The organism is Alkaliphilus pronyensis (genome assembly GCF_009017275.1).
GTDB lineage: Bacteria > Bacillota > Clostridia > Peptostreptococcales > Natronincolaceae > Alkaliphilus_C > Alkaliphilus_C pronyensis.
Map to the genome: position 1 here is coordinate 1 of NZ_WBZC01000009.1, position 47,829 is coordinate 47,829.

The window sequence follows — 47,829 nt, forward strand, 5'->3', positions numbered from 1 at the left end:
CAAGTACTTGGTTTTCCTTTTTTTGCTTTATAAGCTTTTTACTATTTCATTGCACTTTCTAATGCTCTTTCTACTGCTTGCTTCCACTTATTACTTGAGCCAGTTGCGCCAGTGTAAACATCTATATCAGAGCCGTTAGCCTCAATGAATCTTGCAGGTAGCTGCTCTACAGCTTCGTGATACTGGGGCCAAGCATAATCTTCACCTTTAAACTCATATGCTCCTGTTTCAGGGTTAGCTTTAGCATCCTTTAATTCTACATTAACTATTTTATCATTTTCTATAGTTACCCAAGCAACTGATACTCCCTTCATTTCATCAGATATTCCTATGAAGGTTCCATCAAAGTATGTGTTTGAGTTTTTTGCTTCAATAAGTGCCTTTTCTAATGCTCTATCTACCGCTTGCTTATAGCCTATACTTGAACCTGTAGCCCCTGTAATAATATCTGCATATTCACCATTGGTTGCTACTATCTTCTCATTATATAGGTCTGTAGCTTCGTGGTATTGAGCCCATGGATAGTTATCACCCTTTGCTACTCCTGTACTGCTTACTCCATAAACATGGGCATAAACTATTTTATCATTGGCAATTATTATGTCAGCTACTCCAAAGCTTTTTGAGGATGCATCAGAAACTCCTTTATAATATCCATCTACATATAGCTTTGTTGTTCTTGCACTATCTAAAGCTCTGTCTACAGCTTGCATCCATTTATTACTTGATCCAGTTGCGCCAGTGTAAACATCTATATCCGATCCATTAGCTTCAATAAACTTAGCTGGCAATTCCTTTACTGCTTCATGATATTGTGGCCAAGGGTAATCCTCTCCCTTGAACTCATATCTTCCTGTCTCTTCGTTAGCTTTCGCGTCTTTAAGCTCTACCTCTACAATTTTGTCCTTTTCTATAGTTACCCAAGCTACTGAAATACCTTTACCTTCATCTGATATACCTAAGAAGGTACCATCAAAATATGTATTAGTATTAGTTGGCTCGATAAGTGCCTTCTGTAACCCTCTTTCAAGCGCTTGCTTATAGCCTTCACAAGAGCCAGTTGCACCTGTAATAATATCTGCAAACTCTCCATTTGTCTCAACAATTTTTTCATTATATATAGCTGTTGCTTCGTGATAAGCATCCCATGGGTAGTTTGCATCCTTTAAGGCACCTGTTGAACTTTGTCCGAAGACATTTGCGTATACAATTACATCATTTTCAATAGTAATTTCTACGTGATTTAAGCTCTTTGAGGATGCGTCAGATGTCCCTAAAAACGTTCCATTTCTGTAGATTTCACCTGAGGGTCTATCTCCTTCGTATAGGAAAACGTTTTTACTTATTGGAGCTTGATGGTAATCGTATCCTAATATTGTAGCTACCTCATGGGCAGGTGCATAGGATGATCTACCTACTATAAGAACTTTGCTGAAATAATTTAAGTTATTGTTTCTGTAAACCTTCATCTCAGTGCCACGGTTACCTGTTTTAATGTCATCAACTTGATCTTTGCTGTCCAATAAAAACGCACTATGACTATCAGCATCATAATGGACATACAGACCCTTTGATTCAGCCATTTCTCTAATTGGAAGATAAACGACCTCGTCAACTAGTAATGGTGAGGTATTAAGAACTTTTTCTTGGTTATTTAATACAACTACACCCTTAAACTCTTGAGTACCTTCTGCTGTTGCTGCAAAAGAGCTCAAGGATAATGGTATTGTCAGTGCAATAACCAAAATCACTGCAAAAATCTTTCTCATTAAAATTCCTCCCTTTTTATTTTATTAACAACACTTTTAAATATATATGTTGTTAAATTAACAACAGGCACAAAATTCTTATGTATTTATTTAGCAATATGACTATAATTTTCTTAATAATAATTATTATATAATATTATCTTCACTATAGCAAACCCCAATAATGTATGTTTCTTTACATTTTGTTGACAAGTTGATATAATTAATAAAAATTTCAACAAAATGTAATATTATTATATAGATATCTTTTGAGAATTATCTTTATAATGTGTATAGGGAGTGTATGTCTATGACTAAGGGTGTAGCAAAGACCATTATATTAATACTAATAGCTTTAGTGCTTTTAACTGCCTGTGGTGAAAAGGAGCTTCTTCCATTCCAAAAAGATGAATATGTTCTCGGTGGTATAAGGGGTAGGATTATGATTTTCGAGACCACTGAAGACAAAGCGGAAAAAAGCTTTAGAAAGGCATATGACCGTGTTGGTAAAATTGAGGCCTTGATGAGTACTACTGTTGTGGGTAGTGATGTATATAATATTAATAAAAATGCAGGAAAAGCTCCAGTAGAGGTTAGTACCGAAACTATAAAGGTAATAGATATAGGAAGAGAATATGAGAGTATTACTGACGGTGCCTTTAATATTGTTTTAGGATCACTCATAGAATTATGGGGAATAGGTAAGGAATGGCAAAAGGTGCCTATAATGGAGGAAATTCAAGAGGCTAAAAATCATATTGATATTAACTCACTAGAGGTTACTGATGCTACTGTTTATATTAAGGATGCCAACATGTTGATGGATTTAGGCGGTATAGCTAAGGGCTATGCAGTGGATGAAGCAGCCAAAACTTTATTGGACAACGGTGTTAAGCATGGTTTTATTGAACTAGGAGGAGATATTTACGTAATTGGTAATAAAGCCAATGGAGAGCCGTGGTACGTTGGTATTCAAAATCCCTTTATTGGTGAAAACAATGCTGTTGCACGTATACCTATAGCTAACCAATCAATTGTAAGCTCTGGGGACTATGAGCGTTATTTTATTGAAGATGGAGTACGGTATCATCATATTATTGACCCCGAAACTGGCTATCCAACTGTTAACCAGCTTGTAAGTGTAACAATTGTTTCAGACTCTTGTATTGAAGGAGATATTCTATCTACTGCTGTGTTTGTAATGGGATTAGAGAAGGGTCTGGATTTTGTTGAGTCCCTTGAAAATGTTGAAGCAGCATTAATTACAAAGGATAGGGATGTATACGTTACATCTGGAATGAAGGATATTATAGAAATTAGAGATAATTCATTTACAATAAAGGATTAATATAAAGGAGCTATTAAGCTCCTTTTAAATTTATGAAAAAGCCTACCTTCAATCAAGAATTTCTACATCTGGCTTCAGCTTATAAATTACATCTTTTCTTTCAACGATAATGGTTGTCTTTTTACTTAATTCTTTATCTTCCTTTATTTTTAGTAATAGCTCCTTAGCTGGATTAATTGCAACTGGATTGCCAACTAGCTTTAGCATTGCAAAGTCACCATTAGTGTCTCCATATGAATAACTGTTTTCTAAGCTTAAATTGTAATGCTGTAAAAATTCTGTTATTGCATTATGCTTATTACTGGAATCCCACATTTGAGCAATTTCTCCAGTAAACACGTTATTTTCATCCACCAAGTATTGCGTACCTTTAAAATCTGTTACTCCATATTTTTCAGCCATCTTCTCCACCAGATAATCTGGGCTACCGGAAATAAAGAATATTTTATGCCCCTGTTTTTTATGCCAAATAATTTGCTCTCTAGTATAGCGATATACCCTGTCACCCTTCATTTCTATTACCTGATTAGATATAAAGTCTATTTCTTTTCTGTTTAACCCCTTCATTGATTCCAGATAGATTGCTGCTACCTCTATTAAGTAGTCTTCATAATATCCTTTTCTTTGATCCCAGTTGAGAAAGGATTTTTTTGCATCCCTATACCATATGGCAGGATCAATTATTTCGTATCTAATTAGCTTCTGAAAATGCTCCAGCATAAGGGAATTTCTATATAGTGTACCATCTATGTCTATAAAAACACCAATATTATCCATAACCTAACCCCCAAAGACTTAGTATTTATATAATTATACACTATATTTATGGTGTAAAACATAAAGATTATTACCAGTATACATATTTACCGTTGGTCTGATATTGTTAGATGCCGCTAAGCTCCATAGGATGTTAGGTTTTATGTATAAAAACTGATAAGAATAAATCTTATCAGTTTTTATTATGCTTTAGCCACAAGCTTAGTTATTTCATTTGTTATTTCTTGTGGAGCTATTTCATTAGGGCTATAGGAATTGATTAAATCAACTAAAGGCTGGTAATTCTCATAAAAAACAATTATTATGTCTCCAGCCTTTCCATAATCCATTGCTTTCTTTAATGCTTTAACCTCATTGCATTCTATCTCCATTTGATCCTCCCTTAGTCCACCTAAAGCACATCCCTTTTTAAGGATTTTTGCAACCTCCTCTGCCCCTCTGCCTCGTAGGTCTTGATCCTCCTTTATATAGGCATAATCGAAGTATTTACCTGATATTTCTCCAATTTTTAATATGCTTATGTCGGGTCTATCTCCTGGAACACCTATAACTCCTATAAGGCGACCAAGCTTAAGCTTCTTTAAGCCCTCTAAAACCTTATAATATCCGTCAATGTTGTGGCCATAATCAATAATTACCTTAAAATCTTTAACATTGAAAACATTAAACCTACCTGGATTATGTTTATTATCTGTATTAAACTCTTTTAATGCTTCAGCTATTATTGATATATCTACTCCTAAGGAATATGCACCAGCAATGGCAGCCATACTGTTTTCAATATTATGCTTTAAAGCACCGCCAAAGGTTGCAGGAATACTATTAACATCTATTATTGGAATGTTGCTTTTACCGTCAAATAAGCATATACTATCTTTTTTTATAAATACAGCTTTCCCACCAACAGACATATGCCTTTTAATTAAGGGGCTGTTGGAAGACTCACCGAATAGTATTACTTCACACCTTACATTTGCTATTATTCTTTGGGTGTAGGGATCATCAGCATTTAGTACTGCATACCCATCTGGCTTTACAGCCTCTACAATTAGTGCTTTTACATCTGCCATCTCCTCAAGGGTGTTTATTCCATCTAGCCCTAAATGGTCATCTCCTATGTTTGTGATTATTCCAATATCAGCCTCTTTATAGCCTAAGCCTTTGTTTACAATTCCTCCCCTTGCGGTTTCTAAAACCGCCACCTCTACTTCTTTATCCATTAATACAATCTTTGCACTTTGGGGTCCAGTGGTATCTCCTTGTATAATTAGCTTGTCATTGATATAAACTCCACCTGTACTGGTCATGCCTACAGTCATGCCATTTTTTCTCAAAATACTTGATATCATTCTAGTTGTTGTGGTTTTTCCATTGGTTCCAGTAATGGATGTTATTGGTATTGAGTGGTTTGTCCCATCTGGGAACAACATGTCTACTATTGAATTTGCAACGTTTCTACTTTTTCCAATTGAGGGAAAATGGTGCATACGAATCCCTGGGCATGCATTTATTTCAATTATTGTGCCACCTGTCATTACTATAGGCTTAGATATATCTTCAGTTATAATATCTACTCCTGCTATATCTAATCCTATTGCCCTTACTGCATTAATAATAAGCGTCTTGTTGCTTTCATTGATTTCGTCAGTAACATCAACAGCAATACCACCAGTGCTTAAATTGGCATTCTCCCTTAAAAAGACAACCTCCCCTTTACTAGGAATATCCTTTAAGCTTTTTTTCCTTATTTCTAAAAACATCATCATAACATCATCAATTTCAATTTTTGTTAATGGCTTTTCATGTCCAAAGCCTCTGTTTGGGCTTTTATTTTCAAATTGTATCAGCTCTTCTATTGTATTCACACCATTCCCTATCACATGGGTAGCTATTCTTTGAGAAACTGCTACTACCCTATTATCTACTACTACAACCCTATAGTGTTTACCTGGGATATATTTTTCCACCAAAGCTCTTTTACTATATGCTTGGGCTATATCATATGCCCGCTGTACCTCCTGCCTACTTTGTAGCTCTATTGATACCCCCTTGCCTTGATTTCCATTAAAGGGCTTGACAACAACAGGGTACCCTATTTCTTCAGCCACCATTATTGCTTCATTACTGGATAATACTGTTCTTCCTGGTGGTACAGGTATATTTATAGATTTTAATATTTCTTTAGTAAGCTCTTTATCACTTGCTGTATCCACTGCTATACAGCTTGTTGCATCCGTTATGGTGGCTTGAATTCTTCTTGAATATTTACCATAGCCAAGCTGGACTAGGCTATTGTCTCCAATGCGTAAACTAGGAATACCTCTTTTGCTAGCTTCATCAATGATAGCAGCAGTACTGATACCTAACCCTTTTTCTTGAACATTATTCTTAATTTTCTCTAATCTATGGTTTAAGTCTATTTCTTTGTCATTTAAAATGCTTTTTAAAACATCAAATGCCAGTAAGCCTGCTTCATACCCTGCTGTTTCATTAATGTATGAAAATACAATACAGTATACTGTTTCATTTTCTAAGTATCTTGTTTTACCAAACTTCACATTATAGCCTAACATTGTCTGAAGCTCTAAAGCAACATGCTCTAATATATGGGCTAGATATGTTCCTCTGTTTAGCCTGTCTAAAAATCCCCCTTCATAATTTCTACTACATTTATGGTTTTTTAAGCCTGGTAACAAGCTTAATAATTTATTATTAAAGCCTTCTATATCGCAGGAGGGTATATTTACATACTCTTCTAGGTCTATATCCATTCGTATAACAGGCCAATAGCTATAAATGCTTATACCTGAATATACCCTTGCACTTATTAGCTTCATTTTATACCTCCTCGTTTTTATCCAATTGAAGTATTGGGTTTCTAGCTTTCAGATTAAATCCATAGCCAGTTGGTAGTATGTGTAGCTTTACATTGGTTATTACTAGCGGGTCATCTGGGTGCTGCTCAGATATATTGGTATAATCTATATCCCTTCCATCAACAATTGTAATTACACCAGACCCTATAACTCTTATCTCATTTTGATTATTTACAATCATGGCAGTATCTTCATCAATACCTATCCCTAAGCTAACTGGATTTTGTGCAACTGCACCCAATAGCCTTCCAATTCTACCTCTTTGATTAAAATGTTGATCTATTATTACTTCATCTAAAAAACCCATACCTGGGGCCATTTTTATTGTGCATTTTCTTGGTGCATCTTCTTCTTCCCCTTCCACCACCATGACTTCACTCATCATTGATGCTCCGGCACTGGTACCTGCAACTATTACTCCATTCTTTACAGCTTCAAGAACATGACAATGAAAGACGGTTCCTCCTAATATACTAGAAATCCTTAGTTGGTCACCACCTACGAAAAATACACAGGTCATTTCTTTTAGCTCTTCTGATATTTGTCTTCTATTTGCTTCTTTTCTATTAATTATATTTATTGTTTCTACCCTTTCTGCATCAAGGTCATAGAATAATCTTTTATACTCCTCCCCTACCTCTAAAGGATAATTTGTGGCAGTAGTAATTATTGCAATTTTAGATTGTTTACCGCCTGCTAGATGAACCACCTCTTTTAAAATATCTTTGTTAGCTTTTTTATCTTCTCCTCCACCAATAATTATGAGTCGAGTTTTCTCTTTAATAGCCATAAATAGCTCCTTCCACAATAAAACTATTAATATTTTTTCCTTAAGCCATTGAAATATTCAAGTTTTTACTGAACAAATTTATACTGTCTAAAATTAGGATAAAAAAAAACCGTGAAGGACTTCACGGTATTTTATGGATAGTTATTATTTGTTTTTTGCTTTTATCTCATCTAAAACTGACATAGCAATATTCGCTGAATGGTCAGATATTCTTTCCAAGTTACTTATAATATCAAGGAATACTATACCAGAACTAGGATTACATTGATGATTATTTAATCTGTTTATATGATTTACCCTTAGAATTTTTTCCATCACATCTATTTTACCCTCTAATTCAATAACCTTCATAGCCAAGCTGCCATCAAGATTTTTCATAGCTGTTAATGAATCTTTATATCCTCTCGTTACTGTTTCAGACATCTCTTCTAATTCAGCAATAGCTACCTCCGAAAACTCTAAATTATTATCTATCTTGTATTGAGCCAGTTCTGCAATGTTTTCCGCATGATCACCTACTCTCTCTATATCATTAACAGTATGGAACAAACCATCTACAATTTCACGATTTCTATTTGAAATATTTGTGTTTGACAATTTTACTAAATATGTAGATATCTCACTTTCGAGTTCATTTATTGCTTTTTCAATCTCCAATGATTCATTTACTTTTTTTTGATTGCCTTCAAAAAAGCCCTTTAAAGATGCTTCCAAACTCTCTCTTGCATTATTTCCCATGTGCAAAGCTTCTTTTATTCCACTAGCTAGTGCAATTGATGGAGTTTCAAGAATACGATCATCTATGTATTTAATACCTTTATTTGTATCTTCCTCTCCAGGTATTATACGTTTAACAAATGATACCATAATCCCAGCAAAAGGAAGTAGAATTAATGTGTTAGTAATATTGAATATTGTGTGGGCATTTGCAATTTGTCGAGGTACATTATCAGGATTTAAAGCTGTAATTACTCTATATACAGGTTCTTGTAGTAATAATATAAATATTAAGGTTCCAATAGCATTAAACAAAAAGTGGAATGCCGCAGCCCTTTTAGCTGTTTTATTGGCGCCAATACTTGATAAAATAGCCGTTACAGTTGTACCCATATTGATTCCAAATAAAACAGGTAGACCTGATTGTATTGGAATAAGTCCTTCCATTGCTAAAGCTAATAGAATACTTGTAGAGGCTGAACTGCTTTGTACTGCTACTGTAATGGCAAAACCTGCTAATATACCCAAAATAGGAGTGTTACCAAAACCTACAAGTAGATCTCTGAAGGCTTCTGCCTCTCTCAAGGGTCTAAGTGAATCTCCCATAAACCTCATACCAATAAAAAGTATACCAAAGCCAATGAAGGCCTCTGCAATTTGCTTTAGCTTTCTATTCTCTGTAAAAATCCAAATTCCAACTGCAATACCAACTATAATTGGAGCAAATTTTTCAATTTTAAAGGTAATAATTTGGGCTGTAATAGTTGTACCAATATTTGCTCCCATTATAATACCCACAGCCTGTGTAAGCTTCATCATACCTGCATTAACAAAGCCTACCACCATAACAGTTGTAGCACTACTACTTTGAACTATCATTGTAACAACAGCGCCTACAATAACTGCCATAAAACGGTTGCTTGTTAGTATGCTTATAATTGATTTTAACTTATCCCCTGCTGCTTTTTGTAGTCCATTACTCATAACATTCATACCATATAAGAATAGTCCAAGTCCACCTAATAAGCCAAAAATTATATCCATTTGCATACCTCCGAAATAACTATACTATCTATTAAGTACAACTTATCTCAGCGGCGTTACCAACACTCCCGATTCATAGGGAATATATAAGTGCCGCCAAGCTTCTAAATAAGTGCTAACTATTAATATTACTATTACTTATTTAAAATAGTATGTTATATATTTTTAAATCCTTCGTTAATTATTTTAACATGTATTTTACAAAATGTTAACATCAAATCTGTAAAAGTCGGTTAAATTAAAAGCCTGTTCTTAGAATATTTATTTATCTCTGCGGTGTTACTAACACTCCCGATTCATAAGGGAGAGATAAGTGGCGCCAAGCTTCGAAATAAGGGTTACTAGAGTTCAGGTGGAGTTAAAACTACATCCAAACTAAGTTTTCTTTATAAATTAGGGATATACAATTAAATAAATTTATGTTATTCTAAAATTGAAATTTTGCCTATAATAATATTGAGGAGGAGTACTTAAAATGTTTGAAAAAGTCCGTAGTATAATTGCTGAACAACTTGGAATTGATGATGCTGATTCTATAGAAAGAACAACATCGCTAATAAATGATCTGGATGCAGATTCATTAGATGCAGTAGAAATTATTATGGCAATTGAGGATGAATTTGGCGTTGAAATACCAGATGAGGAAGCAGAAGCCTTTAAAAACATTGGCGATATTGTTGATTATGTAGAAAGCAATAAATAAATGAAAAAGTGCTATATTAATTAGCACTTTTTTTATTTTTTGCATGGACATATTACCATATTCAATTTATAACATACTTTATATATGAGACATATTTTTTAATAAGTAAGGAGGTTTACACATGGATGTAAGTAAGCAAAACGGAAATGATATGAAATATCCATCAGGTGAAGATGGAGGATATGGAAGTTTTCCCTGCATGCCACCTATGGGTGACGTTGGTATGATGCCACCTAATATGATGGGTGCTATGCCCGACATGATGTATGGCACTATGCCTGGCATGATGCAAGGTGCTATGCCTGGTATGATGCATGGTGCTATGCCTGGTATGATGCATGGTGCTATGCCTGGCATGATGCATGGGGCTATGCCCGGCATGATGCATGGGGCTATGCCCGGCATAATGCATGGGGCTATGCCCGGCATGATGCATGGTGCTATGCCTGGCATGGGTTGTATGCCCTGTCCACCACCTCAGGGTATAGAGGAGTATGATACTCTTATGCAGGAACATATGGAGAAAATGTATTATATGCACATGTACTTAGCTTCAATTAATAAGGCTGAAGCATATAGGAACAAAATGATGTATTGCGATTACAACTCACATCATGAGGACTGTTAAGGTCAGGGTCACTTACTGGCCCTGATTTAGCTGTTGAGGTATAGGTAAGCTGCCTCTTAAGACATAGCAATAGCTTAGTTTATTTTTACATCCTGTACAAAAATGTTTACTGTTTCAACATGGATTTCTGTCATAGCCTCTATTGCTGTTTTTACCTTCTCTTGAACCTCTTTAACTACTTCAGGAATAATGTCTCCATATTTAATGACTACTGAAAGATTTATTATTACATTTTTCTTTTCATTGGCAACATTAACCGCCTTTCTTGGATTATCTTTTCCAATATGGGCTGAAGCTCCCTTTGATATGCCACCAGTAAATGAAACAATCCCTTCTACTTCTTCAACTGCCTTCTTTGTAATTACCATAATTACATCACTGGCTATTTTAATTTTACCCTGTTGACCTTGTAATTCCATTGAGTTTTTTGACATAATATCCCTCCACTTAATATTATCTTATATATTACTATTTCTGGCACCCATTACCACAGCTACCCCCACAGGTTTTTGTAGAGTCTTTAGTGACTCCATTAAAGTCTGCCGATAGATTTATATCTTGAATTAAGAAAACTCTATTGTGATCATGGTTATAAATTATTACTTGGCAATCATTGTTGCGACATGTATAATATTCTTCATTTATTACCATTGCCTCTACTTCTTTTTTTACTACTGTTTTAACCACCAAATAGTGTATAGCTTCTCCTAGCCTTTTACACATAGGGCATTTTATTTCAGCTGTATTTTGTCTTCTACTTTTACAACGCATCTTGTAAACCCTCCATAATACATAGAATTATAGTAAGAATTCCTTAATCAATTGAAAGGCCTCTTGAGGATTATTAGTATTCTTAACTAGCTTTTCAATTGGACACATATCCGACTTAACCCGATTATATATATAAGGTACTTCTTCTTCATACTCATACATAATATTATTTTCCTCGAAAATCTTTTTAGCTTCGCTACTGATAGTTTCTGCAAAAACCATTTGAATACTACTAAAAACTATTAGTAAAGCTGCTGCTTTTCCAATCACTTTATCAGCCAGCACCATATTTTGAAAAATGCTTTTATCATGAATTAAAGGTAGCATTAATGGTTTTATTCCCTTTTCTACAGAGGTGTAGCAAACCTCTCCATCCTTTACTAACACACAAGAAAAGTTACCCTTCATCAGCTCTCTTTTAGCTAACTCAAGTTCTAGCATGATATCTCCCCCTCCACACTTAATTAGTATGTATTCATTATTAATACTAAACTATGTTATACCTTTCCAAAATGACAAATAGGAAAGCTACATTCTTTACATTTTAAGCATTGTCCACCATATCCCAAGCCAGTAATATCTCTTCTTTCAATTGCTTCACCAGCAAAAACCCTAGGCAGTAAAATGTCAAAGGCAGTAGTATGTGAAAACATAACACAGCCAGGTAACCCCATTACTGGTATGTGATCTAAGTATGAAACCAAAAGCATAGAGCCTGGTAATACAGGGGTTCCATAGGCTATAATTTCAGCACCTGTAGCTTTAATTGCTCCTGGTGTTTTGTCGTCGGGGTCTACTGACATTCCGCCAGTAACTACTATAAACTCAGCTCCCATCGTTTTTGCTTCAAGGATAGCTTCCTTAATTTCATCTATATCATCTGGTACAATTGTATTCATAATCACTTCACAATTATATTTATTCAGCTTGCTTTTTACTACAGGTCCAAATTTATCTTCTATTAAGCCCCTATAAACCTCACCACCAGTTACAATTATTGCAGCCTTCAACTGTTTAAAGGGCTTAACCCTTAGCATCGGCTTATTAGAGGTAGACAATATATCATTTATTGCTTGTAGCTTTCTCTTAGAAATAATTAGAGGTATTACTCTGAAGCCACCAATTAATCCATCCTTTTGAATATTTACATTCCCATGAATTGTTGCAAGGCAAACTTCACCTAGATCATTTACTTCATCTAAAAGTCTTCTATCTATTTTCAATAAACCATTATATTCAGCCTTTATATTTATTTTTCCCTCACTTGGTTCTGTAAAATATACACCTTCTCCACAAATAAGCTCTCCTATTGAGACTGCTGCATCATCCTCATGTAACTCATCTTCTTTAAGCTCAATAACATAAATATGCTCCTTACCTATTCTTAGCAAATGCTCTATATCCTTTTTTGAAATAACATGTCCTTTTTTAAATGCAGCTCCTTTAAACTCTCCTGGTCTTATTTCTGTTAAATCATGGGCTATAACCTTGCCAATAGCTTCTACTGTGGGTATTGCCTTCATACATACTCTCCTATTCTAATATGAATTATTGTAAATAAACTAAGTTTTTTTATAATTATACCACATATAGTCACCATAATAATAAAGGTCTATATTTTTATTAAAATGCAAGCAAAAAAAGACTCAAATGAGCCTTTATATTAATTGTAATTAAATTTTACTAGTAATCTATCTTCTAGTTCTTTCATGCATTTTTTCAAATACCTGATGGGGAGCTAAACCCATAGCTTCTACAACCTTTCCACTATCCTTTACATTACTTGCTATGTTAAGATTATTTATGCTATTAACTACTATTGCATCATACTCATCTAAGTTTATATCATTAATATTGTCATTAAAGTATAAGGAGTTAACATTGTAGCCATGTTTAGTATAATAGTTTTTTACGTCCTCAAGTGTATTTTCAACAACTACCTTTTTTTTCATAGAATCCCTCCAAATTATTATTAGACTATTAATTCTTAAAAATAGTATTACCAGTAGTTGTTTTTTTATAATTTAATTTATTATATTATTCCATTACTTTTAGGTTGGGAGAGATAATTAAGCTAGCTTCAGTTGCATTAACTACATCTTCAACACTAATATTAGGGGCAATTTCCTTTAGCAATAATCCTTTATCTGTTACCTCCATAACACCCATTTCAGTTACTATTAAATTCACCTGACCCTTAGCTGTTAGTGGAAGATTGCAGTTTTTTAAGATTTTAGCCTTTCCCTTTGCCGTATGCTCCATTGATACAATAACTTTTTTCGCCCCTACAACCAAGTCCATTGCTCCACCCATGCCTGGTACACGCTTACCTGGTATCATCCAATTGGCTAAATTCCCCTTTTCATCAACCTGTAAGGCTCCCAAAACTGTTATATCCACATGTCCACCTCTAATAATTGCAAATGATGTAGCACTATCGAAAAAAGTAGCCCCTTTTCTTGCCGTAACGTGAACTCCACCAGCATTTACTAAATCCTTATCAATTTCATCCTCTTTAGCTATTGGACCCATTCCTATAAATCCATTTTCCGATTGAAGTATTACTTCAATATCCTCTGAAATGTAGTTTGCCACCATTGTTGGCATACCTATACCTAGATTAACCACATCTCCATCCTTTAGTTCCTTAGCTACCCTACTAGCTATTCTCTGTCTAAAATCTTCCAATTACTTCACCCCCTACTATATAATTAACAAATACTGATGGTGTAACTACGTTACTACCTTCAATTTCTCCAGCTTCCACTATCTTTTCAGCTTCAACAATTACTATATCAGCTGCTGTTGCCATTATTGGGTTGAAATTTCTTGTAGATTTGTTATACCATACATTACCCTTTGTATCCACAATACTTCCTTTAATTAGAGCTATATCGGCTTTAATGGGGAGTTCCAGCAAATATGTTTTCCCTTTAACTTCAATTTTTTGCTTACCCTCCTCAACAATTGTACCTATACCGGTTGGAGTTAAAATTCCCCCTAACCCTGCTCCTGCAGCCCTTATTTGTTCTACTAAGGTTCCTTGAGGCACCAATAAAACCTCTAATTCACCTTCGTTCATTTGCCTTCCTGTTTCAGGGTTAGTACCAATATGAGATGTAATTACCTTCTTAACCTGCTTGTTTACTATAAGCTTACCAATTCCTCTATCGGGAAACCCAGTATCATTACATATAATAGTTAAATCCTTTACATTTCTTTTAATTAAACAGTCTATTAAGCCTTCTGGAGTACCATTGGTCAAAAACCCACCAATCATTAAAGTCATACCATCTTTAAGCTGTTCATATACCCTTTCCATAGAAATAACTTTTTCCATTCAATAACCCTCCCTTTCTACATAGGTAGTATTTCTCTAAAAAATAAATATTTCCTGTAAAAACTTTGCCAAAAAAATATTATATATCTTTAGAATCAATTTAATAATATGTATAAAATATGTAAAATGCTTGTAAATTTTTTAATAAATATATATTTTTTTATATATTTATGTGTTAATTTATTGAAAATAAATACATAATTTGCTATACTGTCTTAGTAAATTATTTCATATTTTGTCACATTTTGCATTTATTTATCCGTTTACATTGTTACTTTTTTGTAGGCAATTAATTAAGGTATAAAGGGGGAATGCATTTTGGAAATAATTTCACAGGGGGAAAAAATCAAAAGACTAAGAAAAATGATCGGTCTAAAGCAGGAGGATTTAGCCTCACATAAAATTACCCGTAGCCTTATAAGCATGATTGAAAACGGTAAAAGAGGACTGACGTTTGATACAGCAAACATAATAGTACAAAAGCTTAATAAGTACAGTAATAGTTTTGATAAACCCATAACAGTTGAATACTTAATGGAAACAGAAGTGGATCAAGCAAAATACTTTGCTAACTATGAGTTAATAAGAGTTGATAAGCTTATTTTAGAATCAGCCTTTTCTAACTACCATTATACAATGGAATGTATTGAGAATACCACAAAAATTATAGAGCTATGGAAATTAAATGAATACCTACCTAAATTGCATGTTTTAAAGGGGAAGCTCTATTATAATACACATCAGTATGATAATGCTAGGGAAAGCTTTCAGGAGGCCATTTGTGTTTACAGTAATGAAGAAAACCATGAGGAAATTTCTTCCCTTTATAACCTACTGGGTAAATGCTATTTTACGGAATTATTTATTGATAAAGCGGTATACTTTTTTCAAAAGTCCTACGAAATTGCTACTATTAACAAGTGTTGCAGGGAAATAAGAATGATGGCTTTGTTTAATTTGGTTTTAAGCTATTATGAAGCAAAGCAGTATAATACTTCATTAAAATATATAAGTAAGTATATGATGCTAAATGAAAATAGATTAAGCTCAAATACATATGATGAGTTGTTAATAATAGAAGCAAGTATTTATAGTGAAATCGGGAACAGCAAAGGGGCTGAAGATATTTTCAGTATGTTACTTAACAGAAGAGATAGTTTTAGCACAAATACCCTCGCACTGTTATATTTAAAGCTATCAATTTTTTATAGACAAGATTCTAATTATAAAAATTCTTTATTATATATTAAAAGGGCCATGAAGCTTAAGGATGGTATAATTCCTACTCTGGTACCTAAAATATATGTGGCTTTAGCAGAATATCATATAGAAATGAAGCAATATAATGGAGCTTTAATAGTGTTGCAGGAGGCTAAGGGAATATGTGAAGTTATATCCAACAACGAAGGGTTAATAGATGTTTTCTTTTTGAAGGCTTCTATTTACATGAAAATAGGTGAAGGTGTATCCTTAGCAGAGGCCTACTTAAAAAAGGCAGAAGCTATTATTCTAGGCAAAGCAATTATAATAAGGGTAAAGCTACAGCAGCTTTACTCCTATTATACGGAGCTATACTACATTACACAGAATGCCGATAAGTTTTATCAATATAATGAAATGATACGTAATTTATCTATATTTTAAAGTTTTAGGAGATGATTATAATCATCTCCTATTGCCATGTTTTTCTTCATAGACAATATCTTCAATATTGTTATTTTCGTCTAATATTAGTACCTTTGGCTTAAAGGTACTGGCTTCCTCCTCATTCAACCAGCAATAGGCAATTATTATAACCTTATCTCCTGGTTGAACTAGCCTTGCTGCTGCACCATTTAAGCATATTACTCCACTTCCTGCTTCACCCTTTATGACATAGGTTTCAAATCTTGCCCCGTTGTTATTATTAACTATTTGCACCTTTTCATTAGGATAAATATTGGCCTCCTTTAGCAGGTTTTCATCAATTGTTACACTTCCTACATAGTTAAGGTTAGCTTCTGTAACTGTTCCTCTGTGAAGCTTTGACTTAAAAAAATTTAACATCATTGTTTATTCCTCCATAATTATATTATCGATTAGTCGGACATTTCCTACTTTTGCTGCAATTGCTATTAATACCTTACCCCCTATAATACTAACAGCTTCTAAGGTAGGAAATTGTAACATCTCTATATAGTCAATATTTACAGTAGGCTCTTGACTTATAATTTTTATAATTTTTTCCTTAATAGTAAAAACATTTTTTTCTCCACAGTCAACTATTTTTTTAGCCTCCATAAGACCCTTAGAAAGTATTAGTGCAGCTTGTCTATCTTCTGGACTCAGTAAAATATTTCTTGAGCTCATGGCTAAGCCATCTGGTTCCCTAACTATTGGGCATGGAACTATTTCTGTGTTAAGAAATAAGTCCCTAACCATTTGCTGTACTACAGCCACCTGCTGTGCATCCTTTAAACCGAAGTATGCACGGTTGGGTTCAACTATTTGGAAAAGCTTATTAACAATGGTTGTAACTCCTTTAAAGTGTCCTGGCCTTGAAGCTCCACAAAGCTTATCAGTTATATCCAGTACTTCAACATAGGTTTTATGTCCAGTAGGATACATTTCTTCTACAGTAGGATGAAACATGTAGTCTGCACCTGCAGCCTCTGCTAATTCCTTATCTCTTTTAATGTCTTTAGGATATATTTCATAATCTTCATTTACACCAAATTGAGTTGGATTTACAAAAACACTTACAATAACTATATGGTTTTCTTCTCTAGCTCTTTTAATAAGAGATAGGTGACCATCATGAAGATAACCCATGGTGGGAACTAATCCTATGGTTTTATTAAAGCTTGCTTTATAGGAGTCTACAATTTCTTTCATTTCTTTTACGGTTTTAATTGTCTTCATTAATCCATCACCTTTAGTATAATTTTTTTAATATTTCTTCTTTAATTGAAAAGGTATGCTTTTCTTCTGGAAATTTACCAGCCTGTATTTCTTCACAGAACTGAAGAACAGCTTGCTTAATATTTACTCCAACATCACAATATTTTTTTGCGAATTTTGGAGTAAAGTCACTAAACATACCCAGCATGTCCTGTGTTACTAGAACCTGACCATCGCAATACTTACCTGCACCTATACCTATTGTTGGTATTTCTAGTCCCTCAGTTATTATTTTTGCTAATTTTTCTGGAACACACTCTAGAACAATTGCAAATACTCCTGTCTCCTGAAGTAGCTTAGCATCCTCTAATATTTTTCTTGCCTGCCCCTCGTCTTTACCTTGAACTTTAAAGCCCCCCATCATATTTACAGATTGTGGTGTTAAGCCTAAATGACCAATTACAGGTATCTGTGCCTTTACAAGAGCATTTATTTTGTCAATAACCTCTTTTCCTCCCTCAAGCTTAACTGCTTGAGCATTGGCCTCTTGAATCATTCTACCTGCATTTTTAATAGTATCCTCTATACTTACATGGTAGGATAAAAATGGCATGTCAGCAATAACTAAAGCATTTTTAGCACCTCTTGAAACTGCCTTAGTATGATGAATTATGTCATCAACTGTTACCTGTAGAGTATTCTCGTACCCTAATACAACCATACCGAGGGAGTCACCTACTAGAATACTATCTACTCCAGCTTCGTCTATCAGCTTAGCAGTTGAATAATCATATGCAGTTAGCATTGAAATTACATGCCCCTCCCCTTTGCTTTTGGCAAATGATGCAGTGGTAAATTTCCTCATATAATCTCCTCTTTCCATAAGGTATTTAGACAATCGACTATTTTCTTATCCTTTAGCTTTTTTTCATTAGCTAATTTTGTAGTTTCTTCACCTAGCCTCTTATAAAACAAAGCTTCGTTAGGTGCTTTTACCTTCATTACATCAAGATGCTTTCTAATGGTATTCACATCTCCACGTGCTATTGGACCTGTTAGAGCTTCTACTGTACCAAAATCCTTGACATTATTAAGACTGCCAATAATTAGAGGATACATTGCCTTAAAGCCTTCAATTTCATTAATATCGGCGGCCTTTAGCATTTTTATTGAAAGATCCATAAGTGTTACTAAATAGTTAGAGACTACACAGGCAGCTGCGTGATACAAGGGTTTGTTTTTTCCATCTAAAATAAAATATTGATTACCGCAAAGCTTCATAATATTAACTAGCTTATCAAGATTTTCTTCGTCTCCTTCTATACTAAAGACTGTATTTTTAAGGTTTTCTACAGCCACATCTATATTGGCAAAGGCTTGAAGCGGATGAAGGGAATATATACTGCAACCAAACTTTTTTGCATTATTGAATACTTCTGAACTGTGGGCTCCGCTCATGTGTACCAAAAGATGATCCCTTCTTAATTTTCTGGTGTTACTTATTTCATTACAAATGGACTGTAAAGCATCATCGGGGGTTGTAACAAATATAATACCTACAGTGTCTATTAGCTGGTGAAGCATTTCAAAAGGTTTACTATCAGTATAATTGGCACTTGCTACTGCTGAGCTATAGCTTCTACTATAATAGCCCATTACATTAAACCCATTATCAACTAAATATTTCCCGAAGCTCCTTCCCACCTTACCTCCACCAATAAAGCCTATTCTCATTTTTTACCCTCCTCTAATACTTCTACAATATAATAAAGCCTTTTTCCATGAGATTTAGGTATCACAGAAAAAGGCATACAAACATAAAAAACCTTTTTGAGGTAACAAAAAGGTGCATATTAAATAAGCTGTCTACCTCTGTCTCAGACCCCACGGCTTTGAGCAGAAACTAATTTTATTTTTATTATGGTATAGCTCATTATAATGATGCTATCCTTAAGCTTAGTTTATCACAAGGTTATTTTACATACAAGCTTTATATCAGTGGCCTTACTAGGTCTTCTGCTTTTAAGGGGAGATAAGTACCCCATAGCATCAAAATAAGTACTACTAGAGTTCAGGTGGAGTAAAAACTTCGCATGAACTAAATTTTCTTTAAAATATGGTATTGATTGTTATTTTAAAATACTTTACAATAGGTATTAGTACCTGGTATTATATTCTTATACTAATTATACATAAGGAGCTGATTTTATGGGAAAAATACAAATTGTTACAGATAGCACTGCATATTTAAGTAAAGAATTTGCAAAGAAAAATGATATTAAGGTGGTACCATTATCAGTAAACTTCGAGGGCACTGTATCAAATGAAGGCTTTCCTGGTGAGTTTGATGATTTCTTTGAAAGATTAGCTACATCGAAGGATTTTCCAACTACATCTCAGCCCTCTGCAGGTGCTTTTGTTGAAGTCTTTCAAGAGGCGTTAAAGGAAGAAAAGGAAGTTATAGCTATTACCATCTCTTCTAAGCTTAGTGGCACATATACCAGCGCTATTACTGCTACAGATATAGTAGGTAAAGAAAGCATATCAGTAGTTGATTCCTTGACAACTGCAGCAAACCTAAAGGAGTTAATTGATATTGCACTTGTAATGATAGATGAAGGTTTTTCAAGAAAAGAAATTGTTATCAGGCTAGAAGAAGAAAAAAAGAAAATGGGTATCCTATTAACCGTAGGCACACTGGACTATTTAAAAAGGGGCGGTAGATTATCTAATACAGGGGCATTATTAGGAAACCTTTTAAATATAAAACCTATTATTGCATTAAAAGAAGGTAAGCTAGTTTCTGTTGATAAGGTTAGAGGTAAAAAAAAGGCCCTAGCAAAGATAATAGAGAATATTCCAAATCAGGCAACCGTTATTAATATTTGTCATATTTATGCTTTGGATGAGGCTCTGGAAATAAAAGAGCTACTAATGTACAAATTTCCCAGTGCAAAAGTTGATATTCAAGTTCTTGGTCCTGTAATTGGTGCTCATCTTGGCCCTAAAGCTGTTGGTGTATTGTTTAGGTATTAATATTAAATACTATGTTAGTAAGAATAAATAGATTGTTTCCTATAAATTCTTGTACTATAATGTTAATAATAAGTACAATTATTAAGTGTGGAGCGTGGATCAATGACAAATAAATTAAAACATGCGAAAAAAATATTGAAATTTTCCATTAGTAGTATTGTGCTAATCTCTATAATCGCTATTATCTATAGTCTAATAAGGAGTCAAGGACCGTGGGATTATGTGCTACAATTTAATATAATAATATCATCCTTTATAATTGTTTTTGGTGTTATTAGCTTTTTTGCTCCAATAAATCTAAAGAAGAGTAATAGATTAGTAGATCATTCAAATATAACTGAGGTATTACGGGAGGAGAAGGAAAAAAAAGTTGAAGGCTCACTGGAAAGCATATTATGGGGGATTAGCAACATTATTATTGTAGGTGTTGGAGAAATAATAGTTAAGTCATACCTTCAGCAGTAAAATTTTATTAAACAGATTTTAAACTGTAGGTTATATGGTTTAATATCTGTTTTTTTATGTTATCCTCTATCTTTGCTTCTTGAAAGCCTAAATAGCAGTAGTTATTATCCTGCTCCATTAAATAATAAATTAAGAATATATCCTGTCCAATTAGCTTGGTTATACTATTAACTGATTTTACATTATTAAGCTTAAATATAAAGCTAGTCTCCTTTATTCCAGCCAAAAACGTTAATTGAAGCTTATCTTTACTTGCTATAACATCATAGCTTATATCTTCAAGTATCCAATCTATATCATTTTCTCCGTTACATATAAAATAAAAGCAAACACCTTCTGTAGAGTCAACTATAAAATGGGTATGCTTTAAGTCATAAAAGCCTAATGGATTTATTTCTGTTTTCGATATTAAGGACATTGGCTCCAATGATTTTAGCTGACCTTTATTGAAATCTTTAACCCTACTGGTTTTACTATTGTTTAAACCTTTATATACACATTTTTCCATATGCTATCCCCCTATTATTGCCCCCATAAAGCCTATCTAGGATTTCGACAATATACCTTAGTATTCCTGCAATACTATGGATTTCTTATAACTATTTGAAATTATTAAATATATTTAGGAAATAATTAACTAATAATTAATAAATCTTAACTAACCATAGTGTATTATTTAACTTATTGAAGTATAATTTCTAGTATTATAGTAAATATAATAAAAAAACATATAAGAGGCTAGCTACACTTTCCTTCCCCTATAGAGGGGAAGTATTAGTAACGCCTCCGTTATAAATAAGGAGTCGATATTATTGAGTACACTTAAGGCTGTAATACGATTACAGGAAATCAAATCAACCCTTGAAAACAGACATTTCAATTGCGAACATTTCAATTCATTATGTCATGAATTCGAGTGTATTAAGTTAAAGCTTCTTAAATCTAATTTTGCCTTTGATAATATTGTGTGTCTTTTATCGGAGGTTGAAAACACAATAAATGCAGTTAAATCTGCCTAAGGCTTTATGGCTACATATTTATTAATTCTTTTTCCTTGCTTAACAAACTTTTCTTCATATTCGGTTGAAACATTATTAACAGTATCCTTATATAAATCGTAGCTGACACTTTTTATAATGTAATTGCTGTTTTTTAACTGTATTAATGAAAATTCAAATAGTTCAAGACTATCTGTCTTAAAATGTATCTCTCCCCCCTTTTTTAATATAGCATGATACTTTTTCAAGAAGTCTCCATGGGTTAACCTGCGTTTTTCATGTCTTTTTTTAGGCCATGGATCACTAAAATTCAAGTATATCCTTTCTATCTCTTCTTCTCCAAAAACTTCATTAATTATCTCACCATTAAAATTAGTTAAGCAAAGGTTATTAAAGCCTTTACCCTCTACTTCTTTTGCTACCTTGTATAATAATTCCTTAGATTTTTCTATACCTATGTAATTTATATCCTTGTTTTGCCTTGCTAATGTGGTTATGAACTTGCCTTTACCTATGCCAAGCTCTATATGTATTTTATTATCATTGTTAAAGTAATCATTCCATTTATTAATGTAGCTACAGGGATTACTAACAAAAAAAGAGTATTCCAATAGTAAGCCTTCAACCCCTGGAATATTTCGGACACGCATAAAAAACACCTCCCACTGTATGTCACCACTACTATATCACTATAATAATGGCTTTCCAACTACTATTTACTTTATATTACACTTATCCTTCTAACACCCTCTACATTACTTAATACTCTCATTAATAGATCCTTATTCTGCTGTTGATTCTTATGTCCAGCACTAGTTTTTACTCTTAGATATAACTGGGCAATTTTGCTCTCCTCCGAATTCATTTCTAAAGATACATGTATTATTGAAATATTCTCATTTCCTAGGGCTTCGGCTACTCTCCCCAGCTGTCCTGGTACATTATCAATATTTAGCTTAATAGCTATTATGCTCCTCCTATCCGGTATATATATTTCCAGCTTTGAAAAAATCTTTAAAGCTATTAAAACTATTATAGCCGTTATAACTGCACCTGAATAGAAACCAGCTCCTAATGCTAATCCTATAGAGGCAACTGACCAGAGACTTGCTGCAGTTGTTAAGCCCTTTATTGTGTTACCGTCCTTAATAATTGTTCCTGCACCTAGAAAGCCTATACCGCTTATTACCTGTGCACCTAATCGTGCTGGATCAGTACTAGTAAAGCTCTTATAGTTCTCAAAAATAAAAATAGATAATAGCATTACTAATGCAGCTCCTGTGCAAACTAGTATATGGGTTCTAAATCCAGCTGCCCTCTTTACACTTTCTCTTTCTATTCCTATTACTCCGCCTAATAAAGTAGCCACTAATAATCTAATAATAATATCACTATAGTATAACACAAGCTTCACCTCCGCTGTTTTTTACTTTATCTCAGCAGCGCTACTAACACTCCCGCTTCATAAGCGGGAGATAAGTGCCGCCAAGCTTCGAAATATGTGTAATTAAAGTTCAGGTGGAGTTAAAACTCCATCTGAACTAAGTTTTCTTTATAATAAGTATATGTTACTTAATGATTTTTGATATAATTAATATGCTTTATATATAGTATTTAAACATAAAATACCCATTAATGTATATACTTTTAGGAGGGTTATATAATTATGGATTATATTTGTATTGGCTACTTTCTTTTATGGGAATGGCTTAAGGCACTGGTTGTTTTTTCAATTATAGATATAGTATTAATCAAAAAAAAGCTATTACAGGTCTTAAGAAGTCATGATACCTACATTTCCTCTTTAGTTGTAGCTTCCTTTTTAGTTATTATTAGAACCAACGATCTAACTCTACTAAGCTTTTTAGGCTGGGCCATTTTGTCTATAATTTTTTATTTTGTTTTTAAAATCCTTTACCTTTTATATGTTAAGCCATATTAGTTTATCTATTTACAAAAAAATACATTTAGCTTAAAATGTAGTAGAATTAGTAAAAAGTAAATTTATAATTTATTGATAATCTACAAAAAATATTGACAAGCCGAAAGTTTATAAAAATATAAACTGCGGGGGAACCAATATTAAGGGGTGAATCCTATTGTAGGCTATTTCCCAAGCCGAACCCGACAGCTAACCTCGTAGGCTTTAGGGAGGAAGATAATAATGAAAAAAACTATTGTTATGTTAATGTTAGTATGTAGTTTTGTATTACCTGGAATAAAAGAAATAGATGCTTATAGGGAATATGGAACTGATATAATTGTCTACCATAATTCCCTTGACACATTTGCAGCTACTGATCTCAGGCACTAGGCTAACGGAAAACTCTATAGCAGGCTACACTACGAAGGACATAGATTATTTAGCAAAAATAATTCATGCTGAGGCAAGGGGAGAAAGCTTTGAGGGTATGGTTGCCATAGGTGCTGTTATACTCAATAGAGTAGAAGATGATAGCTTTCCAAGTACAATTGAAGAGGTTATTTTTCAGCCAAATCAATTTTGCTCTGTAAAGGATGGGCAATTTCACCTTGAACCTAGTAGGTTAGCATACGATGCTGCATTTAGAGCTATTATGGGAAATGACCCGACAAATGGCTGCTTATTTTTTTATAACCCACAAATAGCCACAGCGGTATGGAGCTTTCAAAGACCTGTAGAGGCAGTAATTGGTAACCACAGATTTACAAAATAAATAAAAAAACAACAACAGTATTGTCTGTTGTTGTTTTTTTATTCTTCCATAACCTCTAAAAACTGCATGGGCTTTTCCCTTACAATGCCTAGTATCTCAATATTATCACTGAACTCAACACTTGATTTAATTCCATCCGCCAACATATTTTCGAAAATTAGTGTTCTGTGCTCAACATATCTTTCTAAGGAATAGGTATCACCTATGGCTTTAATCACATATGGAGGTGCTATATAGGTGCCATTTATAATAATGTGATTTCCAGCTAATACTATTTCGCTTCTAGCAGTTATTCTAAACTCGTTTATTGATATAGCTTCACCACCAAAGGCCCTTAATTCATTTACTAAATTAATTAAGTATCTTTTCCCTTCTACTATATCTGCGATGTTTTCCTGTAGATTCCCATCCAAAACAATGGTTACCCCTGAGCCTTTAACAGGGGTGTAGCCTGCCAATAGCTTATATTTATTTACTTGATTTCTTAAACTACTTAGGGGAATACTTTCAATAGCCCTTTCCTTCTCATATTCTTCTACTTGCTTTGACAACTCATCAATTCTTTTTTCAATGTTACTATTTGCTTCTGTTAGCTCATTAATTTCTTTAATTTCAAAATCTCTATTAATGGGATAATTTAAGTCCCCTTGACTTAAATATGTGTCTGAATCAATTTGTATTCCAACCAGTGTGCCAAATATAATAAACAAAACCAGTATAAATAGTCCTAATATTTTACTTTTCAAGCCTTCACTTCCTTTTACCTATATATCATTTAGATAATTGTATCATAAAACCCAATAGCTTTTATAGATATAATTTTAGGAAGGTATATAAACCCTCCCAAAATAATCTTCTTTTATGATCTTCCTAAATGAGTTAAAGATTTTTCAGCATCCTCAACCATTTTTTTAACCATTTCCCCTCCAACATAGCCTGCATTAGTATCATTTTGTAGCCCCAGCTCTTTGGCAACTTCTTGCTTAAATGATACTAACGCTTCTCGAGCTTCTGGAACAATTGGTCTTTTTCTAGACATATTAAATCACCTCTTTAGTTATTATTTTCATAGAATACTTGATTTATTACAAGCATATTTTTGATAGAGAAGTTTTTTATTATGTTTTAACCTGCTTATATAGGGTATTAATTTTAAAAATTGCGGGTTTTTATCTTATTTTTAAATACAATTGGAGGGCATGTTATATGATTTCATTTAGCTTTATACTACCAAAAAAAAGTTTAACCTTAGTAAACAGCAATATGTCGTTAAACGCAGCTTTAAATCTATTGGAGGGTGGTAACTTTTTATCTTTGCCTGTTGTAAAAAACAATGAATTTTTAGGTGTAATATCTAAAGAGAAAATTCTTCAAAGAATGATGGAGACTCCAGAAGCTGAAATTTTTGTGGAGGAGATTGTACGAAGAGATATACCTTCTTTAGGTATGGATAGTGATCCTGAAGAGGCTGCACAGCTATTGGCTAACACAAACACTCCATTTGTAGCTATTAATGATGTAAATGAGGGTTTTACTGGAATCATAACACATAAAACAATATTTAAGCATTATTCAGCCCTATTTGGTATTAACAAAGGTCATAAGCTTATTATAACTTCCTATGATATTAAAGGACGTCTTGCTCAGCTTACAGATATTATTTCTAAGGAGGGTGGAAACATAATAAGCTTAATAATAGATAATCCTAATGTTTCTACTAATGTAGTTAAAATAATTCTAAGACTAGAATGTGAGGACATAGATCTATTAAGGAAATCAATTGAAGCCGCTGGATTTTCAATAAGAAAATAAAAAAAGCCCAAATGGGCTTTTTTTATTTATACAACTAAGCCTAATTTTTCCCTAACCTTTTTCATTGTGGCTTCAGCCATTCCAGCTGCTCTTTCTGCCCCTCTTTTGTGGACAGCAGCAACATAATCTGGATTTTTAATTAGTTCATCATATTTTACCTTAAAGGGTCTTACACTCTCTACTACCAACTCAGCAACCTGTGCCTTTAATGAACCATAGCCTTTACCTTCAAACATTTCTTCTACTTGATTTATAGAATAGTTACCTAGGGTAGCAAATATAGTTATAAGGTTTTTAACTCCAGGTTGGTTATCTGTATATGCTATTTTATTTTCTGTATCTGTTACAGCTCTTTTTATTTTTTTTACAATAATGTCTTCAGAATCCATAAGAAATATTGTTCCATTGGTATCTTCATCGGACTTAGACATTTTTTTATTTGGTTCCTGTAGGCTCATAATTTTAGCTCCAACTTTAGGGATATAAACCTCAGGAATTGTAAAAGTTTCACCATATGCTTGATTAAACCTTAATGCAATATCCCTTGTTAGCTCAAGGTGCTGTTTTTGATCCTCTCCTACAGGTACTAGATTTGTTTGATATAACAGAATGTCTGCAGCCTGTAAAACTGGGTAGGTAAATAAACCAGCGTTAATATTATCTTTGTTTTTTTCAGCCTTTTCTTTAAACTGAGTCATTCTATTTAACTCTCCAATATATGTAAAACAATTTAAAATCCATGAAAGCTCTGGATGCTGTGTAACATTGGATTGAAAAAAAATTATATTTTTATCTGGGTCTAATCCGCAGGCTAAGTATTGAACTAAAAAGGAGAGGCATTTGTTTTTGAACTCCTCTGGATTATGTCTTATTGTAAGAGAGTGTAAATCTACAATTGAGTATAAGCATTGGTAATCATCCTCTAGTGCCTTCCAATTTTGTATAGCCCCTATATAATTCCCCAGTGTGAGACTTCCAGTAGGCTGTGCTCCACTAAAAATAATCTTATCCTTTTCCATTAAATATACCTCCTAAATATTATGATAAAAGCTTTTCTAGCTCTTCAATTCGTTTTTCTAGCTCTCTAATCTTCTGAATCATGAAATTCTCATCGCCATAGGATGCCTTTTTACTAAAGTATCTTAAAAGTAAAACTGTTACAACCACAGGAACTCCCATTAACAAAATAACGATAAATAAATTCATGAACTGGAATGCTGTTACCATAGTAAAGACCCCCTCTTTTTACTTATTGTAATTATACCATAATGGTTGCTTTTATTTTTCCATTATTTTATAAGCTTCTCAACTTATTTTTTGATTATACTAAAATTTGAGGTGGTTTTTTTGAAAATAAAAAATATGGTTGCTCTTATTATTTTCCTTATGTGTATGACTTTAGTCTCATGTACAGGAAAGATTAATAAAAGTGAGATCAAAAATTCATCAATATTTTTAGAAGCAGAGGTTAAAAATATTCTAGTTAAAAGCACTGAAGCCAATGTATATTCTGGTATAAAAAGTAGCCTCCCTATATTAATGACATATCCACAAAATAGCATTATAGAGGTGGTTGGCAGTATAGATGCTTGGTATGTAGTATTAACCGAGGAGGGCTATTTAGGCTGTATTAATAAAAAAGATGTTATACCATATATAGAAGCCAAAGACTCAGAGATTAATTATAGGCTTGAAGCTTCATTAACTAAGCTGGAGCAGCGAATGCTGGATTATACCAATAAGGAGAGGGAAAGACATAAGCTTAAGCCGTTAACATTAGATATAACCTTAACTAAATTGGCACGACTAAAAACAAAGGATTTAATTGACAATAAACACTTTAATCATTATTCACCCAACTATGGGAGTCCATTTGAAATGATGAATGATTATAACATCTCCTTTATATATGCTGGAGAAAATCTAGCAGCTAATCCTACTGTAAATGGTGGCCACAAGGCTTTAATGGAATCAGCTACCCATAGACATAATATTTTAAATCCAAATTTTACTCATATAGGTATTGGTATCCAAAGGGCTAGCACCAATAGGCTTGTTATTACTCAATTATTTATAGGCAAATAACAAACGAGGCATCAAAAATGCCTCGTTTTAGCTTTATTCATTCAATAAGCCTTCAATTTTTCCTTTGTCAAAGCCAACTATTGTTTCTTCACCAATTTGTATTACTGGTACTGCCATAATACCCTTACTCATTAGCTCTTTTCGTGCACCTGGGTCGTCAGAAACATTCTTTTCTGAAAACTCAATCCCCTTTTCCGAAAGATACTCTTTCGCTGTATGACAGTGGGGGCATGTATTACTAGTATAAATAGTTACTTCTTTAGCCATTTTATCTGCCTCCTTATTAATATTATTTATTTATTAGTTTTAATTTATTTTAACACATATTTTATCTAAACCCAAATTTTTCATGATATAAATATTATACTCTTTTTTAATAGCTATAATGTCAGCTAGCCTAACTGTATATGTATACAGTAGTTACTCTCTTATTGTTTATCGTCGATAAAGTATTGCTTTATGCCCTGTCTTATTACCTTCTTAGAAAACAGTGGGTCACCATATTCTTTAATGTTTGAGTACTGTATCAACTCAATAATTGCATCGATGTTATATTTGTTAATTTGTTGAACTCCTTTAAAAAAGCCTTTTTCCTCTTCTAGCTCCTGCAACAAACTTATAATATCCGTGTTTTTCCTGCACATATATTGCCCTCCTTTGACTATTATTTTTACACTAAAGGTAATTTGTATACTAAAATTTCAAAAAAAGAAGGAGGCAATCGCCTCCATAAATTTTTCTCTTCTTACTCAATAATATTGTATTTTCTTGCCTTAAAGGCAACTGTTTTATGGGTAATTCCAAGGGCCTTTGCTGCTGCGTTAAAGCTCTTAAATCGTTGAAGGGCGTACTTAATTATTTCCATTTCATACTGGTCTAGTGTAGCTATTTGACCATTTTTATCAAAATTTATTAATCCGTTTTCATTTGACTTATCATAATTAACTCTGTATATGTTTGTAATGTTTGATGGTAATTCATCTATTGTAATTGTTTCCCCCTCTGATAAAACAATTAGCCTTTCAATTAAGTTTTCAAGCTCTCTAACATTTCCTGGCCAATTGTATTGAACTAATGCCTTTATTGCTTCCTCATCTAAATTTTTATCTATATTATTTAGTTTTTTAATCTTATTCATAAAATGCTTACATAGCAGCGGTATATCCTCTTTACGTTCTCTTAGTGCAGGTAGATTTACAGGAACTATATTAAGTCTATAATATAGGTCTTCTCTGAAGGAGCCTTCGATAATTTGCTCTTCAAGATTACGATGGGTTGCTGCTATTATTCTTACATCGCACCTTATTGTTTCATTTCCGCCAACTCTTTCAAATTCCTTTTCCTGTATTAATCTTAAAAGCTTAACCTGCATTTCTAAAGGCATGTCACCAATTTCATCAAGGAATATGGTTCCACCGCTAGCCTGTTGAAATTTACCAATTTTCCTTCTGATGGCACCTGTAAAGGCACCCTGTTCATGTCCAAAAAGCTCTGATTCCAAAAGATTAGCTGGAATGGCACCACAATTCACCCTTACAAAGCTGTTTTTCTGTCTATCACTTATTTCATGAATTGCCTTTGCCACTAATTCTTTACCTGTTCCACTTTCGCCTCTAATTAACACAGTGGAATTTGTTTGGGCGGCTTTTTCAGCAGACCAAAGGGCTCTAATAAGCATTGGACTTTTGCCAATCATTTTTTTGAAGGGAGGACTTAACTCTATTTTTGCATTAGCTGTAGCAGCAGGCAAATGAAGTACTTGCTTATCCTCAACCTCCCCATCCTCTAGCTCTCTATAGGTTGCCATTATTCCTATAAACTTGCTCTCATCCATTAGAGGTGTTATATATACTTTTATATAGATATTATTTTCTGTCCTTATATAGCCACTTAGTTTTGTTTTTGTTTTTAATCCCTTTAGAATCAGTTCATCATTATGGGTGCGATAGATACTTTTTCCAATCATGGTAAAGTTACTAACCTTAAACAGCTTACCATAGGCATCATTGACATATTCAATTTTCCCTGTAGCATTTACTATACATATACCATCTAGTGCATATTGAAAAATATCATATTTGTATTCAATAAAGCTATTCTTGCTTTTACTTCTGTTTTTATCTATGTTAGTAACATTGGCAATCTTCATTAACCTATCCCTCCCCTCTAATTACATGCTTCTTGTGGCAATAATATCTATCCCTGTACCTAATACATTTTTTATAATTATGTCTCCCACTTTAATAGGTCCACTAATTTCTACTTTGTTTATTTCCTTCATGCATTTAAATATTAATCCCTTTGGAATTTCTCCCTTAGTTCTAACAGGTATTCGACAAAGGTGTGCATTTTTTATTTTTACTGTAGATGTCAATACCCTTGTTGGATTAGTCATTTCCTTAATACCATAATCCTTACCCCTTGGACATTTATTGCCTGTAACGATATAATCGTCTATTCCATTTTTCTTGTGTTCTACCTCTAGCTTGCAGCCTAAGGGGCATGCAATACAGATTATATTTTGCTTCTCCATTGTTACGCCTCCTCAACTTCAAGTTCCACAGATATGGTTGTAAAGCTCCTGTTTATAAGGTCCTTAGCAGGGATGCTTATAGACTCCATTTCTGCGGGGGCAAGATGATTTTTCTTTATCCTCTTATAAACCTCATCATCCAGCTTAATTACCATTTTTGCACTATTATATACATCATTGACCCTCATCATTAGGTGTAGCTTTTCTTCTATATTAGCGACCCTCACCTGTTGAGGAACTATATATCTTACTCCATAACCAGCATAGGTTTTTTTAATGTTACCATTGCTAGCAAGCTGATTCTTAACATATCTTGCTGCATTTTTTCCTGCTCTTCTGCTTTCTTCAGTTACCCAATCTACAAGGTCGTGGACGTGAAGAACATTGCCACAGGCAAAAATACCCTCAATGCTTGTTTCCATTGATTCATTAACAACAGGCCCACCTGTCAATGGATGAATCTCAACTCCAGCATTTTCTGAAAGCTCATTTTCTGGTATTAAACCTACTGACAGTAATAAAGTGTCACAATCAAAAATCTTCTCTGTTCCTTCAATTGGATTTCTATTTTCATCTACCTTTACCACTGTAACCTCTTCTACTCTTGATTTGCCCTTAATATCAATTATTGTATGACTAAGAAGCAGTGGTATATTGTAATCATCTAAACACTGTACAATATTTCTAGTTAAGCCGCCAGAGTAAGGCATTAGCTCTACAACAGCCTTAACTTCAGCTCCTTCAAGGGTCATTCTTCTTGCCATAATTAATCCAATGTCACCAGAACCAAGAATTACTACCTTTTTACCAACCATATAACCCTCCATATTAACAAATCGTTGGGCTGTACCTGCAGTAAAAATGCCAGCTGGTCTTGTACCTGGAATATTAATTGCCCCTCTAGTTCGTTCACGACATCCCATTGCCAGTATAACTGCCTTTGCTTGTATATTTAATATACCTTCGGTGGTATTCATTGCATAAATCGTCTTATTAGGAGATACCTCTAAAACCATTGTATCTAGCTTATACTCAATTCCCATTTCATAAAGCTCTTCAATAAAGCGTTCAGCATATTCAGGACCAGTTAATTCTTCATTAAAAATATGCAAACCAAAGCCGTTATGAATACACTGCTGTAAAATTCCACCTAGCTCTCGGTCCCGCTCAATCACTAATATATTATTTACACCATTATTTTTTGCTTCAATGGCGGCTGCTAATCCTGCTGGGCCTCCACCGATAACTACTACATCATAGTTTACCACTGCTTCATCCCCCTTTAGTCTTCTTTAGTCGCCGCAGCTAGGTTTTCAGTATCATCATAAATGGTTTTAGTAGCACCAGTTAATATATATGAATCTATTCCATCCTTAACTACATCAGTAATATCTATATTTAGCTCCCTTGCAATAATCTCCATTACTCTTGGACCACAAAAACCACCTTGACATCTTCCCATACCAGCTCTTGCTCTACGCTTAACAGCGTCTAGGGTTAATGCACCTGCTTTTCGCTTAATAACATCTACAATTTCTCCTTCTGTTATTTGCTCACATCTACAAATAACTCTACCATATCGTGGGTCTTGATCTATTAATTGCTGCTTTTCCTCCATAGATAGCTCAGTAAAGGGTTTAAATGCCTTACGTTTTGGATTAAAGCTCTTATTTTCTTCAAAGGCACCTGCTGAGGTTTTTAATATATCTATTGCATAATTTCCTATGGCTGGAGCTGCACTTAAACCAGGAGAATCAATTGCTGCAACATTAATAAATCCTCTTGACTCCTGTACTTCTTCTATAATAAAATCTCCAGTTGGAGTTTTTGCCCTCAATCCTGAAAATGAAGTAATGACCTTATAATAGGGAAAGCTTTTTACCACCTTCTCTGCTTTTTCTCTTAAGAAGGTAAAGCCCTCTGTAGTGGTTTCATTGGCTTCTTTATTTCCTGTGTTTTCTGCCGTTGGACCAATTAATACATTCCCGTGTACCGTCGGTAATACTAAAACTCCCTTTCCAGCCTTTGTTGGACACTGGAAAACAACTTTGTTCACAAAGTCACCTGCGGTTTTATCAAAAAGGTGATATTGCCCTCTGTTAGGTACTATTTCAAAATATGGCCTATTAACCATATTGTTTATTTCATCTGCGTATAAACCAGCGCAGTTAATTACATACTTAGTTTCTATTTTATGGCTGCCTGCTTTAATAATATATTTATTATTACTTTTATCAATTGATGTTACCTTGCTATTAAGAAGTATTTCTACACCATTGTCGGCTGCATTTTCTGCTAAAGCAATTGCTAATTCAAAAGGACCAATTATTCCAGCAGTGGGAGCATATAGGGCTGCTACCACTTCTTCACTTAAATTTGGCTCCATTTCCCTCAGTTCTGCTTGATTTAATATTTTTAATCCCGGTACTCCATTATTGTTTCCTTGCTCTTCTAGCTTTTTTAATATTTCCACCTCTTCATCATTAAATGCTACAACAAATGAACCAATTCTTTCAAAGGGTACTTCTAACTCACGACATAGTTCCTCTTGAAGCCTGTTACCCAAAACGTTAGTCTTAGCCTTTAAGCTTCCAGTTTTAGCATCGTATCCAGCATGAATTATTGCACTATTTGCTTTTGTAGTTCCATTAGCGACATCGTTTTCCTTTTCTATAATAACAATGTTAAGGTTATATCTCGCCAGCTCTCTTGCGATATATGTTCCTATAACACCAGCTCCTATAACGGCAACATCTACCTTCATAAATTCATCTCCTCCACCTTCTATTTAACACTATAAAAAAACAAAAGCCACATAAAACACACCTAATTCCTTAGGTTGCTTTACGTGGCTCTCCAATTCTCAGCCAAAACAGTATTTATTTAATATATTGTATCATTTTTATAGATGATTGTAAAGGTTTTGCTGCCTATTCCTCATCTTCCCACTTGAGGGATCTTTCTACTGCTTTTTTCCAGCCCTTATAAAGCTTTTCCTTATCTTCTACAGCAAGTGCTGGTTCAAATCTGCTGTCTACCTTCCAGCGTTTAGTTATTTCATTCTTATCCTTCCAGAAGCCCACTGCTAGCCCTGCTAAATATGCAGCACCTAATGCAGTTGTTTCTGTAACCTCTGGACGATCAACTTTAACACCTAAAATATCAGATTGGAACTGCATTAAGAAGTTGTTTGCAACGGCTCCACCATCAACCTTCAAGGTTTGAAGATTAATACCAGAGTCCTCTTGCATAGCCTCTAATACATCCCTTGTTTGGTAGGCAATTGATTCTAGTGTAGCTCTAACAACATGCTCTGCTTTAGCTCCTCTTGTAAGACCTACGATAGTTCCTCTTGCATACATATCCCAGTAGGGGGCTCCCATTCCTACAAAGGCAGGTACTAAGTAAACACCATTACTATCCTTTACCTTAGTAGCAAGGTACTCAGTTTCTTGAGCATCTCTTATAATCTTTAATTCGTCTCTTAACCATTGTACAGATGCACCAGCCACAAAAATACTACCCTCTAATGCGTACTCAACCTTACCATCTACTCCCCAAGCTAAGGTTGTCAATAGTCCATTATTGGATGGAACAAATTTTTCACCTGTATTCATTAGCATAAAACAGCCAGTTCCGTATGTGTTCTTAGCCATTCCTGGTTGGAAGCAAGCCTGACCAAACAATGCTGCCTGTTGGTCACCAGCAGCCCCAGCAATTGGAATATCGGCGCCGCCAAATGTTTCATGATCTGTATAGCCATAAATATGACTTGAAGGTTTAACTTCTGGTAGCATAGAAGCAGGAACACCCATTTCAGTAAGGATTTTTTCATCCCACTTAAGGTCTTTAATATTATAAAGCATTGTTCTTGAAGCATTTGAGTAGTCGGTTACATGAACCTTTCCTCTTGTCAAGTTCCAGATTAGCCATGTATCAATATTTCCGAATAGTAAATCTCCTTTTTCGGCCTTCTCTCTTGCTCCCTCTACGTTGTCAAGAATCCACTTGATTTTTGTACCTGAGAAGTAGGCATCTACTACTAAGCCCGTATTATCTCTAATATATTCCTCTAGTCCTCTTCTCTTTAAATCATCACATATACCTGCCGTTCTTCTACATTGCCATACTATTGCATTATATACTGGCTTACCTGTAGTCTTATCCCACACTACTGTAGTTTCACGTTGATTTGTAATACCTATAGCAGCAACCTCTTGAGGGCTAACACCTACTTTTTCTAAAACCTCTCTAGCTACACCACTTTGAGTACCCCAAATTTCCATTGGGTCATGCTCTACCCATCCGGCCTTTGGATAGATTTGTGTAAACTCCTTTTGAGCAACAGCAACAATTTTTCCGTCATAATCAAATATAATTGCTCTTGAGCTGGTTGTTCCTTGGTCTAAGGCTAATATATACTTTTTAGCATCCATGTTTCTTCCCCCTTACTTATTAATTAAAAGTGTTAATAGCTAATAGCTAATAGCTATTAACACTTTTTTGCTTATAATAGTGATAAAATAAATCCTCCGATGGTACCACCAATAATTGCGAATAATAGATTAGTTAAACCCTTTGGTACATTATCCCCCGATAATGCAGAAGCAACAAATAGTCCTGCACCTGCTGCAAAAGCCATATCTATCCAAGCTCCTCCACTTTGCACCATAAATCCAACACCATGATTTAGGGTCCAGGTTGTACCTACTATAAAGCCTGCTGCCATATAGCCACCTATTGATCCCCAATCTTCACACATTTTACCCCATATTAATCTAAGCAAAAATGGAAATATAAATCCTCCTGCCATAGTAGTAATAATTGCTGGTAATGTCATTTAATATTCCTCCCTTCTAATTTATAAAGTAGTTTATGCCTCTGCCTTTTCTGCCTTAGCCTTTTCAGCTGCCTGATATTTTTCAATTGCCACTGCAGCTATACCACCAAGAATACCACCCAGAATTACAAATGCTAGAGTTGGTATAGATTCGATACCTACTTCAACTCCATTTGCAAATACATCCCTCATGAAACCAGCAACACCGATTCCACAAGCCATGTCTACAAAAGCACCATCATTATTAATGACACCAATATAGTGGTTTAGCATCCACATTGTGCCAATAATAATGAAGCCTGCAAACCATCCACCACCGATACCATATTCAGTAGCAAATGCACCCCATACAGACATAACAAACATACCAGCAATTGCAGATCCAATCATAGTTCCAACATGCTTCATAATTAATTTCCTCCCTTCTTAGTATATTAATTATATATAATCATAGGCCTTTAAGCCTTGGATTATCATTTTCTACTGCTAGTATTGTAAAGGTTTTCCCAGCTACAACTGTAAGCTTGCTTCAAAGCTGCCATATTTCCTCTTTGCTGGTGGAGGCACCTATGGCTCCCGCCTTCAATATCTCTATTACATCTTCCTTGTCTTGAATAAGCCCACCAGCTATTAAAGGAATTTTTGTTTCTCTATTAACAGTTTTTATAACCTTAGGCATAATTCCAGGTAAAATTTCTATTGCGTCGGGCTTTGTTATTCTAATCGATTTAATTCCTGTCTCTAATGAAAGAGAGTCAAGAATGAATAATCTTTGAATTATAAATATATCCATTTCCTTTGCACTTTTAATTAAGCTGTTTTTCGTAGTAATTATACCATCTGGTCTAATATTTTCATGGACATACTTTAATGCAACTGTATCTCTTGAAAACCCGTCCATCAAATCTATGTGTACATAAATATCCATACCTGCCTTCTTAACTCTACTTACAATTTCCTTCAGGTTAAAGATACTTCCTGTCAATAAAAATATAATCTCACAGGGTGATTGTATTGCATTATCCAGTTTTTTAAGATCATTTACTGCTGCAACTATAGGGCTTCTTTGTATTCTCTCGTAAAACCGATTTACCACGATACCGCCTCCTATTTATTATCTTGCAATTACCATGCCAATTTTTAGAATCATTGATATAATTACAATTGTCTTAATTTTCTAATAAAAAGCTGTTCCTTTTTACCAGGTATAATTTGCTTTATTAAATTATATTGGTAAAAAGGAACAGCTTCAGTAGGTTTATTAGCTTATGGTGTATCCACTAAAAACAAAAAACAACTATTATAATAGTTGCCGAAACGATTACACTTAAGCAAATAAATAGTTGATGCTAGAATATTGTATTTACGACAACTTAGCAATCATTCTTCCTATCAGTTAATGCTTGCTTCATCATCTCCTTTACAATACCATGGAAAAATAATATTACACCAATTAATATCATTATAGCAGTATACAATTATTTTTCAATTAGTTTTCAAAATTTTCATTCGACTTAATAGGCCATTTTTCTACTTCATAAACTTTATTATGGTTTTAACAATATCCTCCACTTCTTCTACCGACAAATTATCTTTTATTAGACATTCCTTTGCATTATCTTCAATTATTAAAAGCCCTACCTTCTCTACAGAAGATTTAATGGCATTTATTTGTATAAGAATCTCGTGACATTCCTTCCCATCCTCAATCATTTTTTCTATACCATGTATATGTCCTTTAATAGTCTTTAGCCTATTAATAATGTCTTTTTTTACTTTAGTATTATCCATTAAACCCACTTCCTTATAACAATTAAATTAATTATATTTTCTCATATTTTTGAAGAAATATAAAGGCTGTTTTTATTTGATTTATTTTTGATTTAGGTTTTCCTTTGATATTTTAAATTTTTCATTTGTCTTTTATTCTTTCATTTTCCATTTTCAATTTTCAATTTTCCATTTTTGTTTTTATGGTTTTATGTTTTGGTTTTAAGATTTTATGGTTTTAATCTTTTCCATTCAACATTCAACATTTCTTTTATGTTTTTAACTCTTAACTCTTAATTCTTAACTCTTAACTTTTCATTTTTCACTTTTCCCTATTCCCTATTACTTATTCCTCATTCCCTATTACTTGCTTTTAGGTTTTTCTTTTTTATCTTTTTTTCAATCATGGCGGTTGCTGTTCCCATTGGACATATTGAACACCAGCTTCTTGGTTTAAATATAACACCCATGATTATACCTACAAGGGTTGATATTGTCATCATTCTAAATATAGCCATAGCTGTTTTAACAAAATCTCCTTTTGCTAAAACTAATGATATAGTAAACATCCCTATCATCCACACAAGCATTATAATTTTAACGGTTTTATTGTTTATTGCTTTAGGCAAGCTATTGTTAAGGCTTATTTTTCCAATAATGTTACCTAACATTGAAGCTCTAGGACAGTACTTTAAACAATGTACTCTTCCTCCACCTCTTACAGCTAAATAAATTGGCACTGCCATACATAATAGTCCTAATATACCAAATCTAATATCTATTATTGCTAAGGAAAAGAATAGCAAAATAATAATCCAAGACCATGACATAATTGATTTTTTCATTTTAGCTCCTCCTATACTTTTTAACTCCTCCCCCATAGGTGGGGGTATCTGTCATTAAATATAGCATAGCTGCTATTAATAATCAAGTATTAATTCTGTTAATTACAAAGCTGAACTTACTAGCCACCTTTGAAGGCTTACAAGTTCAGCTTTGTTTACTATAATATAGTATTTTAATTCAGCGATTTACTAAAACCATCGCTTCTTGAGGGGGTGAAAGAAGCATTGTCTAGGTGGAGAAAAGCTCCATCTTACCAAGCTTTCTTTATAATATTATAGTTCTAGTGAATTAGCAATTTAATAAAGGTACAAACCCATTAGTATTAAAAGCGCCGAGAAGATTAAAATACCTACATGTAAGCCTAGTAGCTTTTTATCATCATTTAACATAGTAACTACAAACTGGCGAAAAACTTGATAGTTAAAGACCGCTGTACTAACCTTTGCCACAGTTACTGTGGTTAGGAGACCAATTATCCAGCTAAATTGCACATCGATTGTAAAGATTTTATACCATGTAAATGCAACTACTATATAGGTGGCTAATACAACAACATAATAGCCTTTTTTCTGCTTAGGAGTATATGCACTATTAAGGGCCCAGTTCTTGAAGCTATCCTTTTTTACCGTCATTACTATTCTAGTAACAATGCCTATAAATGCCCAAGCAAAGCATATTCCTTGAAAAAAATTAATACTCATATCCTTCTCCTCCTTTGAAATGTTGGTAGTTTAAAGCTATCTTAAAAGTCTTTCTGCATTCTTACATAAAATATGTTCTCTAGCCACTTTATTGTTTTCTGTTGCTAGTAAAACTCTTGAAAGGGTAAGTGCCTGCGGCAAAGCAGGCCAATCCGAACCAAAAATTAATCTTTCATAGCCAACCTCATCAATAAGATATTTAATACTATCTGCCGATTGACATGACAGTTCAGCGTAGCTTCCTGGGTGTTTTTTAAGATACTCAGCCACCAGCTTGTATTCTGCTATTCCACTGTGTCCAAACACAAATTTAAAGTCTTTGGGTAATTCCTTAAGTAGCTCTCCAAACACCTCTACCCTTGTTGACTTAAGCAGCTTCCACATTAAGTCAGATGTATTTCTGCGCTTTATATGGGTCAGTGAGCCAGTATGAAGAAGCACATTAAAATTAACTTCGTAGCAGGCCTTCAGCAGGTCAATAAGAGGTTTGAAATCACCTTTAAGCTCCATATCTGTTACCTTAAGCTTTAATCCTTTAGCTCCAAGCTCTTTATATTTTTTAATCTTTTCTTTCATTTCAGGATCATGTGGATGTACTGAGCAAAAAGCAACTAGCTTATCAGGATGTTCATTTGCAACCCTTAATGCTTCCATTGATCGATCGCTCTTTTTTGTACTTAAGGCTAGCACGACATTTTTTTTAATCATATTCTCACTTTGTGATTTAAAGCAATTGTCATAGGTTCCGCCCTTTACCATATCATTAAAAATTTTGTATCCATTTAAAGAAAACTTAATAACAGACATCAGCCCTTTGTTCTTCTCATTAGGGTCTAGTTTAGTCCAGTAGGGTACTGATAAATCTGTCTTATCTACACTAGGTAAGGTTGGGTATTCTAATTTTCTTCCTTTTTTGTTAGGGTCTATAATCTTTAGTGGTAGAGCGTTAGAAATATGAGTGTGAAAATCTATAATTTCTAGCTCCCCATCATAATCAATTGCATAATCACCATCATCATTTAGCTTTAGGTATTTTTCCTTCTTTACAAGCTCCTGCTTTGTCATAGCAATCTTCCACTCCTTCTGTTAACAAGCTATTTCATTCCAACTATTAATACATCTAAAATATCTATTAATACATCCTCCACAGCCTGCTCTTCACTTAATCTAAAATCCTGTATATTCACAAAACATGATGTTATTACGTAAGCTGCTGTTTTTACATCTAAGTCCTGTCTTAATTCTCCCTTTTTTATATAGAATTCTACGGCTTCCTCAAGAACCTCGTAGCTTTTAGGTATCTCATTTTTTAAAATATCCCTTTTTACCTCTTGAGAGCATTCATTCATGAACTTATCCTTAAGGGCAGATAAATTAGAAACCCGTTGCTCAAACTTTTTACCCTGTTCTAGTAATGTCATTACATATTGTCTAAAGCTTAATTGATTTTGCAATTTTTTCACCTTAACTAAAGCCTGTTTTTTCTGATCTACAATTTGGCTAAATAAATATTTATACAAATCGTCTTTATTGTGGAAGTACTGATAAAAGCTTCCCTTTGGAACACCAGCACTATTAACTATGCTGTCTATAGTCACTTTTTTATAATGTACCTTTGAAAATTCTTCAATGGCTGCATTGATTATTCTATTTCTTTTTTCTTGGGGTAAATTAAAAAAGGTATTCTTTGGCATAAAATCATCCTTTCTCAACATATATTAACCACTAACATAAAACTTTGTTTGAAAACTCCTATGACTATTAGTCATATGACTTGTAGTCATATACTATCATGGGTTTTTTTATGTGTCAAGCTAAAAAGCAAAATTTATATATTAATGTAAAGGACTTTATTTTAAGCACTAAAAAGAGATAGTTAAACAACTATCTCAGAGTTTTGCAGTTCTATTGTATCCATTCCTTAAGCTTATTTATATCCTTTATTATAATTTTTTTACCACTAATATCTATTGAGCCTTCTTTTTTAAACTGTCCTAATGCTCTACTTACTGTTTCTCTAGCAGTTCCTATCATGTTTGCTAATTCTTGTCTTGAGATGGTTAGCCTTAGCTGTATGCCATTATTAGTGTATACTCCATGTTCATTTGATAATTGAATTATAATTTGAGCTGTTCTCATGTAGGTATCTCCTAAAGCTAGCACCTTAACTTTTTGCTGAGAGTTGAATAGCTTTTTACTTAACACTTTAATAATACTTAAACCAATATTTGAATTTGCAATTACTAATTCTTCTAATGCCCTGTTCTTAATCATCCCTATACATGAGTCCTCTAATGCTTCTGCAGATGCTGGATACTTCATATCATTAAAAAGAGTCACCTCTGCAAAAATATCTCCTTCTCCTAGAATAGTAAAAATATGCTCTCTACCATCTGGTGCTGTTTTATATACCTTTACACTTCCTGTTTTAATAAAATAAAATGCCTCCCCAGTATCCCCCTCCATAAAAATTATAGTTCCCTTTCGATAATTTCTTTCTATAGTTATTGCAATTATTTTCTCTAAATTTTCTTTATCAAGAGTAGAGAATGCAGGTATTTTCCTAAGTATTTCAGTAGTAATTTTCAAATCAAACCTCCTCAACCTTTCCTTGCTTCAATTATCATACTAAAAGCTTTTTGATTAAATTCGTTTTCTTCAAAATCGCCATATAGTTTTACTTCTTTAAATCCTATTTTATTTAAAAGCTCCTTTATCTCAAAGCTTCTTAAGGGGTAAAGGGGCACAGAGTTATTATAGCTAATGGGCTGAAATTCTGTTTCAATTACAAGTTGGGTATTAAAGTTGATAATATGCTTATCCTTATCATATTGATACCTTCTAACTAATTTGACTCCTGCCTCTGGATTATGAATGGTGGGTAAGTGATTAATATTAGATTCTAAAATTCTATCATAATTAACTGTTTGAATAATCATAACTCCATCCTGGTTTAGAAGGTTGTATATATCCTTTATGACTGTATATATATCATTAATTTCAGTTAGATGTACTAGGGAGTTACCTATGCAATATATGCAATTAAAGCTATGGGGCCTTAGCTTTTCACCAATGCTTTTCATGTCTTCTACTAAAGCATGCAGCTTTACTTTTTTGTTTTCTGCTTTTTTATTAAGCTGACATATCATTCCTTCATCCAAGTCAACTGCAAAAACCTCATGTCCCATTTCACTTAAGGCTATAGAATAATTTCCAGTACCGCAGGCTACATCTAATATTTTACTGTTTTTGGGTACTCTACTGGAGATAAACCTTAGTTGAGACTTACCTGTTGGGAATATTTCATCATAATATTTATTAAATTCACTATAAAAAGCCACGTTTCCTCACCTCTTAGTAATATTATATATTAAAAGATTTTATATGTACATTAATATAGAATACTTAAAGTCATGAGTTAATGCTCTTAGTTTCATATATTTTTTGATTTAAGAGGATAATTCTGTTTTTGACTTTAAATCCTATAAAAAGCCTAATTCCCAATTCACAAATACAATATTCAATCAACAGCTTTGTACCCTTTTCATTTGGAAATTGAACTTTATTTTCTAGTATTTCTATAAGCTCTTCTTCTATGTTTTTTATTTCTAATAGGACTTCTAATGTTTCATATAAATATGTAGATAGATATTTTGTACAGCTCTTTAGCTGCATCTTTTTTTGTAATGAGCTTATCATATCTTTAATCTGCTTATTTTTATGCAATAGCTTTTTTTCTTGATTAGTTTTCAAAACATCAAAGCTAGATAATAGCTTTATCATACGGAGATTCTGATCAACACATACCCAATAGGTATCTACTATTTCCATCAGCTCCCTTTCATAGTCAGTATGATTCACAGTACCCACTCCCCAATAAGTTAATAACAAGGACAAAGGCATACTATTAGTAAAATATCTTTATATATCCTTACATTATTGATATAGGGTTAATCAAGATATTATTCTTAAAAAGAGATAATAAGTATAGTGAGTTGTGGATCAATAGTTAATATTTCAAAATTAAAGCTTATGGTTAAACATAAACCAGTCTAGAGATATGTTGATTAAGGTTAAGGGTTAAATGAGCTACGCTTTGATGTAATAATCGTACTTGTTATTATGGTAATTAAGAATACAGTCATTATAATTATTATTGCATTAAATAAAGTAGTTTCAGTTATTTGGGATATTCTTACTACTCCATAAAAGTCAAAAACCCTTAGCGAAACCAGTTTTATAGAATTATACAAATCATATTTTCCAAAAGCAGGTAAAATGTATACATACAACATTAAGGCCATTATACCTACAATTCTATTCTTAAAGATAACTCCAAGAATATATCCTATTTGTACAAAAAGTAAAGCAATAATATATGCAAAAATTAACTTTGTAAATATTGAAGAGATATTTACAAGTGATACATCTGTTACAAAATTAGATAAGGGTACAATATTTAATAATCTATAATACACCCCTACTGCTATAATATAAGAGATAGCTAATGCACTTATAAATATAAGCAAACTACTAATAGCTAATGATATTTGCTTAATAATACTAAAGTTTTTCTTACTTATTCTTACTGTCTTAATTTTTATTGTTTTAAATTTTTTATCGTATGTAGCAAAAATTAGCCCCAAAAGACCAAAAACAATTGGATTAAATACAATTGATGACTCTAGTAGCTGCAAATGCATATATTCAGGACTTGCTGTATACATATACCTTTCAGTCATTACTTTATGGTATAGTAAGGGGTTTTTAACATGTGTTATATTACCTTGTTTTTCAACATGAAATTCCCCAGCTAAAGCTTTTTCTATAGCAGTTTCATTTCCTTCAAAACTCATTAAAGTCCAAGTATAATCATGGTATTTGTCTATTACAGCATTATAATTCATGAATATAATAACACTGAACAAAGTAATAAGTATTATAGTAATAATTAAAAAAGATTTAGAATATACTCCATACAATAATTCTTGATTAATATGTTTGTTCATCATAGATATCCTCCAAGCTTTTATTACTCTTATTAAAGTTTTCATTTGATATGATTATTTGCTTATCTTTAAACACAAGTAGTGAATCTACTATTTCATTATAAAAGCTAAACTGATGACCAGTAACCAAAATACTCATTTTTTCTGCCCACTTTTTTATTTTCTTAGTTAATGTTCTCATCATCTCATAGTCTAATCCATTTGAAATCTCATCCATAAATAAATAATCAGGCTCTAAAACTTCTACCAGTAATAATGCTAACTTCTTCTTCTGCCCATAAGAGTATGTATTAACCTTTTTACGCAATAAGTCATTATCTAAATAATTTACTGCAACTTCTTTAATTTGCTCTCTTGACTTTTTGCCTTCCCCCAAAATCATAAGATTCTCAAGGCCACTTAAATTCGTATAAAATGGACAATCATCCCAAATCACCAAACAGTTATCTCTTACCTTATCTATATCATTACCATCAAAAACTATTTTTCCATTATAATACTCCATACCAAGCATACACTTAATAAGTGTAGTTTTTCCAGAACCATTAGGTCCCATTAAAAAGGAAATATTATTGCTTTTTAACTTAAAATTGGATTTACTTATTATGCTTTTTTTAGAATAGTTTTTAGAAAAATCTTCAAATTCAATCATAACCCTTTCCCCCTAAACTCTATAATTTGATTAAGTATTCACTCACCTGCCTTCTTATATAAACACAGGTGAGTGAAATGTAAATATTGCTAAGTAGAGTTCCATATTTAGTATTATTTATATATTTTACTATAATTATCTATAAAATAATATAAGGCTTATGTCATAATAACTTTGCGCTATTAATAAGTGATTAAATTACCTAAACTAAAATCCTCAGTTTTTCCCCTATACATCATTTTTAGCCTTTTGCTACCTTTCCTTTAATCTTATGTTGAATAGGATTAGAAAAAACTTAGTTCAACTTTTTTTGAAGCTTAGCAACAATAATAATCACTATAAGAATCGGGGGTATTAGTAATGCCACTGAGATAAGATTTCAAAATATTGCACAGGTAGGTTTATGAGGATAGAAAAAAGCGACTGGATTTAATATTGCTTCCTGTCGCTTTAATTATTTTTTATAATAATGTCACTAGCTCAATCCCCTCAACACTAAATTTAGTTATTTGTTTTGATTGTTATGGACGCCTTTTTAGCATCAACTAATTCTTCTATTCTTGATTTTACTAACATATCTAATTTATCTTTATTAGTTTCAATTGATAAATGTGAGTTGTTTTCACTTACTTCTTCAAATATATAGTATCTAAACTTTGACAAAAGAAGAAAGTCAGCATACATATCATATGCTAGTTGACTTTCCCAAAATGTTTCCTCATTAAAGCCATAGGTTTGAAAGTATAGAGTAGCTAGTTCTCTTGACTCTTCGTCAGCTTTATATATTTCTTTAAGATATGCAATATAATCTAATACTTCTTCTTTACTTACTTTTATCCCTTTTTCTTTTGCTATTATTCTTTGTATTGTCCTATTAATAATAAAATCTTCTATTTCTTTTTTATCATCTGTGTTAAGGGTAGTTTTAGTTAATTCATAGTGCTTTTTACTTATTTTAATATCATCTATTTGTAAAACAGTTTTTGATGCATCATCTAACTCTAGTTTGTCTAGTTTTTTTCTTTCTACTTGAACTTTTCTCACTACCTCATTAATACTATTTTCATCTTTTGATGCTTGCACGAAACTAAACAATGCTAGAATTATGGCTATTAACAGTACTGCAATTATCAAATGCTTTGTTTTAGTTATAGTAATCACTATATAATTCACTCCTTATTAAGCACATATTTTTAATTATTTAAAACTCAATATCTGTTGTTAGGAGTGTCAACAACTCCGTCCTCTCAGCAAATTGTGTTGTTTAAGAATTGTCCACCATACTCTTTTACCTGTCCGTTTATAATTCTATTATATAATTCTAGCTTTGAATATAGTTTATTTCCATTCTCTCTATATAGTAGTTCCTTTTGATAATCCTTCTCTGCAAGGGCAATCCGAGCTGCTTCATGCCATAGGCTGGCTTTTACTATCAGACTTTTATCACTTTTTGATATCCCTATTTTAATTACCTCCATAGCCCTTTTTGTATTAGAAAAGAAACGGTAATACCTTGCAATAAATTCATAGCAAAAAGGGTCTGCTTGGTCTCCCTTTAAAAAAACACCTATTATACCTTCTATCTCTGTATTTATTTTAGTCTGTTTATCGCTTAATACCAAAGAGTCAAGCTTATAGAGAGTAATTATCGTAATACCCTTCTCATAGTTAGACCTTTCGGCACATCTTATGGCTTCGTCATAGATATCTATAGCCATTTCAAAATCTCCTATTTCCGTATAAATAAATCCAAGACACTGATATGCAATGGCAAGGTTGTAATATTTATTGTCCTTTGAAAACATTTTAATGGCCTTTTTTTGATACCGTATTCCTTCATTAAAGTTTGCAAAATCCCTGTATACCATTGATAGATTTGTGTACAAAGAGGCTATATCGCTAGATTTACTAAAGTACTCCTTCATACTTAAACATTCTTGGAAGAATTGCAGGGCTAATGTATTTTTTCCAATCATAGAAAAAATGGTAGCCTTATTGAACAATCCTTTAAGATACACTCCTTTATCCTCAACCTCTTGTCCGACCTCTAATGCTTTGTTTGCGAATATTAATCCCGTTTCATAGTCTCCCATCCGCCATTTTGTAATGGATAACAAATTATAAAGCTTACCTATATCCTTCTTATTTGTATTGGGACTTATAGCAGATTTTATAATGCTCTCCACTAACTCCCAATTTTCTGTTGGAGATAAGAGGAGTAATAAGTCTTTGGATATAATACTCTCTATAGCAAAATCTTTTTCATTATCAGTACCTAAAACAAAAATGTCTTCTTTATCTACAAGTTCTTCTACCCTACACTCTATAATTTTAGCTAGATTTTCTATCCTATCAATAGAAACTCGTTTTACCTTCCCAGTTGTCCAGCGAGTAACCGTTTTAGGATCTACCCCCAATTTTTTAGCTATCCAGCTTCTTTTTAAAGCAAGTTCCTTAATTCTTTTATTCAGAAAATGTGTTTTTATGGCTATACTCCCTCTAGCTTGCATTTTGTCACCTGCCTAATTAAAAATAACTCTATTGATAAGTTTATTGAATACCTTCAGTTTCCCATAATTCACTCCCTTATGTCAATAAAACCTTTAAAATGTCCCCCTGTGTCCCTTGAACTATGTAGATTTTTTTATTATACTCATCAATAAAAGAGCTTTTAACTTTAATTGGACTGCTAAATGATTATTTTAGGCATTTGCAAAATGCAACACCACCAACAATAATTATATCCTCTAATGGATATTTATTA

57 protein-coding genes and 1 riboswitch are annotated in these 47,829 nt (G+C 33.2%); of the genes, 12 read left to right on the forward strand and 45 right to left on the reverse strand.

The features are described 5' to 3' along the window. Positions 1-41: 41 nt before the first annotated feature. A complete protein-coding gene (locus F8154_RS02420; RefSeq protein ID WP_151860001.1) occupies positions 42-1,769 on the reverse strand; it encodes an FMN-binding protein in 1,728 nt (575 codons plus the stop codon). Between the two features lie 289 nt (positions 1,770-2,058). On the opposite strand from F8154_RS02420, the gene F8154_RS02425 reads away from it, so the two are divergent. Then, the gene (locus tag F8154_RS02425; RefSeq protein ID WP_243141136.1) at positions 2,059-3,096 is read left to right on the forward strand and encodes an FAD:protein FMN transferase; all 1,038 of its coding nucleotides are present in this window, start codon (positions 2,059-2,061) and stop codon (positions 3,094-3,096) included. 48 nt (positions 3,097-3,144) lie between these two features. Here the strand turns inward: F8154_RS02425 and F8154_RS02430 are convergent, their stop codons facing one another. From F8154_RS02430 to F8154_RS02445, 4 genes are all read right to left on the reverse strand, one after another. Further along, positions 3,145-3,873, reverse strand: a complete 729-nt coding sequence (locus F8154_RS02430; RefSeq protein WP_151860003.1) for an HAD family hydrolase — start codon at positions 3,871-3,873, stop codon at positions 3,145-3,147. 182 nt (positions 3,874-4,055) lie between these two features. Then, positions 4,056-6,710, reverse strand: coding sequence for a cyanophycin synthetase (gene cphA / locus F8154_RS02435; protein WP_151860004.1), 2,655 nt, complete (start codon positions 6,708-6,710; stop codon positions 4,056-4,058). Position 6,711: 1 nt separating this feature from the next. Beyond that, on the reverse strand, positions 6,712-7,539 hold the full coding sequence (locus F8154_RS02440) for a cyanophycinase (RefSeq protein ID WP_151860005.1): 828 nt from the start codon (positions 7,537-7,539) through the stop codon (positions 6,712-6,714). Positions 7,540-7,683: 144 nt separating this feature from the next. Continuing rightward, positions 7,684-9,300, reverse strand: coding sequence for a Na/Pi cotransporter family protein (locus tag F8154_RS02445; protein ID WP_151860006.1), 1,617 nt, complete (start codon positions 9,298-9,300; stop codon positions 7,684-7,686). A gap of 475 nt (positions 9,301-9,775) precedes the next feature. Between F8154_RS02445 and acpP the strand changes: the two genes are divergently transcribed. Together acpP and F8154_RS02455 are read left to right on the forward strand one after the other, a co-directional pair. Then, positions 9,776-10,003: an acyl carrier protein gene (gene acpP, locus F8154_RS02450; RefSeq protein WP_151860007.1), complete on the forward strand. Its 228-nt coding sequence runs from the start codon at positions 9,776-9,778 to the stop codon at positions 10,001-10,003. 121 nt (positions 10,004-10,124) lie between these two features. Further along, on the forward strand, positions 10,125-10,631 hold the full coding sequence (locus F8154_RS02455) for a hypothetical protein (RefSeq protein WP_151860008.1): 507 nt from the start codon (positions 10,125-10,127) through the stop codon (positions 10,629-10,631). A 74-nt stretch (positions 10,632-10,705) separates the two neighbouring features. Here the strand turns inward: F8154_RS02455 and F8154_RS02460 are convergent, their stop codons facing one another. The 7 genes from F8154_RS02460 to F8154_RS02490 all read right to left on the reverse strand — a co-directional run bounded on the left by F8154_RS02460 (position 10,706) and on the right by F8154_RS02490 (position 14,742). Next, positions 10,706-11,065: an Asp23/Gls24 family envelope stress response protein gene (locus F8154_RS02460; RefSeq protein WP_243141137.1), complete on the reverse strand. Its 360-nt coding sequence runs from the start codon at positions 11,063-11,065 to the stop codon at positions 10,706-10,708. 34 nt (positions 11,066-11,099) lie between these two features. Continuing rightward, positions 11,100-11,402, reverse strand: a complete 303-nt coding sequence (locus F8154_RS02465; protein ID WP_151860009.1) for a hypothetical protein — start codon at positions 11,400-11,402, stop codon at positions 11,100-11,102. 27 nt (positions 11,403-11,429) lie between these two features. Then, a complete protein-coding gene (locus F8154_RS02470; RefSeq protein WP_151860010.1) occupies positions 11,430-11,843 on the reverse strand; it encodes a DUF1893 domain-containing protein in 414 nt (137 codons plus the stop codon). A gap of 56 nt (positions 11,844-11,899) precedes the next feature. After that, positions 11,900-12,925, reverse strand: coding sequence for a molybdopterin-binding protein (locus tag F8154_RS02475; protein WP_151860011.1), 1,026 nt, complete (start codon positions 12,923-12,925; stop codon positions 11,900-11,902). A gap of 168 nt (positions 12,926-13,093) precedes the next feature. Beyond that, on the reverse strand, positions 13,094-13,354 hold the full coding sequence (locus tag F8154_RS02480; protein WP_151860012.1) for a YkuS family protein: 261 nt from the start codon (positions 13,352-13,354) through the stop codon (positions 13,094-13,096). 85 nt (positions 13,355-13,439) lie between these two features. Beyond that, positions 13,440-14,090, reverse strand: a complete 651-nt coding sequence (locus tag F8154_RS02485; RefSeq protein WP_151860013.1) for a 3-oxoacid CoA-transferase subunit B — start codon at positions 14,088-14,090, stop codon at positions 13,440-13,442. Beyond that, positions 14,077-14,742 carry a CoA transferase subunit A gene (locus F8154_RS02490; protein WP_151860014.1) on the reverse strand — a complete coding sequence of 222 codons (666 nt, stop codon included), beginning with the start codon at positions 14,740-14,742 and terminating at the stop codon, positions 14,077-14,079. The genes F8154_RS02485 and F8154_RS02490 overlap by 14 nt, the downstream gene beginning before the upstream one ends. Positions 14,743-15,060: 318 nt before the next feature. Between F8154_RS02490 and F8154_RS02495 the strand changes: the two genes are divergently transcribed. Further along, on the forward strand, positions 15,061-16,386 hold the full coding sequence (locus F8154_RS02495) for a helix-turn-helix domain-containing protein (protein WP_151860015.1): 1,326 nt from the start codon (positions 15,061-15,063) through the stop codon (positions 16,384-16,386). Positions 16,387-16,407: 21 nt separating this feature from the next. Here the strand turns inward: F8154_RS02495 and panD are convergent, their stop codons facing one another. From panD to F8154_RS02515, 4 genes are read right to left on the reverse strand one after another with little or no spacing between them, the layout of a single operon-like run. Beyond that, positions 16,408-16,791: an aspartate 1-decarboxylase gene (panD, locus tag F8154_RS02500; protein ID WP_151860016.1), complete on the reverse strand. Its 384-nt coding sequence runs from the start codon at positions 16,789-16,791 to the stop codon at positions 16,408-16,410. A 3-nt stretch (positions 16,792-16,794) separates the two neighbouring features. Continuing rightward, positions 16,795-17,643, reverse strand: a complete 849-nt coding sequence (gene panC, locus F8154_RS02505) for a pantoate--beta-alanine ligase (RefSeq protein WP_151860017.1) — start codon at positions 17,641-17,643, stop codon at positions 16,795-16,797. Positions 17,644-17,656: 13 nt separating this feature from the next. Then, complete coding sequence (panB, locus tag F8154_RS02510; RefSeq protein ID WP_151860018.1) at positions 17,657-18,487, reverse strand: 3-methyl-2-oxobutanoate hydroxymethyltransferase; 831 nt, start codon at positions 18,485-18,487, stop codon at positions 17,657-17,659. After that, positions 18,484-19,356 carry a Rossmann-like and DUF2520 domain-containing protein gene (locus F8154_RS02515; protein WP_151860019.1) on the reverse strand — a complete coding sequence of 291 codons (873 nt, stop codon included), beginning with the start codon at positions 19,354-19,356 and terminating at the stop codon, positions 18,484-18,486. Before F8154_RS02515 ends, panB begins: the two co-directional genes overlap by 4 nt. Positions 19,357-19,830: 474 nt before the next feature. Here F8154_RS02515 and F8154_RS02520 point away from each other — a divergent pair, with 474 nt between their 5' ends. Continuing rightward, on the forward strand, positions 19,831-20,658 hold the full coding sequence (locus tag F8154_RS02520; RefSeq protein WP_151860020.1) for a DegV family protein: 828 nt from the start codon (positions 19,831-19,833) through the stop codon (positions 20,656-20,658). Between the two features lie 102 nt (positions 20,659-20,760). Beyond that, a complete protein-coding gene (locus F8154_RS02525) occupies positions 20,761-21,123 on the forward strand; it encodes a hypothetical protein (protein WP_151860021.1) in 363 nt (120 codons plus the stop codon). A gap of 7 nt (positions 21,124-21,130) precedes the next feature. Here F8154_RS02525 and F8154_RS02530 read toward each other — a convergent pair whose 3' ends face one another. Then, positions 21,131-21,631 carry a hypothetical protein gene (locus F8154_RS02530; protein WP_151860022.1) on the reverse strand — a complete coding sequence of 167 codons (501 nt, stop codon included), beginning with the start codon at positions 21,629-21,631 and terminating at the stop codon, positions 21,131-21,133. A 304-nt stretch (positions 21,632-21,935) separates the two neighbouring features. Between F8154_RS02530 and F8154_RS02535 the strand changes: the two genes are divergently transcribed. Next, positions 21,936-22,142, forward strand: coding sequence for a hypothetical protein (locus F8154_RS02535; protein ID WP_151860023.1), 207 nt, complete (start codon positions 21,936-21,938; stop codon positions 22,140-22,142). Here the strand turns inward: F8154_RS02535 and trmB are convergent. Together trmB and F8154_RS02545 are read right to left on the reverse strand one after the other, a co-directional pair. Further along, positions 22,139-22,771 (reverse strand): tRNA (guanosine(46)-N7)-methyltransferase TrmB, encoded by a 633-nt coding sequence (gene trmB, locus F8154_RS02540; protein WP_151860024.1) that lies wholly within the window; start codon positions 22,769-22,771, stop codon positions 22,139-22,141. The genes F8154_RS02535 and trmB overlap by 4 nt on opposite strands. Before the next feature lie 71 nt (positions 22,772-22,842). Then, positions 22,843-23,526, reverse strand: a complete 684-nt coding sequence (locus F8154_RS02545; RefSeq protein WP_151860025.1) for an MgtC/SapB family protein — start codon at positions 23,524-23,526, stop codon at positions 22,843-22,845. 261 nt (positions 23,527-23,787) lie between these two features. On the opposite strand from F8154_RS02545, the gene F8154_RS02550 reads away from it, so the two are divergent. From F8154_RS02550 to F8154_RS02555, 3 genes are all read left to right on the forward strand, one after another. Further along, positions 23,788-24,063 (forward strand): hypothetical protein, encoded by a 276-nt coding sequence (locus tag F8154_RS02550; RefSeq protein WP_151860026.1) that lies wholly within the window; start codon positions 23,788-23,790, stop codon positions 24,061-24,063. Positions 24,064-24,151: 88 nt separating this feature from the next. Then, positions 24,152-24,282, forward strand: a riboswitch (cyclic di-AMP (ydaO/yuaA leader). A gap of 3 nt (positions 24,283-24,285) precedes the next feature. After that, a complete protein-coding gene (locus F8154_RS14990) occupies positions 24,286-24,435 on the forward strand; it encodes a hypothetical protein (protein ID WP_192930129.1) in 150 nt (49 codons plus the stop codon). Beyond that, positions 24,410-24,817: a cell wall hydrolase gene (locus F8154_RS02555; RefSeq protein WP_243141138.1), complete on the forward strand. Its 408-nt coding sequence runs from the start codon at positions 24,410-24,412 to the stop codon at positions 24,815-24,817. The genes F8154_RS14990 and F8154_RS02555 overlap by 26 nt, the downstream gene beginning before the upstream one ends. A 38-nt stretch (positions 24,818-24,855) precedes the next feature. Here the strand turns inward: F8154_RS02555 and F8154_RS02560 are convergent, their stop codons facing one another. Together F8154_RS02560 and F8154_RS02565 are read right to left on the reverse strand one after the other, a co-directional pair. Continuing rightward, positions 24,856-25,563, reverse strand: coding sequence for a DUF881 domain-containing protein (locus F8154_RS02560; RefSeq protein ID WP_151860027.1), 708 nt, complete (start codon positions 25,561-25,563; stop codon positions 24,856-24,858). Between the two features lie 113 nt (positions 25,564-25,676). Further along, on the reverse strand, positions 25,677-25,856 hold the full coding sequence (locus F8154_RS02565; protein ID WP_151860028.1) for an alpha/beta-type small acid-soluble spore protein: 180 nt from the start codon (positions 25,854-25,856) through the stop codon (positions 25,677-25,679). A gap of 167 nt (positions 25,857-26,023) precedes the next feature. Here F8154_RS02565 and F8154_RS02570 point away from each other — a divergent pair, with 167 nt between their 5' ends. After that, on the forward strand, positions 26,024-26,629 hold the full coding sequence (locus tag F8154_RS02570; RefSeq protein WP_151860029.1) for a CBS domain-containing protein: 606 nt from the start codon (positions 26,024-26,026) through the stop codon (positions 26,627-26,629). A 26-nt stretch (positions 26,630-26,655) separates the two neighbouring features. Here the strand turns inward: F8154_RS02570 and trpS are convergent, their stop codons facing one another. Continuing rightward, complete coding sequence (gene trpS, locus F8154_RS02575) at positions 26,656-27,648, reverse strand: tryptophan--tRNA ligase (protein WP_151860030.1); 993 nt, start codon at positions 27,646-27,648, stop codon at positions 26,656-26,658. Positions 27,649-27,667: 19 nt separating this feature from the next. Then, positions 27,668-27,856, reverse strand: a complete 189-nt coding sequence (locus F8154_RS02580) for a hypothetical protein (protein ID WP_151860031.1) — start codon at positions 27,854-27,856, stop codon at positions 27,668-27,670. Between the two features lie 120 nt (positions 27,857-27,976). On the opposite strand from F8154_RS02580, the gene F8154_RS02585 reads away from it, so the two are divergent. After that, a complete protein-coding gene (locus tag F8154_RS02585) occupies positions 27,977-28,714 on the forward strand; it encodes a CAP domain-containing protein (protein WP_151860032.1) in 738 nt (245 codons plus the stop codon). A gap of 33 nt (positions 28,715-28,747) precedes the next feature. On the opposite strand, the gene F8154_RS02590 is transcribed toward F8154_RS02585, so the two are convergent. The 22 genes from F8154_RS02590 to F8154_RS02695 all read right to left on the reverse strand — a co-directional run bounded on the left by F8154_RS02590 (position 28,748) and on the right by F8154_RS02695 (position 47,575). Next, positions 28,748-28,981: a glutaredoxin family protein gene (locus F8154_RS02590; protein WP_151860033.1), complete on the reverse strand. Its 234-nt coding sequence runs from the start codon at positions 28,979-28,981 to the stop codon at positions 28,748-28,750. 161 nt (positions 28,982-29,142) lie between these two features. Next, positions 29,143-29,358 (reverse strand): hypothetical protein, encoded by a 216-nt coding sequence (locus F8154_RS02595; RefSeq protein WP_151860034.1) that lies wholly within the window; start codon positions 29,356-29,358, stop codon positions 29,143-29,145. A 101-nt stretch (positions 29,359-29,459) separates the two neighbouring features. Then, on the reverse strand, positions 29,460-30,863 hold the full coding sequence (locus F8154_RS02600) for a sigma-54 interaction domain-containing protein (protein WP_192930130.1): 1,404 nt from the start codon (positions 30,861-30,863) through the stop codon (positions 29,460-29,462). A gap of 21 nt (positions 30,864-30,884) precedes the next feature. Further along, on the reverse strand, positions 30,885-31,247 hold the full coding sequence (locus F8154_RS02605) for a DUF1667 domain-containing protein (protein ID WP_151860035.1): 363 nt from the start codon (positions 31,245-31,247) through the stop codon (positions 30,885-30,887). 2 nt (positions 31,248-31,249) lie between these two features. Beyond that, positions 31,250-32,515 (reverse strand): NAD(P)/FAD-dependent oxidoreductase, encoded by a 1,266-nt coding sequence (locus F8154_RS02610; RefSeq protein WP_151860036.1) that lies wholly within the window; start codon positions 32,513-32,515, stop codon positions 31,250-31,252. A 14-nt stretch (positions 32,516-32,529) separates the two neighbouring features. After that, positions 32,530-34,011: an NAD(P)/FAD-dependent oxidoreductase gene (locus F8154_RS02615; RefSeq protein ID WP_151860037.1), complete on the reverse strand. Its 1,482-nt coding sequence runs from the start codon at positions 34,009-34,011 to the stop codon at positions 32,530-32,532. A 166-nt stretch (positions 34,012-34,177) separates the two neighbouring features. Next, positions 34,178-35,683, reverse strand: coding sequence for a glycerol kinase GlpK (gene glpK, locus F8154_RS02620; RefSeq protein WP_151860038.1), 1,506 nt, complete (start codon positions 35,681-35,683; stop codon positions 34,178-34,180). Positions 35,684-35,754: 71 nt separating this feature from the next. Then, positions 35,755-36,087: a Lin0368 family putative glycerol transporter subunit gene (locus F8154_RS02625; protein ID WP_151860039.1), complete on the reverse strand. Its 333-nt coding sequence runs from the start codon at positions 36,085-36,087 to the stop codon at positions 35,755-35,757. 33 nt (positions 36,088-36,120) lie between these two features. Continuing rightward, positions 36,121-36,495 carry a Lin0368 family putative glycerol transporter subunit gene (locus F8154_RS02630; RefSeq protein ID WP_151860040.1) on the reverse strand — a complete coding sequence of 125 codons (375 nt, stop codon included), beginning with the start codon at positions 36,493-36,495 and terminating at the stop codon, positions 36,121-36,123. Between the two features lie 121 nt (positions 36,496-36,616). Next, positions 36,617-37,183, reverse strand: a complete 567-nt coding sequence (locus tag F8154_RS02635; RefSeq protein WP_151860041.1) for a glycerol-3-phosphate responsive antiterminator — start codon at positions 37,181-37,183, stop codon at positions 36,617-36,619. A 434-nt stretch (positions 37,184-37,617) separates the two neighbouring features. Next, positions 37,618-37,878, reverse strand: a complete 261-nt coding sequence (locus F8154_RS02640) for a metal-sensitive transcriptional regulator (protein WP_151860042.1) — start codon at positions 37,876-37,878, stop codon at positions 37,618-37,620. 332 nt (positions 37,879-38,210) lie between these two features. Beyond that, the gene (locus F8154_RS02645) at positions 38,211-38,702 is read right to left on the reverse strand and encodes a 4Fe-4S binding protein (RefSeq protein ID WP_151860043.1); all 492 of its coding nucleotides are present in this window, start codon (positions 38,700-38,702) and stop codon (positions 38,211-38,213) included. 297 nt (positions 38,703-38,999) lie between these two features. Beyond that, positions 39,000-39,404, reverse strand: coding sequence for a hypothetical protein (locus F8154_RS02650; RefSeq protein WP_151860044.1), 405 nt, complete (start codon positions 39,402-39,404; stop codon positions 39,000-39,002). A 36-nt stretch (positions 39,405-39,440) separates the two neighbouring features. Next, on the reverse strand, positions 39,441-40,469 hold the full coding sequence (locus tag F8154_RS02655) for an amidohydrolase family protein (protein ID WP_151860045.1): 1,029 nt from the start codon (positions 40,467-40,469) through the stop codon (positions 39,441-39,443). A gap of 29 nt (positions 40,470-40,498) precedes the next feature. Next, positions 40,499-41,119 carry a TetR/AcrR family transcriptional regulator gene (locus F8154_RS02660; RefSeq protein WP_243141139.1) on the reverse strand — a complete coding sequence of 207 codons (621 nt, stop codon included), beginning with the start codon at positions 41,117-41,119 and terminating at the stop codon, positions 40,499-40,501. A 190-nt stretch (positions 41,120-41,309) separates the two neighbouring features. Further along, a complete protein-coding gene (locus F8154_RS02665; RefSeq protein WP_151860046.1) occupies positions 41,310-41,993 on the reverse strand; it encodes a Crp/Fnr family transcriptional regulator in 684 nt (227 codons plus the stop codon). Positions 41,994-42,004: 11 nt separating this feature from the next. Further along, positions 42,005-42,745, reverse strand: coding sequence for a class I SAM-dependent methyltransferase (locus tag F8154_RS02670; protein WP_151860047.1), 741 nt, complete (start codon positions 42,743-42,745; stop codon positions 42,005-42,007). 70 nt (positions 42,746-42,815) lie between these two features. Beyond that, positions 42,816-43,265: a hypothetical protein gene (locus F8154_RS02675; RefSeq protein ID WP_151860048.1), complete on the reverse strand. Its 450-nt coding sequence runs from the start codon at positions 43,263-43,265 to the stop codon at positions 42,816-42,818. A gap of 212 nt (positions 43,266-43,477) precedes the next feature. Then, positions 43,478-44,416 carry a hypothetical protein gene (locus F8154_RS02680; protein ID WP_151860049.1) on the reverse strand — a complete coding sequence of 313 codons (939 nt, stop codon included), beginning with the start codon at positions 44,414-44,416 and terminating at the stop codon, positions 43,478-43,480. Beyond that, positions 44,397-45,065: an ATP-binding cassette domain-containing protein gene (locus F8154_RS02685; protein WP_151860050.1), complete on the reverse strand. Its 669-nt coding sequence runs from the start codon at positions 45,063-45,065 to the stop codon at positions 44,397-44,399. The genes F8154_RS02680 and F8154_RS02685 overlap by 20 nt, the downstream gene beginning before the upstream one ends. A 501-nt stretch (positions 45,066-45,566) precedes the next feature. After that, positions 45,567-46,226 carry a hypothetical protein gene (locus F8154_RS02690; RefSeq protein ID WP_151860051.1) on the reverse strand — a complete coding sequence of 220 codons (660 nt, stop codon included), beginning with the start codon at positions 46,224-46,226 and terminating at the stop codon, positions 45,567-45,569. Positions 46,227-46,312: 86 nt separating this feature from the next. Continuing rightward, positions 46,313-47,575: a tetratricopeptide repeat protein gene (locus F8154_RS02695; RefSeq protein ID WP_151860052.1), complete on the reverse strand. Its 1,263-nt coding sequence runs from the start codon at positions 47,573-47,575 to the stop codon at positions 46,313-46,315. Positions 47,576-47,829: the final 254 nt, after the last annotated feature.

Coding starts and splice junctions, on each gene's coding strand:
- F8154_RS02420 (WP_151860001.1), bottom strand. CDS start 1,769: ATGAGAAAGATTTTTGCAGTGATTTTGGTTATTGCACTGACAATACCA.
- F8154_RS02425 (WP_243141136.1), top strand. CDS start 2,059: ATGACTAAGGGTGTAGCAAAGACCATTATATTAATACTAATAGCTTTA.
- F8154_RS02430 (WP_151860003.1), bottom strand. CDS start 3,873: ATGGATAATATTGGTGTTTTTATAGACATAGATGGTACACTATATAGA.
- cphA (WP_151860004.1), bottom strand. CDS start 6,710: ATGAAGCTAATAAGTGCAAGGGTATATTCAGGTATAAGCATTTATAGC.
- F8154_RS02440 (WP_151860005.1), bottom strand. CDS start 7,539: ATGGCTATTAAAGAGAAAACTCGACTCATAATTATTGGTGGAGGAGAA.
- F8154_RS02445 (WP_151860006.1), bottom strand. CDS start 9,300: ATGGATATAATTTTTGGCTTATTAGGTGGACTTGGACTATTCTTATAT.
- acpP (WP_151860007.1), top strand. CDS start 9,776: ATGTTTGAAAAAGTCCGTAGTATAATTGCTGAACAACTTGGAATTGAT.
- F8154_RS02455 (WP_151860008.1), top strand. CDS start 10,125: ATGGATGTAAGTAAGCAAAACGGAAATGATATGAAATATCCATCAGGT.
- F8154_RS02460 (WP_243141137.1), bottom strand. CDS start 11,065: ATGTCAAAAAACTCAATGGAATTACAAGGTCAACAGGGTAAAATTAAA.
- F8154_RS02465 (WP_151860009.1), bottom strand. CDS start 11,402: ATGCGTTGTAAAAGTAGAAGACAAAATACAGCTGAAATAAAATGCCCT.
- F8154_RS02470 (WP_151860010.1), bottom strand. CDS start 11,843: ATGCTAGAACTTGAGTTAGCTAAAAGAGAGCTGATGAAGGGTAACTTT.
- F8154_RS02475 (WP_151860011.1), bottom strand. CDS start 12,925: ATGAAGGCAATACCCACAGTAGAAGCTATTGGCAAGGTTATAGCCCAT.
- F8154_RS02480 (WP_151860012.1), bottom strand. CDS start 13,354: ATGAAAAAAAAGGTAGTTGTTGAAAATACACTTGAGGACGTAAAAAAC.
- F8154_RS02490 (WP_151860014.1), bottom strand. CDS start 14,742: ATGGAAAAAGTTATTTCTATGGAAAGGGTATATGAACAGCTTAAAGAT.
- panD (WP_151860016.1), bottom strand. CDS start 16,791: ATGATGTTAAATTTTTTTAAGTCAAAGCTTCACAGAGGAACAGTTACA.
- panC (WP_151860017.1), bottom strand. CDS start 17,643: ATGAAGACAATTAAAACCGTAAAAGAAATGAAAGAAATTGTAGACTCC.
- panB (WP_151860018.1), bottom strand. CDS start 18,487: ATGAGGAAATTTACCACTGCATCATTTGCCAAAAGCAAAGGGGAGGGG.
- F8154_RS02515 (WP_151860019.1), bottom strand. CDS start 19,356: ATGAGAATAGGCTTTATTGGTGGAGGTAAGGTGGGAAGGAGCTTCGGG.
- F8154_RS02520 (WP_151860020.1), top strand. CDS start 19,831: ATGGGAAAAATACAAATTGTTACAGATAGCACTGCATATTTAAGTAAA.
- F8154_RS02525 (WP_151860021.1), top strand. CDS start 20,761: ATGACAAATAAATTAAAACATGCGAAAAAAATATTGAAATTTTCCATT.
- F8154_RS02530 (WP_151860022.1), bottom strand. CDS start 21,631: ATGGAAAAATGTGTATATAAAGGTTTAAACAATAGTAAAACCAGTAGG.
- trmB (WP_151860024.1), bottom strand. CDS start 22,771: ATGCGTGTCCGAAATATTCCAGGGGTTGAAGGCTTACTATTGGAATAC.
- F8154_RS02550 (WP_151860026.1), top strand. CDS start 23,788: ATGGATTATATTTGTATTGGCTACTTTCTTTTATGGGAATGGCTTAAG.
- F8154_RS14990 (WP_192930129.1), top strand. CDS start 24,286: ATGAAAAAAACTATTGTTATGTTAATGTTAGTATGTAGTTTTGTATTA.
- F8154_RS02565 (WP_151860028.1), bottom strand. CDS start 25,856: ATGTCTAGAAAAAGACCAATTGTTCCAGAAGCTCGAGAAGCGTTAGTA.
- F8154_RS02570 (WP_151860029.1), top strand. CDS start 26,024: ATGATTTCATTTAGCTTTATACTACCAAAAAAAAGTTTAACCTTAGTA.
- trpS (WP_151860030.1), bottom strand. CDS start 27,648: ATGGAAAAGGATAAGATTATTTTTAGTGGAGCACAGCCTACTGGAAGT.
- F8154_RS02580 (WP_151860031.1), bottom strand. CDS start 27,856: ATGGTAACAGCATTCCAGTTCATGAATTTATTTATCGTTATTTTGTTA.
- F8154_RS02590 (WP_151860033.1), bottom strand. CDS start 28,981: ATGGCTAAAGAAGTAACTATTTATACTAGTAATACATGCCCCCACTGT.
- F8154_RS02595 (WP_151860034.1), bottom strand. CDS start 29,358: ATGTGCAGGAAAAACACGGATATTATAAGTTTGTTGCAGGAGCTAGAA.
- F8154_RS02600 (WP_192930130.1), bottom strand. CDS start 30,863: ATGAAGATTGCCAATGTTACTAACATAGATAAAAACAGAAGTAAAAGC.
- F8154_RS02605 (WP_151860035.1), bottom strand. CDS start 31,247: ATGGAGAAGCAAAATATAATCTGTATTGCATGCCCCTTAGGCTGCAAG.
- F8154_RS02615 (WP_151860037.1), bottom strand. CDS start 34,011: ATGAAGGTAGATGTTGCCGTTATAGGAGCTGGTGTTATAGGAACATAT.
- glpK (WP_151860038.1), bottom strand. CDS start 35,683: ATGGATGCTAAAAAGTATATATTAGCCTTAGACCAAGGAACAACCAGC.
- F8154_RS02625 (WP_151860039.1), bottom strand. CDS start 36,087: ATGACATTACCAGCAATTATTACTACTATGGCAGGAGGATTTATATTT.
- F8154_RS02630 (WP_151860040.1), bottom strand. CDS start 36,495: ATGAAGCATGTTGGAACTATGATTGGATCTGCAATTGCTGGTATGTTT.
- F8154_RS02640 (WP_151860042.1), bottom strand. CDS start 37,878: ATGGATAATACTAAAGTAAAAAAAGACATTATTAATAGGCTAAAGACT.
- F8154_RS02645 (WP_151860043.1), bottom strand. CDS start 38,702: ATGAAAAAATCAATTATGTCATGGTCTTGGATTATTATTTTGCTATTC.
- F8154_RS02650 (WP_151860044.1), bottom strand. CDS start 39,404: ATGAGTATTAATTTTTTTCAAGGAATATGCTTTGCTTGGGCATTTATA.
- F8154_RS02655 (WP_151860045.1), bottom strand. CDS start 40,469: ATGACAAAGCAGGAGCTTGTAAAGAAGGAAAAATACCTAAAGCTAAAT.
- F8154_RS02660 (WP_243141139.1), bottom strand. CDS start 41,119: ATGTTGAGAAAGGATGATTTTATGCCAAAGAATACCTTTTTTAATTTA.
- F8154_RS02680 (WP_151860049.1), bottom strand. CDS start 44,416: ATGATGAACAAACATATTAATCAAGAATTATTGTATGGAGTATATTCT.
- F8154_RS02685 (WP_151860050.1), bottom strand. CDS start 45,065: ATGATTGAATTTGAAGATTTTTCTAAAAACTATTCTAAAAAAAGCATA.
- F8154_RS02695 (WP_151860052.1), bottom strand. CDS start 47,575: ATGCAAGCTAGAGGGAGTATAGCCATAAAAACACATTTTCTGAATAAA.